This window comes from Shewanella sp. 5S214, assembly GCF_041439795.1.
Classification (GTDB): domain Bacteria; phylum Pseudomonadota; class Gammaproteobacteria; order Enterobacterales; family Shewanellaceae; genus Shewanella; species Shewanella vesiculosa.
On record NZ_JBGOOV010000020.1, the window covers coordinates 57672 to 98661 of the forward strand.

37 protein-coding genes (1 of these 37 running past the window's edge) are annotated in these 40990 nt (G+C 42.3%); 14 read left to right on the forward strand and 23 right to left on the reverse strand.

The features are described from left to right. The 5 genes from ACED29_RS13960 to ACED29_RS13980 all read right to left on the reverse strand — a co-directional run. On the reverse strand, window positions 1-141 hold the 5' portion of the coding sequence (locus ACED29_RS13960) for a copper resistance protein CopC (protein ID WP_371697897.1). The gene continues 282 nt to the left of window position 1, outside the view; 141 of the gene's 423 nt are visible here — the first part of the coding sequence; it begins with the start codon at window positions 139-141; its stop codon lies off the left edge, out of view. Window positions 142-240: 99 nt separating this feature from the next. Further along, entirely contained in the window at window positions 241-546 is a 306-nt protein-coding gene (locus ACED29_RS13965) for a DUF3240 family protein (RefSeq protein ID WP_371697898.1), read from the reverse strand. After that, on the reverse strand, window positions 543-3596 hold the full coding sequence (locus tag ACED29_RS13970; RefSeq protein ID WP_371697899.1) for an efflux RND transporter permease subunit: 3054 nt from the start codon (window positions 3594-3596) through the stop codon (window positions 543-545). Before ACED29_RS13970 ends, ACED29_RS13965 begins: the two co-directional genes overlap by 4 nt. Window position 3597: 1 nt before the next feature. After that, entirely contained in the window at window positions 3598-4629 is a 1032-nt protein-coding gene (locus ACED29_RS13975) for a membrane fusion-like protein (RefSeq protein ID WP_273058683.1), read from the reverse strand. Continuing rightward, a complete protein-coding gene (locus ACED29_RS13980; RefSeq protein WP_371697900.1) occupies window positions 4626-5870 on the reverse strand; it encodes a metal transporter in 1245 nt (414 codons plus the stop codon). The genes ACED29_RS13975 and ACED29_RS13980 overlap by 4 nt, the downstream gene beginning before the upstream one ends. Window positions 5871-6062: 192 nt before the next feature. On the opposite strand from ACED29_RS13980, the gene ACED29_RS13985 reads away from it, so the two are divergent. After that, entirely contained in the window at window positions 6063-6560 is a 498-nt protein-coding gene (locus ACED29_RS13985) for a LuxR C-terminal-related transcriptional regulator (RefSeq protein ID WP_124018249.1), read from the forward strand. 123 nt (window positions 6561-6683) lie between these two features. Here ACED29_RS13985 and ACED29_RS13990 read toward each other — a convergent pair whose 3' ends face one another. Continuing rightward, window positions 6684-7487: a sulfite exporter TauE/SafE family protein gene (locus ACED29_RS13990; protein ID WP_371697901.1), complete on the reverse strand. Its 804-nt coding sequence runs from the start codon at window positions 7485-7487 to the stop codon at window positions 6684-6686. 297 nt (window positions 7488-7784) lie between these two features. Continuing rightward, complete coding sequence (greB, locus tag ACED29_RS13995; RefSeq protein ID WP_124018251.1) at window positions 7785-8264, reverse strand: transcription elongation factor GreB; 480 nt, start codon at window positions 8262-8264, stop codon at window positions 7785-7787. A gap of 227 nt (window positions 8265-8491) precedes the next feature. On the opposite strand from greB, the gene ACED29_RS14000 reads away from it, so the two are divergent. The 6 genes from ACED29_RS14000 (at window position 8492) to ACED29_RS14025 (ending at window position 17819) form a co-directional block, all read left to right on the forward strand. Beyond that, entirely contained in the window at window positions 8492-10864 is a 2373-nt protein-coding gene (locus ACED29_RS14000; RefSeq protein WP_371697902.1) for a Tex family protein, read from the forward strand. 206 nt (window positions 10865-11070) lie between these two features. Then, complete coding sequence (locus ACED29_RS14005) at window positions 11071-12741, forward strand: phosphoethanolamine transferase (protein ID WP_371697903.1); 1671 nt, start codon at window positions 11071-11073, stop codon at window positions 12739-12741. A gap of 70 nt (window positions 12742-12811) precedes the next feature. Further along, window positions 12812-13180, forward strand: a complete 369-nt coding sequence (locus ACED29_RS14010) for a diacylglycerol kinase (protein ID WP_124018281.1) — start codon at window positions 12812-12814, stop codon at window positions 13178-13180. Between the two features lie 134 nt (window positions 13181-13314). Beyond that, complete coding sequence (locus ACED29_RS14015; RefSeq protein ID WP_124018253.1) at window positions 13315-13992, forward strand: response regulator transcription factor; 678 nt, start codon at window positions 13315-13317, stop codon at window positions 13990-13992. Continuing rightward, on the forward strand, window positions 13989-15425 hold the full coding sequence (locus ACED29_RS14020; protein ID WP_182697677.1) for a sensor histidine kinase KdpD: 1437 nt from the start codon (window positions 13989-13991) through the stop codon (window positions 15423-15425). The genes ACED29_RS14015 and ACED29_RS14020 overlap by 4 nt, the downstream gene beginning before the upstream one ends. Before the next feature lie 456 nt (window positions 15426-15881). After that, the gene (locus tag ACED29_RS14025; protein WP_347690498.1) at window positions 15882-17819 is read left to right on the forward strand and encodes an LTA synthase family protein; all 1938 of its coding nucleotides are present in this window, start codon (window positions 15882-15884) and stop codon (window positions 17817-17819) included. Here the strand turns inward: ACED29_RS14025 and ACED29_RS14030 are convergent. Together ACED29_RS14030 and bioH are read right to left on the reverse strand one after the other, a co-directional pair. Next, window positions 17811-18314, reverse strand: a complete 504-nt coding sequence (locus ACED29_RS14030; RefSeq protein WP_371697904.1) for a hypothetical protein — start codon at window positions 18312-18314, stop codon at window positions 17811-17813. The two genes, ACED29_RS14025 and ACED29_RS14030, sit on opposite strands and share 9 nt — an antisense overlap. A 71-nt stretch (window positions 18315-18385) precedes the next feature. Then, window positions 18386-19180: a pimeloyl-ACP methyl ester esterase BioH gene (gene bioH, locus ACED29_RS14035; RefSeq protein WP_371697905.1), complete on the reverse strand. Its 795-nt coding sequence runs from the start codon at window positions 19178-19180 to the stop codon at window positions 18386-18388. A 43-nt stretch (window positions 19181-19223) separates the two neighbouring features. Here bioH and ACED29_RS14040 point away from each other — a divergent pair, with 43 nt between their 5' ends. Both ACED29_RS14040 and nfuA read left to right on the forward strand, forming a co-directional pair. Next, window positions 19224-20030: a ComF family protein gene (locus tag ACED29_RS14040; protein ID WP_371697906.1), complete on the forward strand. Its 807-nt coding sequence runs from the start codon at window positions 19224-19226 to the stop codon at window positions 20028-20030. A gap of 250 nt (window positions 20031-20280) precedes the next feature. Next, complete coding sequence (nfuA, locus tag ACED29_RS14045) at window positions 20281-20859, forward strand: Fe-S biogenesis protein NfuA (protein ID WP_124018258.1); 579 nt, start codon at window positions 20281-20283, stop codon at window positions 20857-20859. A gap of 79 nt (window positions 20860-20938) precedes the next feature. On the opposite strand, the gene ACED29_RS14050 is transcribed toward nfuA, so the two are convergent. The 3 genes from ACED29_RS14050 to dinF all read right to left on the reverse strand — a co-directional run bounded on the left by ACED29_RS14050 (window position 20939) and on the right by dinF (window position 24669). Then, complete coding sequence (locus tag ACED29_RS14050; protein ID WP_124018259.1) at window positions 20939-21268, reverse strand: FKBP-type peptidyl-prolyl cis-trans isomerase; 330 nt, start codon at window positions 21266-21268, stop codon at window positions 20939-20941. 49 nt (window positions 21269-21317) lie between these two features. Further along, the gene (locus ACED29_RS14055; protein ID WP_371697907.1) at window positions 21318-23255 is read right to left on the reverse strand and encodes an alpha/beta hydrolase family protein; all 1938 of its coding nucleotides are present in this window, start codon (window positions 23253-23255) and stop codon (window positions 21318-21320) included. Between the two features lie 70 nt (window positions 23256-23325). Beyond that, window positions 23326-24669, reverse strand: coding sequence for an MATE family efflux transporter DinF (dinF, locus tag ACED29_RS14060; protein ID WP_371697908.1), 1344 nt, complete (start codon window positions 24667-24669; stop codon window positions 23326-23328). Between the two features lie 14 nt (window positions 24670-24683). Here dinF and ACED29_RS14065 point away from each other — a divergent pair, with 14 nt between their 5' ends. Further along, window positions 24684-25742 carry a polysaccharide deacetylase family protein gene (locus tag ACED29_RS14065; RefSeq protein WP_124018262.1) on the forward strand — a complete coding sequence of 353 codons (1059 nt, stop codon included), beginning with the start codon at window positions 24684-24686 and terminating at the stop codon, window positions 25740-25742. Window positions 25743-25783: 41 nt separating this feature from the next. Here the strand turns inward: ACED29_RS14065 and ACED29_RS14070 are convergent, their stop codons facing one another. From ACED29_RS14070 to ACED29_RS14090, 5 genes are read right to left on the reverse strand one after another with little or no spacing between them, the layout of a single operon-like run. Continuing rightward, window positions 25784-26410, reverse strand: coding sequence for an SCO family protein (locus tag ACED29_RS14070; RefSeq protein ID WP_124018263.1), 627 nt, complete (start codon window positions 26408-26410; stop codon window positions 25784-25786). A gap of 15 nt (window positions 26411-26425) precedes the next feature. After that, window positions 26426-27337: a heme o synthase gene (cyoE, locus tag ACED29_RS14075; protein WP_124018264.1), complete on the reverse strand. Its 912-nt coding sequence runs from the start codon at window positions 27335-27337 to the stop codon at window positions 26426-26428. 13 nt (window positions 27338-27350) lie between these two features. Continuing rightward, a complete protein-coding gene (locus ACED29_RS14080; protein ID WP_124018265.1) occupies window positions 27351-28331 on the reverse strand; it encodes a heme A synthase in 981 nt (326 codons plus the stop codon). After that, on the reverse strand, window positions 28331-28882 hold the full coding sequence (locus ACED29_RS14085; protein WP_124018266.1) for a hypothetical protein: 552 nt from the start codon (window positions 28880-28882) through the stop codon (window positions 28331-28333). The genes ACED29_RS14080 and ACED29_RS14085 overlap by 1 nt, the downstream gene beginning before the upstream one ends. A gap of 57 nt (window positions 28883-28939) precedes the next feature. Continuing rightward, a complete protein-coding gene (locus ACED29_RS14090; protein WP_235781657.1) occupies window positions 28940-29683 on the reverse strand; it encodes an SURF1 family protein in 744 nt (247 codons plus the stop codon). Between the two features lie 25 nt (window positions 29684-29708). On the opposite strand from ACED29_RS14090, the gene ACED29_RS14095 reads away from it, so the two are divergent. Then, window positions 29709-29927: a DUF2909 family protein gene (locus ACED29_RS14095; RefSeq protein ID WP_124018268.1), complete on the forward strand. Its 219-nt coding sequence runs from the start codon at window positions 29709-29711 to the stop codon at window positions 29925-29927. A gap of 7 nt (window positions 29928-29934) precedes the next feature. On the opposite strand, the gene ACED29_RS14100 is transcribed toward ACED29_RS14095, so the two are convergent. The 6 genes from ACED29_RS14100 to lexA form a co-directional block, all read right to left on the reverse strand. Further along, window positions 29935-30810, reverse strand: coding sequence for a cytochrome c oxidase subunit 3 (locus ACED29_RS14100; RefSeq protein ID WP_371697909.1), 876 nt, complete (start codon window positions 30808-30810; stop codon window positions 29935-29937). Further along, on the reverse strand, window positions 30807-31370 hold the full coding sequence (locus tag ACED29_RS14105; RefSeq protein ID WP_124018270.1) for a cytochrome c oxidase assembly protein: 564 nt from the start codon (window positions 31368-31370) through the stop codon (window positions 30807-30809). The genes ACED29_RS14100 and ACED29_RS14105 overlap by 4 nt, the downstream gene beginning before the upstream one ends. A 1-nt stretch (window position 31371) precedes the next feature. Beyond that, window positions 31372-32967, reverse strand: a complete 1596-nt coding sequence (ctaD, locus tag ACED29_RS14110) for a cytochrome c oxidase subunit I (RefSeq protein WP_371697910.1) — start codon at window positions 32965-32967, stop codon at window positions 31372-31374. A gap of 9 nt (window positions 32968-32976) precedes the next feature. Beyond that, window positions 32977-34566 carry a cytochrome c oxidase subunit II gene (coxB, locus tag ACED29_RS14115; protein ID WP_347690461.1) on the reverse strand — a complete coding sequence of 530 codons (1590 nt, stop codon included), beginning with the start codon at window positions 34564-34566 and terminating at the stop codon, window positions 32977-32979. A gap of 396 nt (window positions 34567-34962) precedes the next feature. Then, complete coding sequence (locus ACED29_RS14120) at window positions 34963-35469, reverse strand: cell division inhibitor SulA (RefSeq protein WP_371697911.1); 507 nt, start codon at window positions 35467-35469, stop codon at window positions 34963-34965. Then, complete coding sequence (lexA, locus tag ACED29_RS14125; protein ID WP_124018274.1) at window positions 35466-36080, reverse strand: transcriptional repressor LexA; 615 nt, start codon at window positions 36078-36080, stop codon at window positions 35466-35468. Before lexA ends, ACED29_RS14120 begins: the two co-directional genes overlap by 4 nt. A 264-nt stretch (window positions 36081-36344) precedes the next feature. Here lexA and plsB point away from each other — a divergent pair, with 264 nt between their 5' ends. From plsB to ACED29_RS14140, 3 genes are all read left to right on the forward strand, one after another. After that, window positions 36345-38768, forward strand: a complete 2424-nt coding sequence (gene plsB, locus ACED29_RS14130) for a glycerol-3-phosphate 1-O-acyltransferase PlsB (protein WP_124018275.1) — start codon at window positions 36345-36347, stop codon at window positions 38766-38768. Beyond that, a complete protein-coding gene (mtr, locus tag ACED29_RS14135; protein ID WP_124018276.1) occupies window positions 38768-40024 on the forward strand; it encodes a tryptophan permease in 1257 nt (418 codons plus the stop codon). Before plsB ends, mtr begins: the two co-directional genes overlap by 1 nt. A 271-nt stretch (window positions 40025-40295) precedes the next feature. Beyond that, window positions 40296-40568 (forward strand): hypothetical protein, encoded by a 273-nt coding sequence (locus ACED29_RS14140; protein ID WP_182723028.1) that lies wholly within the window; start codon window positions 40296-40298, stop codon window positions 40566-40568. Window positions 40569-40990 lie beyond the last annotated feature (422 nt).

A 40990-nucleotide genomic window follows, 5' to 3' on the forward strand; every position in this document is an offset into this window, starting at 1 on the left:
TGACAGCTTTATTTTACTCGCAGGCGCCATAATAAACTCAACCGCCACAGCGCTATTATTGGACGTTAATTCGTTGGCCACAACACTATTTGTGACCAACACAATAGATAAGAATAATCCTAAACCGTGGTAGATTTTCATCTCAACGCCTTACCATTTTACTCAATAGCGACCGCAAACCGGTGTAAGTTTATCGCTTGTTTGACACAAGATGCTTTAGTCCGATTGCTATTATTTCGGCTAACATAAGGTGCCGGTATGCACGATTGGCGTGATCCAGTAACGACACGGATTATGTTTGCACACTAGCGCAAGGGCGCTCAATAATGCTTGCTGCTGATCAACTGGATGCATAATTTCAAATTTACAAAATTCTCGGTAACCTTCAACCTGTTCCTTAATATTAAAGTGACTATGTTCGCGACTAAAACCACAAATATCACTTAGGCTAAAACCTGATAAGAAATCCAGCTCGATTAAAGTATCGACAATATCATCCTTGATATCATTTTGAGCGATCAGCACTAACAATTGCTCAGTGATCATTTACGTTTCTCCAGCCAGTAATAAAGAATTGGTAATAAATAAAGTGTTGTAATGGTTGATGTTAACAAACCACCAATCACAACAATGGCTAACGGTTTTTGGATTTCAGCCCCAGGACCAGAAGCAAATACCAACGGCATTAAGCCAAACATTGCTGTCGTGGCTGTCATCAAGATGGGTCGTAAGCGCCTCGCGGCACCCTGTTCTACTCGTGCTAATAAACCACTGAATAGATGCTTGGTTTGCTCGTAATAACTCACCATCACGACACCATTAAGTACCGCTACGCCAAGCAGGGCAATAAACCCAACCGATGCCGGTACCGACAAATATTCGCCAGACAAATATAAGCTTACAATACCGCCCATCATGGCAAATGGCACGTTGGCGAGGATTAAACCGGCTTTCGCTAATGATCCAAAGGTAGTGAACAAAATCAGCGTGATTAACGCAATTGCAATGGGGATAACCAAGAGTAAATTATTAGTCGCACGTTGTTGGTTTTCAAACTCGCCACCAAAGCTGACACTGTATCCGCTAGGGAACTTAATATCGGCCGTGATTTTCGCGTTGAGCTCTTCAACAAAGCTGACGATATCGCGCCCTTGAACGTTAGTGGTGATCACCGAGAAACGGTCACCTTGCTCACGTTCAATTAAGATAGGTCCTTCTTTATAGCTTAACTTAGCCACATCAGTTAAACGCTTTAAGGAATGATCTGGCATCACCAATAACTGATTTTTCAGTTCATGAATGCTGCTTAAGCCACCTTGATTATTGGCTATCAGAACTGGAGTACGCTTTTTACCCTGTAGCACTTCGGTAACAATTACCCCTTCAAGTTGACTCTTTAAATAGCGAGCAAACTCCATGGTGCTCATGCCAAATCCACGCGCCATTTCATTGTCTAAGGTTAAGTTAATAAAAGGACTGCCTTCAATCATCGACATTTTGACATCGATACTGCCAGCCGTTGCACTAACAAGCTGTTCTATTTGCGCGGTTAATTGCCCTAGAGTATCGATATCGGTACCAAATACCTTAATCGCTACATCACCAATACTGCCGGTGAGCATTTCCGAAACGCGCATTTGGATCGGCTGGGTAAAGTTAAAATTAACTCCAGGATACTTAAGCAACTCGCTGCGAATCGCCTCAATTAATTGCTCTTTAGAATCAAATCGCCACTCATCGCGTGGGGCCAGTTCTAAAAACACATCGGTTTCATTTAGGCCCATTGGATCTAAACCCATTTCATCAGCTCCGGTACGAGCAACCATCTGCTTAATTTCAGGAACCGCAGCAAGCAAGGTCTGCTGAATTTGCTTATCTATCGCAATAGAGGCAGCAAGCGAGATAGAAGGCGACTTTTCTAACTGTAAAATAATGTCACCTTCATCTAAGGTCGGCATAAAGGTTTTACCCACTAAGCTAAACAAGCCTAAACTGACGATGAGTAAGGCAAACGCGATGATCATAAAAGGCTTTTTATGGTTAAAAGTACTTTTAAGGCTGCGAAGATACGCGGCTTTTAATTTCTCGATAGCCTTAGGTTCTTGGGCTGACTTTTCATTCACCAGATAAGACGCCACCACAGGAATAACGGTGAGTGATAACACCAATGCAGACAACATGGCGAACACAATCGTCACGGCGACTGGAGTAAACAGTTTACCCTCCAGCCCCGTAAGTGTCAGTAATGGCGAAAACACTATCATTACAATGACAGTGCCCGATACCACCGGAATTGCGACATCTTTCGTGGCGCGATAAATAAGGTGTAAACGGGGTAACCGTTGCTTAGTCGCAATCAGGTTGACCATGTTTTCAACCACCACTACGGAAGAGTCGACTAACATACCTATGGCGATCACTAATCCACCTAAGCTCATAAGGTTGGCGGAAAGATCAAATAGGTCCATCATTAAAAAGGTTGTTAATGCCGCGAGAGGCAAAGACAGCGACACCACCAAAGCGGCGCGGACGTTGCCTAGAAACAGTGCCAGTAGCACAATAACTAGCAGTACAGCCTCAAACAATGCACTCGAAATGGTATCGATGGCGGTATTAATGAGGTTTGCGCGATCATAGAAGGTATTAATCACACTGCCTTCAGGTAATGTGGCGCTGATTTGATCAAGCTTTTCTTTAATACTACTGACCACTTTGGCCGTGTTAGCATTTTTAAGAGCAATAATTAACGCTTCAGCAGCTTCTTCACCGTCTTTGGTTACTGCGCCATAACGAGCTAAATGACCAATCTGAATATCTGCTAAGTCTCGAAGGCGGTATACCTTGGCATCATCAACCTTAATAACCAGTTGCTTTAGCTCATCAATATTATCAATTCGACCTTCAGCACGGACAATAATAGTATCAGTGCCGATAGTGAGTTTTCCGGCACCTTCATTGTGGTTATTATCAATAATGGCTTGTTGAAGTGAGGCAAAACTCACCCCAGCAGCGGCCATCGCAGACGGATTAGGATTAATGCTAAAACTCTTAGCATAACCGCCTAAAATATTGACATCGGCCACTCCAGCAACGGTGCGCAGTAGTGGACGAATCTCCCACTCCAGTAGCTGTCTGCGTTCCATTAGAGATAAATTAGGGTTTTCCAGAGTGAACATAAAAATCTCACTCAATGGTGTACTCATAGGTGCAACACCACCCGATACCCCTTGCGGAAAACTGTCCCACACTGCGGCAAGTCGCTCGCTCACTTGCTGTCTGGCCCAATAGATATCAGTCCCTTCAGTAAAGTCTAGGGTAATGTCGCTGATGGCATATTTGGTGGTTGAACGTAAAATAGCCTGATTAGGTATCCCCAATAATTCAGTTTCGATAGGCACGGTAATTTGTGCTTCGATTTCTTCAGGGGTCATGCCTGGCGCTTTTAAAATGATCTTAACCTGAGTCGGTGAGATATCAGGAAAAGCATCTAGCGGAATAGCAAACCAAGCGCGAGCACCAGCGAGCATTAATATCAGCGCGACAATCAGAACAAATATGCGCTGAGTCAGCGAAAAACGGATGACGGATGCGAGCATATTATTCGCCTCCTAAGCCAAGTAATATCCCTTTAACAGCCGCAACAGATTGAGATAATACTTGAATTTGGCTTAGGTCTTGATCGCTCGCAACAATATATTCATCAGAGGTCGAACCTAAAATATCGATACTGAGCGCCGATAATGTTTGCGCTGTTTGGATAAAGATTTGGCTCTCTTGTTGCCAGCTAAATACGCTATTTTTAGGTAACATATACACGGCTTTTTGATACTCGGGTATCACAGTGATTTGTTGGCCTAACAGTAAGTTACACTCTTGAGGTACCGGCTTTGACCATGCCGTTAAAAACACACCATCAGCAATAGCCGATACTTCATCTATCGAAATATGACACTGATTAATATTTACTGCAGATAATGACGTTGATTGGCTCATGGGCACATTGACTTTAACCCTTATGCTGTCCGCAGGTACTAGCGAAAATAGCTGGGCTCCTGCGGTGTAAGGACTATTGAGATGATTCAGATTGACAATGCCTGCAACAGGGGCAATCACCACTAATGATTCTGTTTTGGCATCGATACTTTGCACCATCTCCATAAAATGCTGCATATGTTCGTATTCAAGATGAGTGCTGAAATAATCTTGGCTGATCTCACGCCACTTTTCCGTGCTAATACTGCCACTTTCTAATAATGGTTTATTACGGTCGTAACGCTGCTTGGCTAGTTGATAAAGACTTTTAGCAGCCTCTATTTGAGCCAGAAAATGAAACACTTCAGGACCCGTCAACCTCACAATCGCTTGACCTTTGGTAACGATTTGCCCCTGACCGACTAAGAAAGTCACTTGTTGGATATTCTCAGGGGTCATAACCCAATAATCATTACCGGGTAAACGCTCAATTTGTGCTGGCAGTGAACTACCTTCATAACTGGCTACTTTTCGAGGCTGGATATAGCTCAATTCTAAGTTACCCAAATCTTCAAGCGATATCGACTCCGCGGACGCGATACTGGCTAATAAATAAAAAGGTACGCATAAAAGGCTAACGCCAAATTTGGCCATCATAATGAAATTCCTAAGGCTTGCAGTTGCTGAGAATGAAGTTGTTGCTGAGTGACTTGGTTAAGCGCTAATTGCGATTCAGTATCAAGCGCGTCCATATAGCGACGCAGCCAGATTTCATAGCCAATTTGATTGTGATCTTTCACTTTGGCTAAATGTTCGGTGATGGTTCTGCTTAAAGACAGTCCGCGCTGCAGTAACGCCTGTTGTTGGCGAAGACTTTGCTGTTGCATAGCCAGTTTTTCTGTTTGGGTCTTTAATTCAAGATAGATGCGTTCACTGTTTAGGCTTTGTTCTTGATAATCTTTTTGCCAAATAGACAGATCACTTTGTGATAGTGCCGAGCCAAAACTCAGCGGTACGCTAATCCCTAGGCCTAAATGTTGGTCATTAAATTGATCGCCAGCGGTTTCTTTTGCCGTTAATGACACAGTCCAAGGATCTTGCTCTCCCGCTTGCTGACTTTTGATCATTAACAACTGTTGCTGCTGTTGCAGTGATTGCAAGCGCCACAATGGATGCTGCATTAAGGCCGTGTTAACCGCATCAGGGTTAGCAGAGTCAGGAACAGACACAGGGTACGGTTGTTCTTCAATTTGCTCAGGCACTTCATTTCGGCCTGTTAACGAGCGAAAAAGCGATAGTGCATCAGCTTGCTGCTGCTTAAGATCAATTTGGGCTAGATCAATGTCAACGCGCTCACGTTCTAACAATAATAAATTCACTAAAGGTAACTCTCCAGCATCGGAAAGTTGTTTTTGTTGAGTGTGTAATTTTTCGAGTAAGGTGGCTTTGCGATTGAGCTGGCTAAGTTTGACCGATGCGATGCGATGCTCCCACATGCTTTGCCTGAGCAAACCAGATAAGTACAGTCTTTGTAATGCGACCTGCTGACCTTGTAAGTCCTGGGTCAATTGTCTCAACTGTTTATCACTAGAGTGCAAACTGAATGATTTGATAGGTAGGTTAAGGGATACTTCTTGCTCATAAATGTTACTATTATCAAGGTCGCTAAGGTAACTTAAGTTAATACTGGGTAAGCCAGACAACCAAGTTGAACTGCTTAACTCCACCCCGCGGACATCATTGGTTGACATCTTGTTAGCTTGTGTCGCTTTTAACCTATCTTGGCTGATTTGCAACAGCTGTGGCAGTTGGTTATTAGGCGTTGCATAGCTGTAAGTACCACAACTTATAAACGCGATGAGAAGACATATCTTGATACTAAACTTAACAGCAGACATAAGTGATTTCTGTAACCCAAAATGTATAATCATAATATTCATGTTGGTGTTACATCGCATGGGTAGCATGTATCATAAACCCCCTTATGGTACATATGTACCACAGCGTAAGATTCTGATTTAATTTGTTAAATTATCTTGCATTATTTTTGGGGTTATTTTTTATTATTGCTTTGCGTCAGGATTGTTACCATGAAAAAAGATGTTTTTATTATTATATTATTGCTGTTGATAACGTTATTTAAACTTTTTGACATCTTTGCTGACTTGCAACTCAACCTCCCAACTTGGCACATTGCACAAGAGGGGATCTTAGTATTGCTTACCATATTGGGCAGTATTTATTTAGGTTTCGATCTGATACGCAGCTCTCGCCAGGTAAAAGCCCTTAGAAGTAAACTCGTAAAAGCAGATAAGCAGATTAATAATATGTCGAGCCAAATGCATGCTGCCAGACAAGAATACAGCCTAACAATTGCAGCACAATTTACTGCTTGGGGATTTACCAAAAGTGAACAACAAGTGGCACTTTTACTGTTAAAAGGCCTCAGTTTCAAAGAAATTGCCGAAGTACGTTTAACCAAAGAAAAAACCGTTCGCCAACAAGCATCAACCATTTATAGTAAAGCACAAGTTGATGGACGCCATACTTTGTGCGCATGGTTTATGGAAGATTTTATTCAGGAATAAAGTCGCAATAAAACGCTAGTGACAATTATTAGCAACTATTTTTAGAGTATGGATTACTGCTCAACACCCATTATGGGTTTTAAGCTGTATTGATAATCGTTGATTACGTATTTCAGTTTAATATCATATTATTGAAATCAACATCTTAATGCTCAATATAATCAGCAGAACCGCAAATACTTTCTTTAACAGTGACACGGGTAACTTGTGGGCCAGTAGTGCACCATAGGGGGCGGTGATAAAACTGGTTACTGAAATTAATACCACTGCAGGCAGATATACATAACCTAAGATATAGTCATTTACTGACGAAAAACTCCAACCATTAATCAAATACCCAATAGTACCTGTTATAGAAATGGGGAGCCCGATAGCTGCAGATGTACCAATGGCCTTCTTAATGTCAATGTTCTGCCATGTTAGGTAGGGGACGGTTAGAGAGCCACCACCAATCGAGACTAATGCTGATATAGATCCTATACCTAAACCCGCTGAAAATAAGCCTGCAGGCCCTGATAACTGCCTTGACGGTTTTGGTTTTTTATTTAAAAACATCTGCGTCGCTACAAATGCCATAAATAATGCAAAAAAGATCCCCAGATATAATGAACTTAAATATGAGGCTAAAAATGTTGCAGTAAATGTACCTAAAATAATGCCTAAAACCATACCTTTAACAGCCAACCATACAACCGCACCTTTTGCATTATGAGATCGGAAACTGGAAAAAGAAGTGATCACCATGCAAGCCATTGAAGTTCCTAACGCCAAATGCACTACATGATCGATAGCGATACCGTGCAATAGGAATATAGAGGTTAATGTCGGGACTAAAATCCCACCACCACCGATACCTAATAACCCAGCCATAAAACCGACAAAAGAGCCTAATAATAAAAATAGTAAAATCCACTCAAGTTGTAACATCTTCACTCCATATTCAATATTCAATATTTTTATAAAATCATCAATATAGTCTTAGTATATTTATCAGTTTGTGTGGCGAAAATGACCTTTGGGCTTTGGCGCTTTAATGCGTGGTGAGCAAGGTACTCTGCATATAATCTAGAACAAAACGATGGCGTTTCTCGCTTGCAATTCAAAAGGTTATTTCAGTTGTGCAGTGTGGTAGTTGTGGTTAGGTGATTCATCATTAAATTCATAAATGAGTTGTCATTGCTTATGATAAACACCACTAAGTAGGTTACAGTTAGGCACACTAGGCTATGGTTTGGCATAGGTGATTTTATTGATGTACCAGATTTTATCGCCTTGGGGAGTACTGACCACGGCTTCATCGTCGACTTGTTTTTTGAGTAAGGCGCGCGCCATTGGTGAGTCGATGGAGATGTAATCTTTGCGTTCGTCATAAATTTCTTCTGGACCGACAATTTTAAACGTTTTGATATCACCTGCATCGTTTTCGATTTCGACAATGGCGCCAAAAAACACTTTGCCTTCTTGCTCTGGGGCGTAATAGACGATTTTGAGCTCTGGCAGCAGCTTACGTAAATAGCGTACTCTACGGTCAATTTGCCTTAATAAACGCTTATTGAAAGTGTAATCTGCGTTCTCTGAGCGATCGCCAAGACTTGCCGCCCAGGTGACAATTTTGGTCACTTCAGGACGTTGTTCTTTCCACAAGTAGTCGTGCTCAATTCTGAGTTTGTTATAGCCTTCTAAAGTGATTAGCTTTGTTTTCACGCTGGGTACTCTTCTATGTGGTCGATTAACTGTGCCATGTTGTCTGTGGTTAAAAAATTTACAACTAAGAAGCCGCAATATTTATCTGTGTGTTTTAGCACTTCAGGCCTGATGATGCATTCTTTTTATTGATTATCTTAAAAGCCTTTCGTACTAGCAGCGAACTGATGGTCTTTATGGTATCTTTGACATAATTTTATTTTAAACCATGTCGAATTCGATTGATTATGCATAATATTGCCCAGATTATCGCTCAAGAACTTAATGTCCGTGAACAACAGGTCACAGCGACCATTGCGCTATTAGATGATGGTGCAACAGTGCCGTTTGTGGCGCGTTATCGTAAAGAAGCAACCGGTGGTTTAGATGACACCCAGTTGCGTAACTTGTTTTCTCGCTTAGGGTATTTACGTGAGTTACACGATCGCCGTGAAGTGATTTTGTCGAGTATTGGCGCCCAAGGGAAATTAACTCCAGCGTTAACTCAAGCGATTAATGACGCCGACAGTAAAACCCGTCTTGAAGATTTATACCTACCATTCAAGCCAAAGCGGCGCACCAAGGGCCAAATTGCTATCGAAGCAGGTATTGAGCCGCTGGTCGATGCTGTGTTGGCTGATCGCCAATTAGATCTAGATAGCAAAGCCAGTGAATTTATTAATCCTGCAGCCGGTTTTGCCGACATTAAAGCTGTGCTTGATGGTACACGGTTTATTTTAATGGAACGCTTTGCCGAAGATGCAGAATTACTGCGTAAAGTTCGCCAGCATTTAAGTCAGCAAGCCGTTCTTGAAAGTCGCATGGTAAAAGGCAAAGAAAAAGAAGGCGCTAAATTCCGCGACTACTTCGAGCACAATGAGTTGATGAGCAAAATCCCATCACATCGTGCTTTAGCCATGTTACGCGGTCGTAATGAAGGCATGTTAAGCCTATCGATGAACGCCGATCCTGACACCCAAGCTACTGAAGGCAGTTATTGTGAAGTGATTATTAGCGATCACTTTGGATTGCGTCTCAGCAACAGTAGTGTTGATGAATGGCTGAAAACAGTAGTGACCTCGACATGGCGGATTAAAGTTGCTCTGCAAATGGAAACTGAGTTTATTGCCAAGATGCGTGAGAGCGCAGAAGAAGAAGCTATTAAAGTGTTTGCCCGTAATCTGGGTGATTTATTGATGGCAGCACCTGCAGGTGCTAAAGCGACCATGGGGCTTGATCCTGGGATTCGTACGGGTGTGAAAGTAGCGATTGTAGACAACACAGGTAAGCTGGTGGCCCACACGACTATTTTCCCCCATGCACCACAAAACTTGTGGGACAAGTCGATTCGCACCCTAAGTAACTTAGTCGCAATGCACAAAGTGAGCATTATCGCGATTGGTAACGGTACTGGCTCACGTGAAACCGACAAGCTTACCGGCGAGTTAATTGCGGCCATGAAAGAGACGCATCCAACGCTGACTAAAGTGATTGTCAGTGAAGCGGGGGCATCTGTGTATTCGGCTTCTGAATTTGCTGCTAATGAATTTCCTAATCTTGATGTATCTATTCGTGGCGCTGTCTCTATTGCACGTCGCTTACAAGATCCGTTGGCCGAGCTGGTAAAAATTGAACCAAAAGCCATTGGCGTAGGGCAATATCAGCATGATGTTAGCCAAAGTCAGTTATCGCAGTCGCTGGACGCTGTGGTCGAAGATTGTGTGAATGCCGTGGGTGTTGATTTAAACATGGCATCGGCACCATTATTGGCTCAAGTGGCTGGATTAACCAAAGCTTTAGCCAAAAACGTGGTTGATTTTCGTGATGCGAATGGCCAATTTACTAACCGTAAGCAACTATTAAGTGTGGCCCGTTTAGGGCCTAAAGCTTATGAGCAAGCGGCAGGTTTTTTACGTATTCGTAATGGCGATAATCCTCTGGATTCTTCATCTGTTCACCCCGAAGCCTACAGCTTGGTTGAGTCGATTGCTAACGCTAAGCAATTGCCGTTAACAGAACTGATCGGTAATAGTGATTTGTTAAAACAGATTAACGCTGCCGATTTTGTCACTGACGCATTTGGTATACCTACCATTAATGATATTTTGGCCGAACTAGACAAGCCTGGTCGCGATCCCCGCGGCGAGTTTAAAACCGCGACGTTTAAAGACGGTATCGAAGAGTTAAAGCATCTTAAAGTTGAGATGATTTTGGAAGGCGTGGTCACTAACGTGACTAATTTTGGTGCTTTTGTCGATGTGGGCGTACATCAAGATGGTTTAGTGCATATTTCATCGTTAACCGACAAATTTGTTAGTGATCCGCACACCATAGTTAAAGCGGGTGATGTGGTGAAAGTCAAAGTCATGGAAGTCGATATTGAGCGTCGTCGCATTGCATTAAGTATGCGTCTTGACGAAAAAATCGATACTGAAAAAGCGACCAGACAGTCACAACCTAAGCCACAAAATAGTCACCATAAAAAGTCAGCCGCGGCTAAGTCTTCAACGAATACCCAAGCTGCGGGGCATAATAAACCTACTAATAAGCCAGTCAAAGTGCAGCAAAATGCTGCTATGGGCAATGCGTTTGCTGACGCTTTTGCTAAACTTAAAAAATAGCCTATTAACGTCCAGACTCCACACTCTATATTAATAGAATGTTAATTATTAAAACCCTTTCATCTTAGATGTTAGGGTTTTTTGCTTATTAGGCCATATTATTGAAACTGAATTAACAAAACAGCAATAATTCAGTTTATATTAAGTGAATCTTAAGTTTCAGAGTGGAATATCGCCACCAATCAAGTTAATAGTGAGTGGCAACATTGAAATTACTAACGCAAACACTATCTCGTATTACCCCAAAAAGTTTCAGTTATGAGGCAATGATCTTCATCATTGCTATTTATTTTGGGTTTGTGCTGAATATTCCGCTAATACGTAAAATCTATGAGTTATCCACAGAGGGGCATGTACTTTTTTCTCTGTCGCCAGCCATTTTACTGACTGGCTGTTTTATGCTGATATTCAGCTTCTTTGCGTATAGATTTGTGTTTAAACCCGTGATGATTGTATTACTACTGACGTCGTCTGCGGCAATGTACGCCATGCTAAAATATAACGTCATGTTTGATTACGGCATGATTGAAAATATTTTCGAGACCAATTCAGGCGAAGCATGGTCATATGTCAGTCTCCCTTCCGTTGGCTATGTGTTGCTGCTAGGTATTTTGCCATCTATTTTGCTTTATCGCGCTAAATTAACCAGTGGCCCATCATTCGTTAAAGCCATCTTGCAGCGTGTTGGATTTACGCTAGTGAGCTTGGCAATAATCGGAGTTATGGTGCTGTTTTTCTACAAAGATTACGCATCGGTAGGGCGTAATAATAAATATCTTAATAAGATGATTATTCCGGCACATATTTTTAATACAGTTAAGTATTTAAATAACCGTTATTTTACTGAAAAATTAACCTTTAATCCTATTGGTCAAGATGCACACTTGCTGGCTAACAGTAATAACAAACCGACGTTGATGGTCTTAGTTGTTGGTGAAACAGCCCGCGCGCAAAATATGGCTTATAACGGTTATCAACGTGATACCAATCCTTACACCCAAAATTTAGGGATTATTGCGCTGCAAAATGCGTTTTCTTGCGGGACTGCAACTGCCTACTCTTTACCTTGTATGTTTTCACGGTTGACTCACGATAATTACAACCGTGAAGCTGCTGATGCGCAAAATAATGTCCTAGATGTGATAAAGAATGCCGGTGTTGAAGTCACTTGGTTTGATAGTGATGGCGGTGATAAAGAAGTCGCAGCCCGCTTGACCAAGATTGATATTGCGCCTAACGATGATCCTATATTATGTGATGGTTCAAGTTGTTATGACCAAGTGTTAGTCAATAAGCTTAGTGCTAAGTTGAAGCAAGATGTTGAAAACCAAACTTCTTCAGGCAAAAACAGCTTAAATAATCAGATGATTGCTTTGCATACTATGGGGAGCCACGGCCCGACCTATTGGAAGCGATATCCTGAAAATATGCAGCGATTTTCACCAGCATGCAGTCGCAGTGATATTGAAAACTGTACTGATGAGGAGATCGTCAATGTATATGACAATACCCTAGCGTATACCGACTATATATTAGCCGAAACCATTAAAGTACTGCAGCAATACCAAGATAAATATAATGTCAGCTTAGTGTATCTTTCTGATCATGGAGAGTCTCTGGGTGAAAACGGCATGTATTTACATGGCACACCTTATGCCTTTGCACCTAAGGAGCAAACTCATATTCCTTGGTTTATGTGGTTGCCACAAGACTACACTCAAGCGAAAGGAATGGATCGTCAATGTTTGGTTAATTTAGCTCAAACAGGGACTTTTTCCCATGACAATTTGTTCCACACATTACTAGGGCTTTATGGGGTTGCAACTTCGGTACATGATCCAAAGTTAGACATCACCACAGCGTGTAAAACTAATTAAAGTGGCCGGATAAATGACCTCATCAATTTCAAATTCATCTTCTAGCCAGCGCAATGACGAGAGTATCAACATGGAAAAAATAGTGGTTAAACGTACCGGTATAATGCGTTTACTTTATACCTGTAAAAATACCTTTAATGGCTTAAAGTGGATGTGTCGCAATGAAGCAGCATTCCAACAAGAGTTACTGCTGTTTATCCCATTAACGATATTTGCTTGTATGGCCAATATTAGCGCACCACAATCGGCTATATTAGTGTTGGCATTATTGTTTGTGTTGTTTGCAGAGCTGGTTAACACCGCCATAGAGGTAGTGGTTGATCGTATTGGCTTAGAGTTTCATACCTTGTCCGGTTTAGCCAAAGATATTGCCTCGGCCTTTGTGTTTATTAGTATGTTAATGGCTGTCATTGTGTGGTGGGTTATTTTGTCGGCATAGCTGACTTAACCCTAGTTGCTAGCTTGTTATGCAAAATAGTTGCAATAAGGACTCATAATCGTTTTAGGTAATGGTTCTTTTTGCAACATTAATCGCGATGTGGATAAAGGCGTAATTATGATAAAGGACACTCAATGAAAGTGCTGTTAATTGAAGACTCAGAAGCCTTGCGTCGCGGCATTAGAGTTGGCTTAGATCATTTAGGCTATACCGTTGATGAAACCGGTGATGGTTCTGAGGGATTAAGCATGGCGCTGACTAACCAGTACGACTTTATTATTTTAGATTTAATGTTACCTAACGTCGATGGTATCAGTTTACTCAAAAGCATCCGTAAACTGGGTAATCAGGCTAAAGTCATTATTTTATCAGCTAAATCTCAAGCTGAAGATCGAGTCAATGGACTATTATCGGGGGCCGATGATTACCTGACTAAACCTTTTTCGTTTGACGAATTACAAGCCAGATTAATCACTCTTGGGCGACGGGGTGTACTTAATCAGCAAGTTAAATCGATTTGCATTGCTGACTTTGTTCTCGATACCAGTAATAAGTCTCTGCATGTAAACGGTCACTATATCGACCTGACTAAAAACGAATTTAAAATCGTTGAGTATTTATTTAACAACCCTAAGCAAGTGCTTAATCCTGAACAAATTAGCGAAGCCGTCGTAGGCTCTTTTAACCATTTGTCGAAAAATACTATTGAAGCGCATTTGTCGTCGGTGCGTAAAAAGGTCAAAGCCGTTGGATCAACGCTACCCATTAAAAATAAGCGCGGTTTTGGTTATTTTGTGGGTGAGCACGAATGAAATCGTTAACCACAAATTTAGCCAACACCATGACCTATGTGGTATCGGCTATTTTAATTTTAGTTTTTTTTGCTATTGATATCAGCATAGATAATTGGGTTGATGCTGAATTTGATAATGCCTTAACCGACAAGTCTAATTACCTAAAGACCTTAGTTAAAGTCACTCCAAAAGGTACTGAATTTGATTTTTCTGGCGAATTTATGCCTGAATTTGGCTCATCAACCAAAGCGAGTTTCTTTCAATTATGGCAAGGCTCGAACGTATTCGAGCGCTCTGAATCGTTAACTCAATACAGCGATGCAAATTTACTCAAAAAAGACATACCACTTAACAGTGCGGTTTTTGCTGATGTCGTGTTACCCGATGGGCGAGACGGTCGAGCAATGGTGTCCTACTTTGAGCCGCAAATTCCCAAAGCAAACCGCGCAATGATAAGCAAAGTCGAACCCATGTGGTTAACGATAGCCATTACAACGGAAGACTTAAGTCAAATTTCAGTGATTATTGATTCCACCTTAGGCATTGGTTTATTGCTGGTTATTGTGCTGATACGCTGGGCCGTCATTAAGGTTATTTATCGTGGTTTAACACCGCTGAACGAATTAAATATGTCTTTAAAAACGGTCAATGTTAATGAAAAACATATTCCGCTGTCTTCCGACTCTGAGCGCTATCTTGAGATTGAACCCATACGCACAGAGCTCAATAAGTTTGTCAAAATTAGCCAACAATACTTACAAACTGAAAAGCGTATTACTGCTGATATTGCCCATGAGCTGAAAACACCTATCAGTGAATTGATCAGTTTGAGTGAAATTTACATTCGTTATCCAGACGATGAGCGCATTGGGGGAAGTTACAAACAAGATGTACTTAGTATTAGCTTACGGATGAAAACGATAGTTAATAATTTATTATTATTGCAACAAGCCTCATCTGAAAGCATTAATCTGCACTGCCAACCTATCAATATTAATGATCTGATGAGCCGCGTTATCGATGAGCTGGCCTTTAAGTATTCAGCCATTCATGCTCGTTTAATGATTGATAATCGTGCTGCGGATAAAAATTATCTTATTGATGAGTTTTCTTTACATCTTATTTTAACCAATCTGTTTGATAATGCGCTGTACTACAGTCCAGCAAAATCAATGATTCCAATACGATTAACGTCAGATAGCCAAGGGTTAGTGATTAGTATTGAAAACCAATTACTCACTTGTATTAATGCCAATGATTTAGAACGACTCACGTTACCTTTATTTCAAGCGGAACAATCACGTTCAAATAGCGATCGCCATGGGTTAGGTTTAGCCATTGTGGAAAATGTTGCCAAATTGAACGGGTTTACATTTAGCTTTGAGTTAGTATCGACAGATAAGATTATGTTTACTTTACATATTCCAGTAAAAGCTGACCGTGAGACATGATTGTTTTAAGTCAGATCACATTGAAGAGATAAACGATTGAGCTGAATCGTTAATAAAAGGTTAGTATAGCCGCCTTTATCAGTGAACTTTGATAATGAATCAGAGTCTTAGACTAAGATAGTTTTAGATCCAATGATCCCTGTCTTTATGATTTTTCATTAATATATTGATAAGTAAAAGAATAAAATATTTAATTTGATTGAATAGATCAAATTATTAAGGCCTTATTCATCAGCATAATACGGGTAAAAATACCAACATTAGTCTGTTGTAAATAACAATCATGTTACGTTTGGCTCGTCTTGTTGCATCTAAATTGCGCATGTAGCAAAAAATAACAAAATATCGGAGCAATAAATGGCTGTAAATTCCTTTAGGTATAACGCACGTTCTGCGCTGCCTTCTTCATCACAACATTCGCGAAGCTTACTCCAAGCCATTATTATATTCAGTGTTATGTCACTTATTATCTTGAGCTTGAGTCGCCTAGGTTTGTCTTTGTGGCAGGCCGATCGCGTCAGTGATGCGCAAGGTTGGGGTTATATCTTTATTCAAGGTTTACGAGTTGATTTTGCTTCTATGTGTTGGTTATGGGGCATTGCAGCCTTAGGCACAGTCGTATTTTCGGGTGAGCATTTAGTTGGCCGAGTTTGGGTAACAATATTACGAGTGTGGCTAACGCTGGGCTTGTGGGTGATCATTTTCCTTGAAGCATCATCGCCGTCATTTATTGCCGAATATGGTTTTAGACCTAATCGCTTGTATGTTGAATATCTGGTGTATCCAAAAGAAGTATTATCGATGTTATGGGCAGGGCGTAAAGCCGAGCTTATTTTGTCGGCAGTGATCACCATTGCGACCTTATGGGGTGGCTGGTGGTTTACTGGTAAGCTTACGCAGAATATTCGTTATCCTAAATGGTACTGGCGTCCGGTGCTTGCTGTGATTGTGATTGCCGTGACTATATTAGGTGCACGTTCATCGTTAGGGCATAGACCACTTAATCCTTCATTAGTGGCTTTTTCTGACGATCCTTTAGTTAATTCTCTGGTACTTAATTCATCTTTTTCATTAGTTTTTGCGATTAAACAAATGGGTAACGAAGAAGATGCATCGAAAGTGTATGGCAAGCTAGCTGATCAAAAAGTGATTGATATTGTGCGCCGTGAAAGTGGCAGACCACTGAGTGCATTTACGTCATCCGCCATTCCAACCTTGTCGTTCAATCAAGCTAGTTATACTGGCAAACCAAAGAATCTAGTGATCATTTTACAAGAAAGTCTTGGTGCGCGTTTTGTCGGCAGTTTAGGTGGTTTACCGCTAACACCTAATATTGATGAGTTATCTCAACAAGGGTGGTTTTTTGAAAACCTATACGCTACAGGCACACGCTCGGTAAGAGGTATTGAGGCGGTGACAACTGGCTTTACGCCTACGCCAGCTCGTGCAGTGGTTAAGCTGGGTAAGAGTCAAACTGGCTTTTTTACCATTGCTGATTTATTAAAACAACATGGCTATACCACACAGTTTATTTATGGTGGAGAAAGTCACTTTGATAATATGCGCAGCTTCTTTTTAGGCAATGGTTTTACCGATATTGTTGATCAAGGTGATTATAAAGATCCTGCATTTGTCGCATCTTGGGGCGTGTCTGATGAGGACTTATTGTTCCGTGCTGATGAAGAGTTTTCACGCATGCATAAAGAGGGCAAACCATTCTTCAGTTTAGTGTTTAGCTCAAGTAATCATGATCCTTATGAGTTCCCTGATGACCGTATTGAGCTGTATGAGCAACCACAATACACCATGCATAACGCGGTAAAATATGCCGACTATGCAGTGGGTGAGTTTTTCAAGAAAGCCAAAAAATCAGAATATTGGAAAGACACCGTATTTTTGATTGTGGCCGATCATGACAGTCGTGTTGGCGGTGCTGCACTCATACCTGTCTCTCGTTTCCGTATCCCAGGGCTTATTTTAGGTGACGGAATTGCGGTGAAGCACGATCCACGGGTTGTGAGCCAAATTGATATGTCGCCGACGTTAGTTTCGTTACTGGGTATTTCGGATAGCTATCCAATGCTAGGCCGTGATTTAACCAAAGAACCTGATTCTTGGCCTGGCCGCGCGATGATGCAATATGATAAAAACTTTGGCTTATTAGAAGGGAATAAAATGACTATTTTACAACCTGAATTACCGCCTGAAAGTGTGACTTATGATTTTGCGACTGAAAAGCTAACGCCAACCAAATTAGATGATGCACAAGCAGAAGCGGCATTAGGTTGGGCATTGTGGGGCAGCCTTGCCTATAACAAAATGTTGTATCGCTCAGAAAATACACAAGCAAAGCCGACGATCACTGATCTGGCTACTCCCGCAGTATCACGCTAAGATTTTTAACTGAGATTCAATATTTGGAGCGGATTGTTGTTGATAGAATTGACCAATCCGCTGACCAAATTGTTGGTATGCCGCACTTGATAAGCCAGAGTCTATAAACTGGCGTTGTTTGGATTCTGCTGTTGCTTTAGGGTTATTTGGTTGGGTCTTTAACTGAATATCTTTACGTTGCAGCGCTGGAGTCTGACTAGCAATAATTCTGATGGTCTGAGGCCGAGCCATAGGTGAAGCGGGTATTTTAGACTCAACTGATTGCTGAGCGACATTTTGTTGTTGACGTTTAGTTTGTTCTTGCTGTTTTTTCTCTGCAACAATATACGCGTTAGCACGCTCATTTTGCGGATTTAATTGGCGTTCTTCATGGCCTTTGGTGGGTTCTTGTGGCGGAATAACCGGTGGTTTTTGTTGATTGTCCACACGAGCAAGATCCGTCGCAACATTTGAAGTTGCTAGCGGTATCTGCGGATAATGAGTGGTAATAATCATCTAGACCTTGTCCATAAGATGTGCTGGCTAAATTATAGTCAATATTTCACTAAGGCTAAAGTGTTATTAGGTTATTTTTGGCTGTATTTTATGATCCAGGGTAATAAATGGCTTAAAAATAGCTCTGGATGTGAAATAAAGGGCGCATGGGATGCTTTATGTAGTACGACGTCTTCAATGCTGTCACTTTGCGGTAATGCGCTGATGATCTTTCTCGGCACCAAACTGTCTAACTTACCCCAAATTCGTAACCACGGCTGTTGTATTTGAGCGATTCTTGTACGCAAATCTACTTGCGCTAACATATCCAATCCTTGGGATAATCCTTGTTGTGTCGGCAATGGTTTGCTTAACACTAAGCTTTTTATTTGTTGGATATCCGCTTTGGGATTATCACTTCCCATGGCTTGAATCGCCAAAAATCGTTCAACGGTACGAGTTAAGTCACGGCTTAATTGGCTTGAAAATTGTGCCAATACATCTGGCTGGATACCAGGCCAAGTTGGATTAAGCTCATTTGCTTCCCGGCTCATAAAGCAGGGCGATGAGGCAATCGTCACTAATGCTGCTACAGACTCTGGATAATCAATGGCAATTTGACTCGCAATTAAGCCACCTAATGACCAGCCAATCCAAATTGCCTGCTGTGGAAGTTGCGCTGCAAGTGCTTGTGACCATTGCGTTATGTCACCATCAATGTTGCCACTGAGGCCAAACCCCGGCAAATCCACATAATGCACTCTATACTGGTGCAAGGCGCTTTTTAACGGACTAAAGACTTGGTTATTCACGCCCCAACCGTGTAATAGCACTATGTCTTGGCCTTGTGAGCCTAGGGTATCAATATGCAATGCAGGAAAACTCACGGTTAACACCTCTTTTGAGTCTATTTAATGGAATGAATAGCCAATGCCGTCAATCAATAATTCAATCAACATCACCCACATATTACGTTTATGCGCCAAGCGCATTCAGCGTGCTAGGGTTATTTTACTAGGCAGTTTACCCAACCGTTGCTTGCTGTGCCAGCAAAGGATAGATCAAATGGATTATGAACAATTGTTTGCTAATCAAGTGCTCACTGGTGTATGCCAGGTGTGTTTAGCGGCAAGTTTGTACCAACATGAAGTGTGTTTAGGTTGTGGCCGTGAAATCGCACTGTTGCAAGCATATTGTGGTAAATGCCTTAAGCATACGCCCAATGTTGTGGTGGCACCTTGCAGTTATCATCAAGGACTAGGCCCTCTGATTGCCGCGATAAAATACCAACAACAATGTGCACCGCTTAACGCGATAACTCAGCAATTAGCTTGTCGAATTGCCTTACTGATTAAACATGGCATCATTAGGCGACCACAGGTGTTGATCCCTGTGCCTTTGCATCCAAATCGTTTACGACAGCGAGGCTTTAACCAAGCTTGGTTAATTGCGAAACAACTTAGCCGATTAACGGGTATTCCGCTAGACGACAGTTGCTTAACTCGGGTGGTTGATACTGCGCCGCAAACAGGCTTAGCGGGTAAACAGCGGCGCAAGAACTGCCATGGCGCATTCCAGTTACAAGCGGAGATTCGTTATCAGCGTGTTGCGTTAATTGATGATGTGGTGACAACCGGTACAACCGTAGATGAAATAAGCCGATTATTTAGTGCACAATTTGTTCATGTACAAACATGGTGCCTTGCGCGGGCTGAGGCTCCGGGATTATTAGATTAGCTCGATTGTGGGTTAGATTAATTCGACTTGAGTAATAACAATATTTTTTATAAATAAAAACAATTGGCTAATACCTGCTGCAAGCCCTGTTACAGTGCGTTTTGCATTTTTTGTAAGCTTAAAAAACGTTGAACTAGATCATTTTTTTACGATCAAATCTCATGGACACTACAAAGCTAATGCAACACAGAGTATCATAGGTCTAATTCTTACTAATTTACTCAGGTACTCCCTGACGGAGCAGGTTTTTATGATCACCATTTCCGATACAGCTCAGGCCCATTTCGTCAAACTATTGGCCGATCAACCTGAAGGCACTCACATTCGTGTGTTTGTTATCAGTCCTGGTACTGCACAAGCAGAGTGTGGTGTGTCTTATTGTCCACCCGATGCTGCTGAAGCTGATGATGTTGAACTGCCTTTTAATGGCTTTAGCGCCATGGTTGATGAAAAAAGCGCGCCATTTTTAGATGATGCTAGCATTGATTTCGTAACTGATCAGCTTGGTTCGCAGTTAACCTTAAAAGCACCTAACGCTAAAATGCGTAAAGTGTCTGGCGATGCACCTCTTGTTGAACGTATTGAATACGTTATTCAGTCAGAAATTAATCCACAACTTGCCAGCCATGGCGGTAACATCATGCTGGTAGAAATTACCGACGCGGGTGTTGCAGTATTGCAGTTTGGTGGTGGGTGTAACGGTTGTTCTCAAGTTGATATCACTTTAAAAGATGGTATCGAGAAGCAGTTACTAGACATGTTCCCTACAGAATTGACTGGGGTACGTGACGTAACAGAACACCAACACGGTGATCATTCTTACGCGTAAGCATAACGAATTGCACATTACAAAAAACGCGACCTCACCGGTCGCGTTTTCGTTTGTTACACTGCTATATTCATGTCAATTAGTCGTCTCGAGTGAGCACTTCAAGTAACTCTATATCAAAGAATAAATCAGAGTTTGCTGGAATACGATCACCCATTTGACGCTCACCATAGGCTAAATGTGCCGGTACTGATAATTGTCTTTTACCGCCAACATTCATACCGATAATACCTTGGTCCCAACCTTTAATTACTCTGCCTGTGCCGATAACACATTGAAATGCATCTGACGCATCAAATTGAGTGCCATCGGCTAAACGTCCACTGTAGCGAGTGGTAATTAATGCCCCTTTTACTGCCGCTTTACCCTTGCCGATCTCAAGGTCGGTAATAATCAATTGTTCGGTCATGCTGTTCTCATTATGACTAATTAGATAATAGTTAAACACTAAATTGGCTTTATTGTACTCCAAGATTAGCTGCTAAAAAGCGTTCTATTTCAATAAATGTAGTAAGACGGTGTTGGTTATTACTTAAGTAATGATCGCCATTTTCTAATTCGATATACTTTACTGGCTTCTGTAAATCCTTAAGCGCATCATACATTTTTTCACTTTGCTCTACGCGCACCACACGATCTTTCGTACCGTGGATTAATAACACTGGTACCTTAATACTGGCCACTTTGCTAATCGGTGATCGCTGATATAAATCGTCGTAATCATCACCAATTTGTTTTTTAACAATTTTACTATTGTCGTATCCACGCGATGATTTAACTAATTCTTCAAGGTCTGTCACGCCCGCAACACTAATAGCACATTGATACAGATCAGGTGTGATAGCCACACCCATTAATGCGGCATAACCGCCGTAACTCGCACCAACAATACACATGCGTTTAGGATCGCTAATACCTTGGCCTATCAGCCAGTGAGCACCATCCTCAATGTCGGTTTGCATCTCTAAGCCCCAGTTTTTAAGACCCGAGCTCATAAAGTTGAAGCCATAACCTGCCGAGCCACGAAAGTTCATTTGCAGTACCGCATATCCGCGGTTAGCTAAAAACTGCGCCCAATAATCAAAGGTGGTTGAGTCATAGCTAATTGGCCCGCCATGAGGAAAGATAATGGTCGGTAAGTTTTTGGCGATAGCGTCTTTTGGGGTGGTTAAAAAGGCTTCAATGGCTAAACCATCGCGAGCCTGGTAATTAACCGTTTTAGGTGTTGATAATAGCTCTGGTGGCAATTGGCTGTATCGATAAGCCACAGGGTAAAGTGCATTTTGATCTCTATTACCAAAGTAATACGCCCCAGATTCAATTGGGCCAGTTGCATAAACGATGTAACGACGTTCATCATCACTGAACTGGGTGATGGCATTGTGTGACTCGGGTAATGCTGCCGTTAGACCATTATTCAACTTGATATAGTCTTGATCCCAGAACAGATATTCACCTTCAATGTCGGTGCTTAAACCAATCACTTTTTGCTTTAGTTCAGAATAAACTAACCAGCCTTCAACATCGTAATTTTCATTGTGAAACACCAGCTCTTTAGTCAATGTTGGGTCTGTTAAGTTGACTTTAAAGATGGCTTTTAGACCTTGATTATAGGCGCTGATATACAAGATATTGGGATCATGGTCGAAACCGATAGGCCAGATGACATCTTCTGCTAGCGCTTCGAACTCCCATAATATACGCAGATCTTCACCCGCTGCTTTTTGCTCGTAAATACGGTAGCTTGTGTCATCGCGATAAATACCAATACGCACGTTGTGCTGCCTATCGGTTAACCAGTCTCCAATATACATACGTGCCGGTTGTAATGTCTTGATAGCGCCGGTTTTTAAACTGACTTTAATGACGCTTTCATATTGTGGTTTAGAACCTAAGCCTTGAATTTGCATTAGGATATGACCGGGATCATTGTCAAGGTAGTCAATAACCGATGCTTGTAATTGCGGTAACCCATACCCGTAAAAGCGCGATAGCGAGTGATTAGAAAAGACACTTGTGGTTTTGTTGTCGCTCAGTGTGTAATTCATTAAGCGGGTTTCGGTTGTGGGTATGCCTCGACGAATAGAAGGATATTTAGATTCGATTAAGATGACATCATCATTTGCCCAGGTTAACGATAAGATGACAAATTTTTGGTTGTCAGTCTGTAATGGGAAAATATCTTTATTGGTTTTAATGTCGCGAATAGAGAGTACTTGACCTTCAAGCTCATTAGTACTGACTCGAATGAGTGATGCTATTTTTTTTCCGTCAGGTGATAAGCTAACAAAGCGGACATCTGGGATGCTGGCGAAGGCTTCTACAGGCAGGGGGTTGGCAAAAGAGCTATGCGAAAATAGACATAAACTAACAACAAGCCATAAAATCCGTTTCATTAAAGATCCGTTTGAAGAGCGATAATATGTTGTTAGGATGTTACATTTTTATAGCGAGGTCTTCAATATATTATACGCTCACCAGTTGATACCTGAGTTTATAATAATAGTGCCAGCCGAGTGTTACACTTCGACATAGCATGAATATCGACATTGCAGCCCAAAGGCTGTGGTTGCCCCAAGCTTGCAACAGGTACCAACTCGGAAAGTAAACTGCAAAGGTCGCGATTATCATACTATTTCGCATGGTTTGTCCTTGTGCAGCGCCAATATATACCCCATCAAATAAATAGCAGCCAAACGCCAATATAGGCATAAAAATGAGCCAGATTAAGTAATTATTGGCAGTATCTTGCACCGCTTCTATATTGGTTAATAGCTGAATTATCCACGGCCCTGCCAACCAAAATAGTAGGCTAAATAATCCTGCCACTATTGCCGACCAGCAAAAAGCTAACACTACGCTGTCATGGAGTAAGGTTGGATTTTTTTGACCAAATGCGCGGCCCACTTCTGCTTCGGCGTAATAGGCTATGCCGTCTAATGCATAAGATATCAGCATCAGTAAATTAAGCAGCACGGCATTAGCGGCAATAATATTGTCACCTAAGCCGGCACCATAAAAAGTCATAAAGCTAAACGCGGCTTGTAAGCATAAACTGCGAATAAAAATATCACGATTTAAGGTGAGTAAACGAGCATAACCGCGCCAAGATAAATGCGCGATAACCTGGCTAAATTTGAGTCCACCCATATCAATAAGTTGGCGTTTAACCATGACTAATGCCACTGAAAAAGCACAGATGTCAGCAATAACCGATGCCAATGCCGCGCCTTGCACATTCCATTTAAATACCATGACAAATACAATATCGAGAATAATATTGACGCTGTTGGCGATAATCAGCTGCCACATAGCCGCTTTGGGCTTTTGGCGCCCAAGCAACCAACCCAGTAGCACTAAATTGGTTAGGGCAAAAGGCAAGGACCAGATTCGAATCGACACATACTGGCGGCAATAGAGCATGACTTGCTCACTGGCATCACTGAGACTGAGCGCTAAATTGAGCAGAGGAGATTGCAGCATGACGCCAACCAAACCTAAGGTTAATGCTAAGCTGCAACCTTGTATCAGTAATTGTTGCTGAGTTGAGGTATCATTAGCCCCGAAGGCTTGTGCGACAAGTCCGGTGGTGGACATACGTAAAAAACCAAGCAACCATATCATCAAGGTGATGATGGTACTTCCTAAGGCTACGCCACCAAGATAATAAGCGTGTCCTAGATGCCCAATCACAGCTGTATCAACTAATCCTAAGAGCGGAATGGTAATATTAGACAGGATCATGGGTGTTGCTAATGCCAATAATTGACGATTTTTTTGGCGATTTAACAGTAGTGTACTAACTGACATAGGTATGAATAATCATGGTTAAGAAAATAGCGTTATGGTTGGCATTGCTCAGTTTGAGTGTATTGCATTTAGATGCCAATGCAGTGGTTATTTTACAGTATCATCATGTGTCTGAAAACACGCCTAAAAGTACCAGTGTGACCCCGAGTCAGTTTGCTGAGCAAATGCAGTATTTAGCTGATAATGATTTTACGGTTATTTCTTTAACCGATGCTGTTGCTAGTATTAAGCATAACACGACCTTAAATCATAAAAGTATTGTGATTACCTTTGATGATGGCTATGACAGCATTATTCAAAATGCGGCACCTATTTTAGCCACACACAAGTTTCCCTATACGGTATTTATTTCTGTTGCTCCGATTGAAGCAGGTTACCAAGGGATGATGAGCTGGCAAGATATTAACACTCTGTCAGAGCAAGGGGTGACAATAGCGAATCACAGTTGGGGGCATGAACATTTAATTCGTCGCCAAGGTAAAGAAACCCAAGACCAATGGCAAGCACGAGTTGAAGACAATATTCTCGCAACGGAAGCCGAGATCTTAAAACGTACCGGCCAAAGCGTAAAAATGTTTGCTTATCCATACGGCGAATACACTAGCAAGTTAGAAGCTATTTTGACTAAACACGGCTTTGTTGGTTTTGGTCAGCAATCGGGGGCCGCTGGAGAGTATGCTTCATTAACGGCGTTACCGCGTTTCCCTGTGGCCAATGCTTACGCTGATTTGGCGAGTTTGAAGGTCAAATTTTCCAGTTTACCTATGCCTGTAACTAAGCAAAATATAAGCGACCCTCTACTTGTATCCGGCCAATGGCGACCTAAGTTGATATTAACCCTCGATACTGAAGATATTTATCCACATCAGGTGATGTGTTTTATTCAAGGGCAAGGCCCTAAAAAGCCCATTTGGTTAAGTAAAAATCGCTTATCGATTCAGGCATCATCAGATTTAGCCCCAGGACGTTCGCGTTATAATTGTACGGCACCGAGCAAAACAAAAACCGGTTATTATTGGTTTTCACAAGCGTGGATCCGCCCACAAGATAATGGGCAGTGGCTCGAAGAATAATGTTATCTCAGTTAGTTACCGTTGCGGTTAATGAGTCTGCGCTATTGCCAGGATTTTACTATTTGCTCAAAGTCAGCAATCAGTTCTGCATTAAGAATTTGCGCTAATTGGCCGGGTTGAGGTTTTGGTTTAAATACCGCAATCTTTTCTACTCGGGGGGAAACTAATACATAAGATGCGCTATGGTCTACCTGATAGTCGCTACCGTCTCCAACCATAGCGTATACAAAGCCTAAGTCACGACTAAAGGGAAACAAATCAGCGTGTTGTGCAGTGACCGCTATAAAGTCCTGATTAAAAAAATTGATGTAATCCAAACGTTTCGCTTGAGTGTCGCGTTTAGGATCTGCCGACACAAACACCACTTGTATATTCTTGGCTATTTTTTGTAGCTGTGGATAAGCCGCGGCGAGTTTATTCAAGGTAGTAGGGCATACATCAGGGCAAGCAGTGTAACCAATAAAAAATAAGCTCCATTTACCTTGCAATGATTGGTTATTGAAGGTGTTGCCGTACTGGTCTGCTAATGTAAATGGTGCCAATGCCCGCTGCTGTTCAAATACATAACTGGTTGCCAGTACCATAGGTTCTGTTTGCATCTTTTGGTAAGCAACACCTCCGCCTATGGCTAATAATATCAGCCCTAATGCTATGATTATTTTCAATATATTTCCTTTTCTAGGTTAAGTGTTTACCCAAAAATAATGGTCTACTAATAGAACAATAAATAACACCATTAAATGATAAATTGAGAATTTAAACACCTGCATCGACAGTTCTGGATAATCATGAAACTTTAACTGCCACGCTTTATAGATAAAGCCACAACTGAGTAGGGTAGAGCCGACCAAATATATTGGACCACACATACCGACTAAAACAGGCAGTAAACAGGCAATGGCGAGTAAAATAGTGTAAAGCAAAATACAGGTTTTGGTAAATTCTACCCCGTGCGTTACGGGGAGCATTGGAATATCAACTTTGGCATATTCTTTACGGCGGTGAATCGCTAACGCCCAAAAATGCGGTGGGGTCCAAGTGAAGATAATAATCACAAGTAACAGGGCGTAACCATGCATTTCATTGGTTATCGCGGTCCAGCCAAGTAATGGTGGCATAGCGCCTGCTAATCCGCCGATAACGATATTTTGTGAAGTTGCTCGTTTAAGGTAAGCGGTATACACCAAGGCGTAGCCGATTAAACTGGCAAACGTCAGCCAAGCGGTTAGGGGATTGACTAAGGCATACAGTACCACAAAGCCTAGGGCTCCGAGAGACACAGCAAATGCAGCCGCTTTGGTTGTCGATATTTTACCTTTGGGTAAAGGTCGGTTGTAAGTGCGGGCCATCAAGCCATCAATTTTGCGATCGATTAAATGATTAAATGCTGCCGCTGCCCCCGCCATCATTGCAATGCCTGCCATACCAGCAACTAAAGGTTGCAGCGGCACTATGCCCGGTACCGATAAACACATGCCAACCAATACGGTAAGTAGCATAAGTGCAACTACTTTTGGTTTGGTCATTTCAAAATAAGCGCGCCATTGTAGGGTTAATTTAGGTTGAACCTGACTAATAGTAAGAGGTTTTGTCATGGTCGATCCTCGCTTATGCTTTACGCCACAGGGCGTAATTAATAAAGACTAAGGTAAGCAGCAATAAGGCTGCACCTGCATTGTGTGATACCGCGATGCCCAAAGGTAAATTCATCACCACATTGCTAATACCCAGTCCGACTTGGGTGATTACCAATAACAGTAATAAGTAACCACTGTTTCGCATTACATGTGATTGTGCATAACGTAATTTTAGCGCTAGTAGGATCAATGTTATGGCAGTAACAACGGCCCAAACTCTATGACTGACATGAATGGTCATTCGAGTTGCATAGTCTAATACCCCAAATTCAAAACTAGGATGATCGCCTTGGAACGGTGAAAAAGCATCGGCAATACGTAAGTTATCGACCCAGTTACCTTCGCAAATGGGTAACGAAGTACAGGCTAGAGCCGCGTAATTCGATGAGGTCCAGCCGCCGAGTACAATTTGAATGACTAATACTCCTAGACTGACTAAAGCTAACGGAACCAGTTTGCGGGCATAAGTATCACCTCCTGGGATCCGTAATGGCTTAAGCCTAAGGTACAGCAGTAGTAACAAGGCAAATAGACTAAAACCGCCAATAAGATGTGCCATCACCACAATAGGCATTAGTTTCATTGTGACAGTCCACATGCCAAGCGCTGCTTGAAATACAATTAAGACGGCTATAAAACTGGGGAGTTTTTTCGGTGCATGAGGTTGTTTAAGGCACAATACAAGGATAGCTAATACCATTAATCCTAATGCACCGGCGATATAGCGATGGATCATTTCAAGCCATGCTTTTTCTGGCTCTATGGTCATTTGTGGAAAATGCGTTTCGATTTTTGCTAAGTCATGGCTTGCACTGGGTACCGCTAAATGGCCATAACATCCAGGCCAATCAGGGCAACCCAGTCCGGCATCAGATAAGCGTGTGTAAGCCCCCATTAAAATGACCGCTAAGGTAAATACCAAGGTAAATTTTATCAGCCGATTAATGGTCATTAGCCCACCCTCGATAATTTAAGCATTTTGCGTAAATCAGCAATCATGGCTTTACCTTGGGCAATATTGGCGTCGTGGCCAATCACATTGTCATATTGCATCACTAGGCTGCCAAGAGGATCGACAATGATCAGCTGTTGTTCAGTCAACAATGTTGCAAGTGCATCATTGGCATTGACTTGATCAAAGCCGATATTCAATTGTTTGAGTATCTTGGTGTCGCTATGATTATTCACCACTATGATAGGGATAACGCGATCTCTATCTTTGCCTAGTGCGATATAGCTCTGGTGTAAAATATACAGACGTTCTTGACACTGCTCGTTACACTGCTCGGGGAGAAAAAAAAGTACCTGCCAAATATGTGGTTTAGGGTTTTCCATGGCTAAGTTGGCATAACTCACTTCGGGAGTGATCAGTGCCCCCTTGTTCGTCGCCGCACCATTATAGAGTTCTAGGCTTAGCACTAACTTGGCTATTGCAACCGGTAAAATAAACACCAGCAGTAATACGATTAGCGCTTTATTGCTCTTTTTCGGTAGGGAGTTCATTCCATCTCCTCTTTATCATATTGATATTATTGTTAAGTTATTTATTCACGACGAGAGTTAACGTCGATATTGTCGATATGCTATCCAGCTCATTAATCCTAAAAATACTCCTGCCATAGTGAACCATTGCAAGGCATAACCTTGATGCTTCTGCGCCGATAATGGGATCGGCACCCAAGGTTGCGGTAAGTTGTAGCGCGGGACATTTTCAGGTTGTAGCACTACAGGTATTAGCGAATGTTCTAACATGTCAGCTAATGCTGCAGTGTTGATGTTTTGAAAACGTATTGGCGCATCGGCGCGTTGTTCAGCATCTAACTGATCACTAAATGGATTGGTTTGTTTTTGATATACCCGTCCATAGAGGGTGTAGTAGCGTATTTCTAGTGGTTCAAGTTGAGGCAATATTCGACGGTCTTTGTTGGCTGCAACAAAACCTAGTTCAACGAGTATCCAAGGCTGCTCTGGGGTTATTTCAAACACTTGGTAAGCTAAATATCCCACTTGCCCCTGATACACCTGATTGTCTAACAGCATTATTGTGTTATTAACGGGTTTTGCCAAAATCGATAAGCGGTAACCTGTGAGCAATGCCGCCTCTGACTCAGACCCAGTGGGTAACTTTGATAAATTAACCAGTGCTAACATTGCCTCATAATTGAGTGCATGCTGCTGTTGGCGCACAAGTAATGTGCTTTGCCACTCTTGTTTAAACGCTGCCCGTGATAATTGCCATAATCCTAACTTGACCAATAAGCCAAACACGACCAAAGTAATCATTACAAATAATACCCGAGACACACCCACACTCCTAAAAGGATTGCCTGTGACAACACCTTTCATTGTTAAGTTAGTTTTAGTCTCGTTGCTTGTATTCATATTATTTAACTTAGCTAGAGCCTTATTTATTATGGTCAAAGGGCAGCATCAACAATCAATGAGCCATTATCTTGGTCGTAGAGTGTTATTTTCTGTTGTCGTGATTGTGGTGCTGCTGGTGGCCTTAGGGCTAGGCTACATTCAACCTAACCCCAGACCTTATTAGTGCTGATTTACAGCACATAAACAAAAATGAATAAGCATAGCCAAACCACATCAACGAAGTGCCAATACCAACTACCCGCTTGAAATGCGAAATGTTTATCGGGGTTAAAGTGACCCTTGATAATTCTGAGTAATAAAATAATCAAGAACAGGGTACCAATCGTCACGTGCATGCCGTGAAAACCGGTTAATAAAAAGAAGGTGTTACCGTACACTCCTGAAGATAGGGTTAGGCCCATTTCTTGATAGGCATGGCTGTATTCTTCGACCTGTAAACTGAGAAACGCAATCCCCAAAATCACCGTTAACGCTAACCAGATGATCAACGGTTTACGATTGGCTTTTTCGAGATTGATGTGGGAAAAATGCAAGGTAACCGATGAGGTTAACAGGATGATGGTGTTGATTAATGGCAAACCCGTCCATGGCATCGCCTCGGTTGCACTCCCATCAGGTGTTTTCACCAAAGGCCAAATTGCTTCAAAGGCAGGCCACAGTACCTCATGAGTCATGGCATTGTTCGATGCGCCACCAAGCCAAGGTACTGAAATCATACGTGCATAAAATAATGCGCCAAAAAAAGCCCCAAAAAACATAATTTCTGAAAAAATAAACCAGCTCATTCCTTGCCTAAATGAACGATCCATTTGTGGTGAGTAAAGTCCTGCCATTGATTCATCAATAACGGTTTTAAACCAACCAAAAATCATAAAGATAATCACGGCAAAACCAGTGATTAATATGTAACTTCCTGAGGTTTTTTCAGTGGCTAATTGTTGTACATAAGTGCCTGCGCCAAATGCAATTAAAAATAAGCCTATAGCACCGATTATCGGCCAAGCACTTTGGTTTGGCACATAATAAGTTTGATACTTTGTGGTCATTTTGCTGCTCCTTGCTCTACGACGATCGTCTGTTTATCGGTGATGTCATAGAGGGTATAAGAGAGAGTCAATGTATTAATAGACGCGGGTAAATCCGGGTCCACGTAGAAAATCAATGGTAATTCTGCTGTTGCTGATGCGGCCAATGGTTGTTGGTTAAAGCAAAAACATTCCGTTTTATTGAAGTACGCCGCTCCTTGTCCAGGTGATACTGAAGGGATTGCTTGGCCTACTGTGTCGTGTGCAGACAGGTTTTTAACCAAAAATTGTGCGTGAGTGAGCTCACCAGGATGGACGCTTATTTGGTTAACTTTAGGGCTAAATTCCCATGGCATATCTGACTGAACTTGGGTCACAAATTCAATGGTAACGGTACGGCTTTTATCAACCACTACCGCTTCATAGCTACTGGCGCTATTTTGGGTTTTGCCATTAATACCCAATGTATCGCAGAGCACGTCATAAAGCGGTACCAATGCAAAACCAAACCCAAACATACCAATTGATCCAGCAATCAGCATGATTAATAACTTACGATTTGATTTTGTTGGCTGTGTCATCTCATTTTATCTCCGGCGGAGTGGTAAACGAGTGATATGGCGCTGGACTGGCAATGGTCCATTCCAAACCTTCTGCAGCTTCCCAAGGGTTATCGCCAGCCGGTTTGCCACCTTTGATACATTTGAGCACCACAGCGAGAAAAATAAACTGCGATAAACCAAATGCGAATCCACCAATCGAAACAATTTGATTCACATCGGCAAACTGTACTGCGTAATCTGGGATTCGACGAGGCATACCCGCCAAGCCTAAAAAGTGCATTGGGAAAAACAGCACGTTGACAGAGATCACTGAGCACCAAAAATGCCACTTGCCTAAGGTTTCGTTGTACATATTACCGGTCCATTTTGGCAGCCAATAATATGCCGCCGCCATAATGGAAAATATCGCCCCAGTCACCAGTACATAATGAAAATGCGCCACCACAAAGTAAGTGTCGTGATACTGAAAGTCAGCAGGGGTGATTGCCAGCATCAAACCGGAAAAGCCACCAATGGTAAACAGAATGATAAACGCCACCGCAAATAGCATTGGTGTTTCAAATGTCATCGAACCGCGCCACATGGTAGCAACCCAATTAAACACTTTAACCCCGGTGGGAACCGCAATTAGCATGGTGCAATACATGAAAAACAACTCGGCGAATACTGGCATGCCTGTGGTAAACATATGATGTGCCCATACTAAGAACGACAGCACAGCAATACTGGCAGTAGCGTAAACCATAGAGGAATAGCCAAACAATTTCTTGCGGCTAAAGGTCGGTATAATGGCGGAGATAATGCCGAATGAGGGTAAAATCATGATGTAAACTTCTGGGTGACCGAAGAACCAGAAAATATGCTGGAACATCACTGGGTCACCGCCACCTGCAGCATCGAAAAAGCTGGTACCGAAAAACTTGTCGGTTAACACCATAGTCACTGCGCCTGCGAGCACTGGCATCACCGCAATTAATAAAAAGGCAGTAATTAACCAAGTCCACACAAACAAAGGCAGTTTCATCCATGTCATGCCAGGAGCACGCAAGTTAACAATAGTCACGATAACGTTAATCGCACCCATTATCGAGCTGATACCCATGATATGGATGGCGAATACAAATAGAGCGGTGCTATCAGGGCTATAAGTGGTTGATAGCGGTGCGTAGAATGTCCAACCAAAGTTAGGACCACCGCCTTCCATGAATAGCGAACTGAGTAATATGGTAAACGCGAACGGTAAAATCCAAAAGCTCCAATTATTCATCCGCGGTAAAGCCATGTCTGGTGCACCGATCATCATCGGAATTAACCAGTTAGCTAATCCGGTAAAAGCTGGCATCACTGCGCCAAATACCATGATAAGACCATGAACCGTGGTCATTTGATTAAAAAAGTTAGGTTCTACTAGCTGTAATCCAGGCTGAAATAACTCTGCCCGAATGACCATTGCCATGGCGCCACCAGTGAGAAACATAATAAAACTAAACCATAAGTACAGCGAACCGATATCTTTATGATTAGTTGTGAGTAGCCAGCGCATGAGCCCTTTCGGCGCTCCGTGATGATGTTCATCATGAGCGGTAGCTAGTGTATCGTGCGTTGTTGTGCTCATTGTCTTCCCCTACTGTCCATGGCTAGCGACATCGGCAGGTTGCACCGCCTCGCCAGAATTATTGCCCCACGCATTGCGCTCATAAGTAATCACCGCGGCCATCTTTTGTGGGCTAAGTTGACTACTAAATGCCTGCATCGCGGTGCCTGGTTTACCGTGCATAACGATATCGATATGTCCGCTAACCGGTCCGCTAACCACAGGGCTGCCAATAAGTGAAGGGAAAGCGCCTGGCAAACCAGCACCAGTGGCTTGATGACATGCGGCGCAAGTGGTGGCATAAACCTGCTCACCTTCTGTGATTAACTGCTCCAAGGTTAAGGTGGGCAGATCTTCAATGGCAACAACCTCTGGTGTTACAGCCTTTGCGACGGTTTCAAGAGCCTGAGTCGCTTTTTCTGTCGCAGTATTGGTGCTCTCAGTTGCTGTTGCGGCCATTGTGCTTTCAGTCTTATTTGCTTCAGTACTTGCTTCATTGCCGCCAGAGAAATTACTCACATCAGCAGCTTGAACAACATCACCGGTATTATTGCCCCAAGCATTACGCTCAAAGGTAATCACTGCGGCAATCTCTTGGGCGGTAAGTTGCTTGGCAAAGGCTTGCATTGCGGTTCCTGGTTTACCGTTTAAGACGATGTTGAGGTGACCTGCAACAGGGCCTTTTATGATAGGACTGCCAATTAGTGATGGGAATACACCTGGAAGGCCCGCACCATTAGGTTGGTGACAAGCGGCGCAACGAGCAAGATAGATCTGTTCGCCTTGGGTGGTTAACTCTTCAAGAGATAAGGTTTGTGACAGTGATGCAGCCGCCGCAGCAGCGGCATTACTGGCCAGTTGCTTTTGCTCTACTAACCAATTATCAAAATCTGTCTCTGATAATGCTTGCACCACAATTGGCATAAATCCATGGTCTTTACCGCACAATTCGGCACATTGGCCACGATAAATTCCGGGCTTATCAATGCGGGTCCATGCTTCATTAATAAAGCCTGGATTGGCATCTTTTTTAACCGCAAAAGCCGGAACCCACCATGAGTGGATCACATCATCTGATGTCATTAAAAAACGCACTTTTTGGTTAATGGGCAGTACGAGTGGTTTATCGACTTCAAGAAGATAATGCTCTCCTTTAGCCTCTATGCCATCGATTTGATCTCTGGGGGTCGATAATGTGCTGTAAAATTCGATGTCTTTATCAAAATAGCTGTAATGCCATTTCCACTGCGACCCAGTAATTTTGATGGTGAGATCCGCATTGCTGGGATCTTCCATGGCAATTAAGGTTTTAGTGGCTGGAATGGCCATGGCGATTAAGATGATGAAAGGAATGACGGTCCAAGCTATTTCCACTTTAGTACTTTCGTGAAAATTTGCCGCAACAGCGCCTTTTGATTTGCGATGGTAAATCATTGAATAAATCATGATCCCAAACACCACTAACCCAATGGCACAACAGATATAAAGTATCGTCATGTGGAGGCCATAAACCTTACCACTGATATCTGTCACGCCTTGAGTCATGTTGAGGGACATTTCTGATGCCCCAAGCGGAAGTGCTATAAACACCACCAGTAAACAATACCACCATTGCTTCACAAGACTGCTCCTCTGTTCATTGCAAATAGCAATTACAAAGAAAAGTCACACAGTAATTCTCTGCTCTATGCAAACTTTTCGGTTCCCGAAAAAAGTTTGATGACCTCAAAGTACCTTGGTGGCAGTAAACGGGTTGTTTACGGTTTTATTATTAGCGGTGCACCACGCTTGTACCTACTACTGAACTTATCAAGATTGAGTTGGCTCATTTGTCTGAAAGTAATCTTAATCACTGTCATTCACGTCCAATTAAAGATGAATAATATTTCATCCTTGGGAACAACATTAGCTGTAGATTAAACATTGATCAAGATCACTTTGTTGGCTAATTAACTGAAAAAAGATGAAAAAAAAGCCCTGAATTCAATACAGGGCTTGGTAAGTAAGGGTTAATGCTCAGTGAAATGAGCAAAAATTACTTGTTCCATTTATTAATGTAGGGCTAACAATTTGATGTTTGTGAGGTAAGTGAGCATTCACATCCTCAATTACCACACCTAAAGCCCGTGCACTTTTAGCTACAATTTCTAATCGACGACTATCACGGGCGTCAAGTGAGCTTGTCCAAGTGACGACAGCACTTGATGTTCCACTGGTAAGCGCTTTTTCCATCGCCCATAAGGTTTCGACTTCGTCTTTAGTGTGCACCAGTAAAATACGGTCCATTCTCACGCCAGCATTTGCCAGCATATGTTTATAGCCAATGTGTGGTGGGCTAATTAACACAATCCATCGACCTTGTTGGCTCAATGTGGCGAGTTGACTACACAACTGGCTCAACTCAGCTTCACCTTGGGTGACTGTTTGTAATGTGCGAATGGTTTGGTTGCCATGCAATTCTGTTTCAGCTAAATCTACCCATAAGCCTGGGTGACGTGGCGCGATGCCCATTAGTTTGTTCATAACCAATCTCCATTACGGATAACGCCAACGGCAAGCCCTTCAATGGTTAGGCTTTGGCAACTTAAATCAACTTTAATCGGGGTGTAATCGTCATTTTCTGCATGCAGATAAATCACATTACCTTTTTGTTCAAATCGTTTTACGGTGACGTCATCATCAACACGCGCCACCACAACTTGGCCATTACGTGCTTGTTGCATTTTATGAACCGCGAGTAAATCGCCTTCTAAAATACCGATGTTCTTCATGCTGTCACCACGAACGCGCAACAGAAAGTCTGCGGCAGGTTTAAACATGCTCGGGTCGACTTGATAATACTGTTCAACGTGTTCTTGAGCCAAAATGGGCTCACCAGCTGCAACTTGTCCAATCAGAGGCAAACCGGTTTCAATCTGTTCTTCATGAGGTAAGCGAATACCTCGAGAGGTTCCAGGCATGATCTCGATAAAGCCTTTTTTGGCTAATGCTTTTAAATGCTCTTCGGCAGCATTAGCACTTTTAAAGCCAAGACGTTTCGCAATTTCAGCACGAGTGGGTGGCATACCTGTTTCGGCGATATTGTTTTTAATTAAGTCTAATATTTCTGCTTGGCGCGGCGTTAACGGTCTCATGATGATTCCTGTCTTTTTATACAGTGACTGTCATTATATACAGTGTTTGTGTTCGTGCAAGTATTAACCAACTATTTTTTGTGTTTTATTGGTTTTATGTAACTTAAATTAATGTTTTTATTGGTTATTATATATGTTTTATCTTGCACTATGTCTTAAAGTGAGAGCTTACACGTAAAGATAAGTCGGCCAGATAGTGTAAGCAGGGTGGTTTCTGGTATCCTATACGACAATATTACAATGGCTTATGTTGCGAAAATAACCATGTCAAAACCAGATTCAATATTTTTACAAGCATTAAAATGGGTTCAAAAATGGATGGTACAGACCATTGTGGTGCCCCATGATCCGTTTGATGACCTCAATATAGATCCGACCAAGCCCTTGGTTTATTTAATGAAAACGGAATCTATTAGTGATATTGCCGCCTTGAGCGAAATCACTGAAGGATTTGGTATGCCAAGTCCTTATGAGCCGTTACAGCTTGATGGTTTAAGAGTGCCTCGAGTGGTGTGTTTAGAGGGGCGTAAACCTCTATTTGGTAAACGTGAAAGTGGTGAGAAGTTCCTTAATTATTTTACCCGTTTATTATCGCTTCATAGTGAGAATGCTGACCTCGATATTCAATTAGTGCCAGTTTGTCTTTATTGGGGACGAACTCCTGGTAAGGAAGAAGACAGCATGACAGCGGCTGTTTTTGAAAGAGAAAACCCAACTTGGTTACGTAAGTGGCTGATGATTTTATTTTTAGGGCGACATAATTTTGTGCAGTTTTCTAATGCGTTATCGCTGCGCCATATGGCTGATGAGCACGGTACAGATAAAAGAATTGCGCATAAATTAACCCGTGTCGCGCGAGTACATTTCCGTCGCCAACGTAAAGTTATGACAGGGCCACAATTACCTAATCGTCAAATGCTATTTGCCTCTTTATTAAAGTCAGATTCAATTAAAAAGGCAATTGAAGAAGAAGCGGTCAACAAAAAAGTATCCCCTGAAAAAGCCCGTGAAACTGCGATTGAATACCTCGATGAAATTGCCGCGGACTATTCAGATAGTTTAGTGCGCATTGCCGAGCGTTTTCTCACTTGGTTATGGAATAAATTATATAGCGGTATCAATATCAAAGGTGCTGAACAGGTAAGACAGCTTCACCATGATGGCCATGAAATTGTCTACGTACCTTGTCATCGCAGCCATATGGATTACTTGTTGCTGTCATACATTTTGTATTATCAGGGTATGGTTCCGCCGCATATTGCGGCCGGTATTAACCTGAACTTTTGGCCAGCAGGGCCAATGTTCCGCCGTGGTGGAGCATTCTTCATCCGCCGCAGCTTTAATGGTAATAAACTGTATACCGCAGTATTTCGTGAGTATTTAGATCAGTTATTTGCTAAAGGTTATTCGGTTGAGTATTTCACCGAAGGTGGGCGTTCGCGTACAGGGCGTTTACTTGCGCCTAAAACCGGCATGTTGGCAATGACCATAAACAGTGTACTACGCGGCATAGAGCGCCCAGTGACGTTAGTACCAGTATATTTAGGTTATGATCATGTGATGGAAGTGGCCACTTACCACAAAGAATTAAGCGGCAAGAAAAAGAAAAAAGAATCTGTTTGGCAGTTATTTGGTGCGCTGCGTAAACTCGGCAACTTTGGCCAAGGTTATGTTAATTTTGGTGAGCCGATTAACTTACAGCACTTCTTAAATCAACAAGCGCCAGAATGGCGTAGCGAACTGGCGAAAGAGCCTGATCAAAAACCATCGTGGTTTACTCCATCGGTTAATTTACTCGCTAACCGCGTGATGACCAATATTAACGGTGCTGCCGCCGCGAGCTCGGTAACATTAACCAGTTTAGTGTTATTAGCCTCAGAGCAAAATGCATTAGAAAGAAGTCAGTTAGAACGCCAACTTGATCTGTATTTAGCCTTATTGAAAACCGTACCTTATACCGATTACGCATCGGTCGCCGAGGGTGATGGTAAGTCGATTGTTGATCATTGTTTGTCGTTAAATAAGTTTGTTAGTACCAAAGATTCTATTGGTGAGATTATTTCTGTTGATGAAAAAATTGCCATCACCATGAGTTATTACCGTAATAATATTATTCATTTAATGGCGATACCGTCATTAATTGCCAGTTGTTTATTGCGCTATGATGACTGCGATCGCGCGCGCATTCATGCCATCGTGATGGATTTTTATCCATTGTTGAAAGCAGAGTTATTTATGGGCATTGATGATGTGCCTAAATATGTTGATGGCGTTTTAGACTTTATGCTTGAGCAAGGTTTGTTGAGCGACAATGATAACTTTGTCATCACGCCTCGTCATATTACCCAAGTGTTACTTCTGGCTGAAACGATCAGTGAGACCTTGCAGCGTTATGCCATTATCTTCAATTTACTGGCGATAAAGCCTGAGCTTGAACGTTCTGCTCTTGAAACCGACAGTCACTTGTTGGCCCAACGACTAGGCGCACTTCACGGGATTACCGCTCCAGAGTTTTATGACAAAAAACTGTATAACACCTTGAGTGTTAAGTTAAAAGAACTCGGTTACTTATGCAGTGTTGAACATCGTGACGAAGTGATCAGAATTCGAGATCATGCTAACAAGTTGCTGAGTTCGTCAGTGAAACAAACCATAGTAGACAGTGTGGATGCGGAGCACGGACAATAATGGCAAACCATATGAATGCGGCCAAGCATCGCACTAGTGGTAAGTCAGTATTGGGTGGGGCGATGATCATTGCTGGCACTACAGTGGGTGCGGGAATGTTTTCCTTGCCAGTTGTTGGTGCAGGGATGTGGTTTGGCTACTCAATAGCGATGTTGCTCGGCGTCTGGTTTTGCATGCTAATGTCGGGTTTGCTGTTATTAGAAGCTAACTTGCATTTTGAACCCGGTGACAGTTTCGATACCTTAACTCGAGTAACCCTAGGGCAGTTTTGGCGAGTCATTAACGGCGTCTCTATAGCCTTTGTGTTGTACATTTTAACTTATGCCTATATCAGTGGTGGCGGATCGATTGTTAATCACAGTTTATCGGCATTGGGTGTCAGTCTACCTCAGAGTGTGGCAGGGTTAGTGTTTGCCGTGGTGCTGGCGCTAGTGGTATTTGTCAGTACTAAAGCGGTTGATCGCATTACCACCATCATGCTTGGTGGCATGGTCATTACCTTCTTCTTGGCCATTGGTAATTTATTGATCGATATCGATACCGTGAAACTGGTATCACCCGATGGTGAGTCGCGTTACTTACCTTATCTGCTCGCTGCGATTCCTTTTGGCTTAGCCAGTTTTGGTTATCACGGTAACGTACCCAGTTTAGTTAAATATTACGGTAAAGATGCTAAAACCATTGTTAAGGCCATCATTAGCGGAACCACAATCGCATTAGTGATTTATGTGTGTTGGTTAGTGGCAACTATGGGTAATATTCAGCGCAGCCAGTTTGCCGATGTTATTGCCCAAGGCGGTAATATTGGGGTGTTAGTTGCAGCGTTGTCGGGTGTTATTGCCAGCCAATGGCTTGATAGCATGTTGACCCTGTTTGCCAATCTTGCCGTGGCATCATCATTTTTAGGTGTCACATTAGGTCTGTTTGACTACCTTGCTGATCTATTTGGTTTTGATGATTCGCGCACCGGACGGATTAAAACTGCAGCGGTTACGTTTATCCCGCCAACAATATTGGGCTTGCTGTTTCCGAATGGGTTTATCCTCGCTATTGGTTTTGCTGCACTTGCAGCCACCATATGGGCTGTGATTGTTCCAGCTTTGCTGGCTTATAAAGTGAGGCAGCAGTATCCCGATTATGTTGGCTTTAAGGTGCCAGGCGGAACGCCACTGATTGTGCTTGTGGTGTTGTTTGGGATAGTGACCGCAACATGTCACTTATTGGCAATGGCAGATATCTTACCGGTATTTAAATAACCGCAACTTGTTATAATCGAATTATAATTATTCAGAAAGCCTTCGTTTGAAGGCTTTTTTGTTTGTGACTATTCTGGCTGATATTTAACAACCAATGGTATGTTGGTCAATAAGCTATTTGCTGGCATGATAGCAATAACCATATCCGTCAATTGGATGGTTTATGTTGCCGTTGATGACGTAGATACTTCAATTGCAAAGCGCTATTTTGGGCATCATCGTGGTATCTGTAATAGATACTCATTAAGTGTATTTAGGCAAGGATGAGCAAATGACACAGAATAACACCCAAGCTGAGTTGGCTAGAATTCATCGCAGTATGATGATAGTCGCCTTAATTGATTTCCCTGGAGCATTGTTGTTTGGTCTAGGAATTTACGGTTTAGTTGCCGGATTTGACCAAGATTTTTTACCTATACTCGCTAACCAAGCTGTCATTGTTAATGTCATGTTGCTTTTAGGTGCTGTGATTATGGCGTGGGGCATGTTTCGCATGGTAATGCTTGCTCGTGAAAAGCAACTCATATTACAACAACGTAAGTGAGATATTGATTAACTTAACTTATTTGGTTCGGTTAAGTTTGATTGATCACATGATTTAATCGCTACTCACTACCTGCTGCAAGTGTGCTACAGGATAGCGAATGTCGCGATTACAAAGATGTGATAGAGCGGCTTAGTGCAGACTTACTTTTGTCCGTTTCTAAGTCAAGAAAACGAACTCGTTGTGCCTAAATTTTGTAGGCCTTCTAATGAAGGTTTGGCATTTTTATGTTTGGTTTAGTGGTGTTTAGCTGAGTGGGTGTTGGTTAAATGGGTTTGAAGCTTGTACCTTCAATGCAGTTAATCACCTGCAGTGGGATTATGTGCAGATACTGCTTCGGGACGCTTTGCGCCATCCATGGCCGCTTACGAAAACGTCCCTGTTTTCGATACCCTCAGGCGCATCTACACTGGGTCATTCTA

Excerpts from the sequence above, each read along its gene's own strand:
- plsB (WP_124018275.1), top strand. The coding sequence starts at position 36,345 with ATGTCAAAACCAGATTCAATATTTTTACAAGCATTAAAATGGGTTCAA.
- ctaD (WP_371697910.1), bottom strand. The coding sequence starts at position 32,967 with ATGAGCACAACAACGCACGATACACTAGCTACCGCTCATGATGAACAT.
- ACED29_RS14015 (WP_124018253.1), top strand. The coding sequence starts at position 13,315 with ATGAAAGTGCTGTTAATTGAAGACTCAGAAGCCTTGCGTCGCGGCATT.
- ACED29_RS14025 (WP_347690498.1), top strand. The coding sequence starts at position 15,882 with ATGTCACTTATTATCTTGAGCTTGAGTCGCCTAGGTTTGTCTTTGTGG.
- ACED29_RS14010 (WP_124018281.1), top strand. The coding sequence starts at position 12,812 with ATGGAAAAAATAGTGGTTAAACGTACCGGTATAATGCGTTTACTTTAT.
- ACED29_RS13965 (WP_371697898.1), bottom strand. The coding sequence starts at position 546 with ATGATCACTGAGCAATTGTTAGTGCTGATCGCTCAAAATGATATCAAG.
- ACED29_RS13980 (WP_371697900.1), bottom strand. The coding sequence starts at position 5,870 with ATGTCTGCTGTTAAGTTTAGTATCAAGATATGTCTTCTCATCGCGTTT.
- ACED29_RS14140 (WP_182723028.1), top strand. The coding sequence starts at position 40,296 with ATGACACAGAATAACACCCAAGCTGAGTTGGCTAGAATTCATCGCAGT.
- ACED29_RS14040 (WP_371697906.1), top strand. The coding sequence starts at position 19,224 with ATGCCGTCAATCAATAATTCAATCAACATCACCCACATATTACGTTTA.
- ACED29_RS14080 (WP_124018265.1), bottom strand. The coding sequence starts at position 28,331 with ATGACCATTAATCGGCTGATAAAATTTACCTTGGTATTTACCTTAGCG.
- cyoE (WP_124018264.1), bottom strand. The coding sequence starts at position 27,337 with ATGACAAAACCTCTTACTATTAGTCAGGTTCAACCTAAATTAACCCTA.
- ACED29_RS13985 (WP_124018249.1), top strand. The coding sequence starts at position 6,063 with ATGAAAAAAGATGTTTTTATTATTATATTATTGCTGTTGATAACGTTA.
- ACED29_RS14055 (WP_371697907.1), bottom strand. The coding sequence starts at position 23,255 with ATGAAACGGATTTTATGGCTTGTTGTTAGTTTATGTCTATTTTCGCAT.
- ACED29_RS13975 (WP_273058683.1), bottom strand. The coding sequence starts at position 4,629 with ATGATGGCCAAATTTGGCGTTAGCCTTTTATGCGTACCTTTTTATTTA.
- ACED29_RS14050 (WP_124018259.1), bottom strand. The coding sequence starts at position 21,268 with ATGACCGAACAATTGATTATTACCGACCTTGAGATCGGCAAGGGTAAA.
- ACED29_RS14105 (WP_124018270.1), bottom strand. The coding sequence starts at position 31,370 with ATGACACAGCCAACAAAATCAAATCGTAAGTTATTAATCATGCTGATT.
- ACED29_RS14120 (WP_371697911.1), bottom strand. The coding sequence starts at position 35,469 with ATGAACAAACTAATGGGCATCGCGCCACGTCACCCAGGCTTATGGGTA.
- ACED29_RS14100 (WP_371697909.1), bottom strand. The coding sequence starts at position 30,810 with ATGACCACAAAGTATCAAACTTATTATGTGCCAAACCAAAGTGCTTGG.
- mtr (WP_124018276.1), top strand. The coding sequence starts at position 38,768 with ATGGCAAACCATATGAATGCGGCCAAGCATCGCACTAGTGGTAAGTCA.
- ACED29_RS14085 (WP_124018266.1), bottom strand. The coding sequence starts at position 28,882 with ATGAACTCCCTACCGAAAAAGAGCAATAAAGCGCTAATCGTATTACTG.
- ACED29_RS14000 (WP_371697902.1), top strand. The coding sequence starts at position 8,492 with ATGCATAATATTGCCCAGATTATCGCTCAAGAACTTAATGTCCGTGAA.
- nfuA (WP_124018258.1), top strand. The coding sequence starts at position 20,281 with ATGATCACCATTTCCGATACAGCTCAGGCCCATTTCGTCAAACTATTG.
- ACED29_RS14030 (WP_371697904.1), bottom strand. The coding sequence starts at position 18,314 with ATGATTATTACCACTCATTATCCGCAGATACCGCTAGCAACTTCAAAT.
- ACED29_RS13990 (WP_371697901.1), bottom strand. The coding sequence starts at position 7,487 with ATGTTACAACTTGAGTGGATTTTACTATTTTTATTATTAGGCTCTTTT.
- dinF (WP_371697908.1), bottom strand. The coding sequence starts at position 24,669 with ATGTCAGTTAGTACACTACTGTTAAATCGCCAAAAAAATCGTCAATTA.
- ACED29_RS14020 (WP_182697677.1), top strand. The coding sequence starts at position 13,989 with ATGAAATCGTTAACCACAAATTTAGCCAACACCATGACCTATGTGGTA.
- ACED29_RS13970 (WP_371697899.1), bottom strand. The coding sequence starts at position 3,596 with ATGCTCGCATCCGTCATCCGTTTTTCGCTGACTCAGCGCATATTTGTT.
- ACED29_RS14065 (WP_124018262.1), top strand. The coding sequence starts at position 24,684 with ATGGTTAAGAAAATAGCGTTATGGTTGGCATTGCTCAGTTTGAGTGTA.
- lexA (WP_124018274.1), bottom strand. The coding sequence starts at position 36,080 with ATGAGACCGTTAACGCCGCGCCAAGCAGAAATATTAGACTTAATTAAA.